The sequence below is a fragment of the Pseudomonas sp. L-22-4S-12 genome, assembly GCF_009799935.1.
In the GTDB taxonomy this organism is placed as follows: domain Bacteria; phylum Pseudomonadota; class Gammaproteobacteria; order Pseudomonadales; family Pseudomonadaceae; genus Aquipseudomonas.
This window is the reverse complement of sequence record NZ_WELL01000008.1, coordinates 84818-140580: the sequence shown is the minus strand read 5'-3', so window position 1 is coordinate 140580 and position 55763 is coordinate 84818. Positions and strand designations below refer to the sequence as shown.

Below are 55763 nucleotides of genomic sequence, written 5' to 3'. Positions count from 1 at the left end.
TTCGGCTACCACCTGCTGGAAGTGACCAGCCGCCAGGACTGATCCACAGCGTCCCCACGCCCACCGTGGGGACCTCCGGCGCCCCTCAGCGTCGCCGCCAGCGCCGCAGCATCAGCGCCAGGTCATCCAGCGCCGGCACGATCGCCAGGGTCACCAGCACCAGGGCCAGCGGCAAGGTGGCGATATAGCCGAGGTACTTGAAGCCGAACGCGCCGGCAACCCCGCCGCAGAAGAAGCTCAGCGCCAGCACGCCAAGCACCAGCAGGCGCGCCTTGTTTACCGCCACCCGCAGTTTTTCCGGCACCGGCGAGCGGTTCCAGTACAGCAGCTTGCCCAGCTCGATGCCGATGTCGGTGACGATGCCGGTGATGTGCGTGGTGCGGATTTCGGCCTTGGACAGCTTGGTGATCAGCGCATTCTGCAGGCCCATGATGAAGCACAGCAGCATCACCGTGACCGGCACGAACAGCCCCTGCACATCGGCCAGGCGGCTGCCCAGCAGGCCGAAGCACAGCAGCAGGAAGGCCTCCAGCAGCAGCGGCATGGCGAACTCGGCATGCCGGCGGCGGCGCCGCGAATAGTTGACCATGATCGCCGAGCAGATCGCCCCGAGCAGGAAGGACAGCAGCCCGCCGGCGCCGTTGAGCACCAGGTCGTAGGCGCCGAGCACCAGGTTGTCGGCCATCGACGAGACGATGCCGGTCATGTGCGAGGTGTACTGCTGCACCGCGAGGAAACCGCCGGCGTTGATCGCCCCCGCGACGAAGGCCAGCACGAAGCCCAGGTGGCGATTGGCATCCGGTGTGCGTTTGCGCCCGACCAAGCGTCTGGCGTAGTGGATCGGCATAGGGCTCTACCTGTTGCGAAACGGGAATACGGGGCCGTGCAGCGGGCCAAGCATATCCGATGCACCCGGCTGCCGGGGCGCTACCCAGGGCCCGGATTTGCATGGACACTGCGCCCTCGCTCATCACGGAAGAACAACCCCATGCCCGGCAACGCCCCCGCCAACCCAACCACGCCCGGCGTCACCCGCGCACCGCTGCCGCTGATCAAACTGCTGCTGCACAGCCTATCGCTGCTGGCTGCCGGCGCCCTGGCCGGCGCCTTCTGGTACAGCCTGGGGGATTTCGCCGAGCTGTTCGCCAGCTTCGGCGTCAACCTGCCGTAAGCGACCCGCCTGCTGATGGAGCACCAGCAACTGGCCTGGAACATCCTGCGCAGCGCCCTGGTCCATCAACTGGCCTGGTTGTTGAGCTGGGCCATGCTGCGCGAACGCTGCACGCATATCGGCCTGCTGTGGGCCTCGGCCCTGAGCTGGCTGCTGGTCGTGCTGCTGATCGCGACCCTGTACCTGCCGCTGCTGACGCTAGGCAGCGTGGTCTAAAAGGCTGTTGCCGCCGGAAAACCACCGGCGTTGCCAGCGCGGCGACGAGTGCCCGCGACGCTTGCCGGGCAGCGGCTATGCTGGATGGAGCATGAACGATTTAGCGCAAGGCAGGCTCAGGCAGCCTGGGAGGTGACGGTGACCCGCGAACACTCAGCATTTGTGTGCAATTCAATCCCCTACGCCTGAGGTATCGATCATGAGCAAGAGCATGGACTCGCACAAAGAGGCGAAGAAAAAGCCGCTGAAAACCGCCCACGAAAAACGCGCGGCCAAGCGGGACAAGAAGCACGGCGGCACCCTGCTCGGCAGCCACGCCGCTACTCACTGAGCCCCACCCGCCACGGCAGCATGTTCGCCCAGGCTGCCGTGGCGCCCGCGTTTTCGCCGCTCCACCCGCCTCGTCCATCAGCCCGGCTGCGCGCACCTAGTGCCTAGCGCGGCGCGACCGGCTAGAATCTGCCGCCTGTTTCGAGTCATCGCGCCGGCTGTCCAGCCCGACGCGCGACTCTCCATCTGCAGCAAGCGAGAGAACCGCCATGGGCGCACAGTGGAAAGCCAAACCTAAAGAAGCCGCAGCCAACGCCAGGGGCAAGATCTTCGGCCGTCTGGTCAAGGAAATCATGGTCGCCGCACGCAACGGCGCCGACCCGGACACCAACGCCAAGCTGCGCGTTGCCGTGCACGCGGCCAAGAAAGCCTCGATGCCCAAGGACACCCTGGAGCGCGCGATCAAGAAAGGCGCCGGCCTGCTCGGCGAGACCGTCAACTTCGAGCGCACCACCTACGAAGGCTTCGCCCCGCACCAGGTACCGGTGATCGTCGAATGCCTGACCGACAACCTGAACCGCACCGTGGCGGAAATCCGCGTGCTGTTCCGCAAGGGCCAGATGGGCGCCTCCGGTTCGGTGACCTGGGACTTCAACCACGTCGGCATGATCGAAGCCTCCTCCGACAGCGGCGCCGATCCGGAACTGGCCGCCATCGAAGCCGGCGCCCAGGACTTCGAGCCGTCCGATGAGGGCAACACCCTGTTCGTCACCGAACTGACCGACCTCGACGCCGTGTGCAAGGCTCTGCCGGAGCAGGGTTTCACCGTCAACTCGGCGAAGATCGGCTACATCCCGAAGAACCCGGTCAGCGGCCTGAGCGACGCGCAGATGGAAGAAGTCGAAGCCTTCCTCGAAGCCCTCGACAACCACGACGACGTGCAGAACGTCTACGTCGGCCTCTCCGGCTAAGCCTCAGGCGTGAGCCGCAGCCAGTACCACCAGCAGCATGCCGCGCGTGCCGAGCTCGAAGCCCGGCGCCTGCTGCAACAGCGCGAGGCCCTCGGCCCGCGCTGGCTGGACTGGGTGGCCAGCCAGCTCTACCAGTTGTCCCCGCCGGAATACGCCAGCATGGTGCGCCGCGAGCTGGAACGGCAAAGCGCCGGCTGAACCGTTCTCGCAGGCTGTGCCGTGCGCACCGAGGCCCTTTGCGGGTGACGTGGTGCGCAGGGCGCCCCCTACGGCCATCCGCCTGCCCTGCCGATAGTCGCGACTGATTCTCAGGCGCCCACGAACATTGATCTCCGACAAGACGCGGCCAGCGCCACCCCGCAACAATGCGCGGCATAACGCGTGTGCGGCCCACGAGCCCACCCCTCCCCCTTGCGTGTAGACCCGACCACCGCCGCCATCCGGCGCCCGCCTGAGGTTTACCCATGAGCATCACTTCCGCCAGCATCTGCGCCGCGGCCGACGCCCTGCAGGGCTTCGTCGGCTTCAACGAGAAGACCGGCCGGCACATCGTGCGTTTCAGCGAGGACTCCTTCGGCCTCGACGTACCGGGCGAGAGCATCACCCCCACCAGCGAGTTCGTCTGGACGCCACTGCCCGGCGGCATCATGAGCCTCAGCCGCGAACGCCTGCAGCTGCTGGTTGCGCAGAACATCGACGACCGCCTGCACCTCGCCGAGGCGCTGCATGTCTACCTGCGGCGCAGCGACCTGCCGGAAATCAGCGCCGAACGCCGCGTGCTGCCCAGGCCGCCGGCCTGAGCGGAACCCGCGCACAGGCGCCGCTCGCCGGGCGCAGCCAGGCTCAGCGCCTGCGCGCCACGTAGGAGCGGCTTCAGCCGCGAACCGCAGCGCCACAGCCACGGCTGAAGCCGCTCCCACGCCGGGGGCCAATCGCGCCGCCAGCTCGCACGCCGGCACGCCATGGCCAAGCCGGCCCGTGCGCACGCTGTCACGGCGCTCCGGCGGGGCTGGCATAATGCTCGCTCCAGAACCGGGCGCGACACGGCACCCGAGCGATTGAAAGGACTGCAATCGATGCACGCAACAGCGCTCTACGGCTGGCTATTGCTTCTGCTGCTGGCGCCACTCCAGGCCGTGGCGGACGAGCTGCTGCGCTACCCGCGTGCGCCCGACGGCGAGGAGTACCGCCAGGCCTATGCCCTGGCCCAGCTGCAGCAGGCCCTGGACAAGGCCGGCAGCCCCCTGCGCCTGCAGCCATCGGAGCAGCCGATGGAACAGCAACGCGCGCTGGTCAGCCTCGAGGAAGGCGGCGTGGTCGACGTGGTCTGGAGCATGACCAGCGCGGAACGCGAACGACACCTGCTGCCGGTACGCATTCCGCTGGACAAGGGCCTGTATGGCTGGCGCATCGCCCTGCTGCGCCAGGACCGCCCCCTGCTGCTGCGCCATGTGCGCCAGCTCGCCGACCTGCAGGGCTGGCGCGCCGGCCAGGGCCACGACTGGCCGGACACGCAGATCCTGCGCTACAACGGCCTGCCGGTGGAGGTCACCTCCAGCTACGACAGCCTGTTCCGCATGCTCGATGCCAGGCGCTTCGACTACTTTCCGCGGGCGGTCATCGAGATCTGGGACGAGGCCGAGCACAACCAGGAAGCGGCCATCACCATCGACCGCCACCTGCTCCTGCACTACCCCACCGCCCTGTATTTCTTCTTCTCGCCGCGCAACCCGCTGCTGGCCGAAACCGTGGAACGCGGCCTGGAACGGGCGCTGGCCGACGGCTCGTTCGACCACCTGTTCCTGCAGCATTACGGCGCCAGCCTGGGGCGCGTCGACTTCGCCCGGCGCCGGCTGATCGAGCTGCGCAATCCGCTGCTGCCGGCGGCCACGCCCCTGCAGCGGCGCGAGCTGTGGTTCCGCCCAGACGACCTACGGCAGCCACGCCTCTAGACGCGCCGTTCAGGGCTGCCGGCTGGCGGATACCTCTGGCAGGCTGGCGCGCACGGCCTGGCGGCTATGCGTGCCGAAGTTGCGGAACAACTCCACCAGCAGTTGCTCCATGGCCGGGTCATTGGCGCTGGCCAGCTGGTTGCCGGCGCTGAAGCCCTGACTGGCGGCCTGGCGCGCCAGCCACAGGCCGATCAGCTGATCCAGCTGATCGGCGCGCGCCTGGGACTCGGCAGCCACCACCTGCACCGCGTAGTCCGGCCCCACGGCCGGGGAGCCGGCATCCTGGCGCAGGTCGGCGTAGGCCGCCAGCAACGGGTGATCGGCCGGGCCGTCGTGCATCAGCAGCTGCATGCGCTCGAGCTGGTAGTGCTCGATGGCGGTATGCCGGTCGGCCACGCGCTGGATCGCGGCCTCGCGGTCCTCCGGGTAGCCGGCCTCGGCCTTTGCGGCAATCAGCACCATGTCACCGGTGCCCACGCCCGGCAGCACGCGGGCGTGATAGGGCTGGGTCAGGTCCTGCAGGTAGTGCAGGGCCCAGCCGAGGAAGCGGTAGCCCCAGTACGGGTGGCCACTGGCGAACGCCAGGCGGGCCAGGCCGCTGTACTGGTAGATCCGCCAGTGCGGCAGGGTCCGCGCCAGGTACGGCGCGGCGGTGAAGATCAGCTCGGACTCGTGGTAGTAGCCGATATGGAAAGGCGCCTGCGAGGAATACTCGAAGCGCGCATCGCCGAACGGTTGCTCGCCGAAGTTGTAGTCCTGGCCGGCCGTTCCCGGGTTGTCGCGGAACAGGTTGATGTCGTGGCCATAGTCTGGCTCGTCGGCGGCGCTGGCCAGCACCTGCAGGGCGCTGACCGCCTCGCCCGGCTGCAGCTCCAGGTAGCGCCAGTGGCTCCACGGGCCGATCTTGTGGAACACCAGCACATCCTGGCTGAGCAGGCGGCGCCGGCCGCCGGCATCCTGCCCCGGCAGCTGCTGGATGAAACTCGCCAGGCGCACCTCGGGGTTGATCCGCAGCGCCCGCAGGAAGGCCTGGCGCGGTTCCTTGAGGCCGGCAGCCAGCCAGCGCAGGTTGTCCGGGCGCGCCGGGTAGCCGGGGAAATGTTCGCGGGCAAAGCTCTCCTGCTGGTCGAGCAGGCGCTCGATGGCCGGCGCCTGGTCGAGCAAGAAGGCCTCCAGCGGCTCGGCCGGCACCTCGGCCGCCAGTTCAGGCATGCCACGCAGCGCCAGCAGGCTGCCGAGGGAATGATTGGACCAGGCGTGGGCGGCCAACGGCAGGCTGGCGAGGAGCCAGGCACAGGACAACAGGGCGAACGGCTTCACTCTCACTCCACTACTTGGCGGCGGTCTGCGGCAGGCCAGCCTAACCCCGGCGGCCGGCCGCCGCACGGACACAAGACGCCAGGCACATGCACGGATCCGGCCACCTGCGGGCCGGGCGCGAGTGCGCGCATGGAGTGAGTGCTGTTCAGTGCCGTCGGCGTCCTGGTGCGCGGCGCCCGCCGCTGCGGCGGCGAGCGGGTTCAGAACCTCAGAACAGCAGGCTGGCGACCAGCAGGCCCGCGGCAAAGGCCGCCAGGGCCAGCAGGCCGACCTGCAGCGGACTCAGGCCGCTGTGGCTCGGCGCCGCGGCCACGACGGGCGCGGCACTGGCCTGGGCCGCGGCGCGCAGCGGGTTGGCAGTGGCCGGCTGGGCCGCGTTGAGCGGCTTGCTGGCGGCCGGCTTGGGCAGATCGACGGCGCGCATGAACAGCGTGGCATCCTCGTCTTCGGCCTGCTGCACCTCGACCTTGGGGCCGATCACCAGCAACAGCACCGAGCCCATGCGCACCTGGTCGCCGGGCTGCAGCACCCGGGTATTGGCCTTCTCGCCATTGACCAGCACGCCATTGGCCGAGGCCAGGTCCTTGACCTCAAGCACGTCGTCCTTGAGGAAGAACTCGCAGTGCCTCCGCGACAGCTCGGCATCGCTGAAGCACAGCTCGCATTTCACCGAGCGGCCAAAGGTCATCGAACCGCTGACATGGTACTTCTTGCCTTCGTTCTCGCCCTTGAGCACCTGCAGGAACCAGCGCTGCCCGCCCTCGCTGCGCGGCTTGGCCTTGGCCGGGTCGCTCAGCTGCAGCTCGACCTCGCCCAGGCGCAGGGTGTCGTCGCTGCGCAACTGGTAGCGGTGGCTGACGCGCTCATCGTTGACGAAGGTGCCGCTGGTGCTGTCGCAGTCGCTGACATAGTAGAGGCCGTTTTCCTGGCGGATCTCGGCATGGAAACCATGGATGCCGCTATCGGCCAGCACCAGGTTGTTGCGCCGATCCTGGCCGACGGTGAAACGCTCCTCGACCAGCCAGATGGGGGCTTGCCGACTGTCCTTGAAATGCAGCTTGAGCATCGTCTAAATCCTGTCGAAATGGCGCTCACTCGCCAAAAAGATTGTTCCACGCGCGCTTGAGCGGATTGCCCTCTTGCTGCGCCTTCTGCTCGGCGGCCCGCTGATCGCGCTCGGCCGCCTCGCTGGCGCGGGCCCGCGCAGCGCGCGCGGAGCTTAACAGTTGCTGGTGTTCATTACGCATCTTGAGCAGCTCGGGATTTTCCGGTTCGACCTGCAGGCCGCGCTCGATCATGGCCAGGGCCGCGGGGAAATCGCTGCGCCGGTAGGAGGCATTGGCCAGGTCGCGATAGAGCATGGCCACCCGGTTCAGACCGGCCAGGGCCTGTTCGTGGCCCGGCGCCCAGCCGAGGATCTGCTGGTAGTAGTACACCGCGCTGTCGTCCTCCGGCAGCAACAGGCGCTTGTCGGCGATGCTCTGCTCGGCCCGTTCCAGGTAGCCGGCGATGCGCGCCTCGAGCAGGCGCTGCAAGGCCTGCAGCGTCGCCGCATGCTGTTCGTCCAGCGCCAGGGCCTGGCGGAAGTAGAAGTCGGCGCTGTCATCGGCCGGGGCGGTCAGCAGCCCCTCGCGCAGGCGCTGCTCGCCCTGGCCGAGCAAGGCGGCGATGCGCGCCTCCTTGACCCGCAGCAGGCCGGCCAACGCCGCTTCGTTGTCGGCATCGACGCGCAGGACCTGGCTGAAGTAGTGCTCGGCACTGTCCTGCTGCGGCTCGTTCAGCTGCCCGCTGGCGAAGCGCTGCTCGGCCGAGGCGAGCAGCGCCTCGATCTGCCTCCGCTCCTTGAGGTACAGGGTGGCGAAGGTCAGGGTGCCGATCAGCACCAGCACGCTGAGCCCCACCAGCAGCGGCATCGCCGAACGGCGCGGCCTGACCGGCGCCTCGGGCTTGGCCGCGGCGCCAGGCGCCAGGCCGGCCGGCGCGACCTTGTGTGCGGGGCGCAGCCGGGTCTGCTGCACCTCGCTCTGCCCGAGCGCATCGAGCGCGGCCAGCAGCTCGTGGCAGTCGGCAAAGCGCTCGCCCGGGTTCTTCGCCAGCATGCGTGCCAGCAACGGGCGCAAGGCCGCCAGCGCCTCCGGCAGCTCGGGCGGCGCCATCTGTACATGGTTGACCACGGTCTGGGTGTAGTTGCCGCCGCGGTAGGGATTGCTGCCGGTGAGCATCTCCAGCAGGATCACGCCGAGGCTGTAGATGTCGCTGCGAGCGTCCAGCGCCTGGCACTGCGCCTGCTCCGGGCTGCTGTAGGCGGGGCTGCCGACGGCGATGCCGAACTGGGTCAGCTCGCTGTCGATGTCGAGGTCCTTGGCCACGCCGAAGTCGGTCAGCACCACCGAGCCATCGGCGCGAAAAAGGATGTTGGCCGGTTTCACGTCACGGTGCACCAGGCCCTTGTCGTGCACCACGGCCAGGCCGCTGGCGACCTGGCGGACGATGGCCAGGGCGCGCTCGACGGGGAAGATCTCGCCCTTGTGCCGGGTCAGGTCGCCGCCGGGGAGAAACTCCATGGCCAGGTAGTAGCGCCCGTCGGCCAGGCGGTCGATGTCATAGATGGTGATGATCGCCGGGTGGTTGAGCGAGGCGACGATGTGCGCTTCCTGGGTGAAGCGTTGGCTGAAGGTCTGGTCGTCGGCGCTGAGCAGCACCTTGATCGCGACCTTGCGGTGCAGTGATTCCTGGGTGGCCAGGTAGACCTCGGCCATCCCCCCCTTGCCCAGCTGGCCATGCACACGGTAGCCGGGTATCTCTAGCAAATGGTTGCTCATCGAATGTCTTGTCGAAGTGTTCAAGGCTTGCGGGGACTCAGCCATCTGCTGAGGAAGCTCCGGGGTTTGGCAGCGATCGCCGGCGATTGCGGCGCATTCAGGCCGAGCACGATACAGGAGATATTGTCCTTGCCGCCCAGCCGATTGGCCAGCCCTATCAGCTGTTCGACCAGCTCGTCGAGGGTCGCCGCCTCGGCGCACAGCTGCTGGATCTGCGCATCGCTCAGTTCGCCGCTGAGGCCGTCGCTGCACAGCAGCAACAGCTCGCCGGCGGCCAGGGTGCCGTGCAGCTGGCCGACCGTCAGCTCCTGCTCGCTCTGCCCCAGGCACTGGATGACGATATTGCGCCGCGGATGGGTACGCGCCTGCTCGCTGGTCATCTCGCCGGCATCGATCATCAGCTGCACCCAGCTGTGATCCCGACTGAGCTGCTCGATATGCTCGGCGCTGACCCGGTAGGCCCGGCTATCGCCGACCCAGGCCAGCTCGAAGTCGGCGCCGTCGAAACGCAAGGCCACCAGGGTGGTGCCCATGCGCCGCCCGCCCTCGGCCTGGCCGGCCGCCATGATCGCGGCATTGGCCGCCTGTGTGGCCGCCACCAGGTTCTCGCCCGCGGCAACGGCCTCGCGCAGGACCTGCAGGGCCAGGGCGCTGGCCACCTCGCCACACTGATGGCCGCCCATGCCATCGGCGACGGCCCACAGGCCCAATTCGGGGCAACACAGCACGGCATCTTCGTTATGCGCACGCACCTGGCCGGCCACGCTTTGCGCGGCGAAGCCCAGGGACTGCTCGGTGTGCGTAATGGACATGGCTACGAAATCATCTCGTGAAGGGACTCCCGCGCATGATGCGACCGCCGCAAGCGGCTGTCAGCCAGACGCAAAAGTTTCCCAAGAAAGTGTTAAGCAGTCGAGATTGATGCCGCCGCGCTGCCGCACCCGTTGGCGGCACGCACCAGGGTGCCATGCCCGGGAGAAATGGGCGTTTAACCCCGCCTTGGCAAAGTCCGCCAGAGCGGTATGATGCCGCGCTTTTTTAGGGATGCCGTATCCATGCCCTGGCGTTGTATCGCTCTGCTGCTTGCCCTTGCCCTGCCCGTCACCAGCCCCGCCGCACCACCGCGCACCTTTGCCGAGGCGAAGAAAGTCGCCTGGCAGCTATATGCCCGCCAATCGGTGGAGTTCTACTGCGGCTGCCGCTACAGCGGCAAGCAGGTCGACCTGGCCAGCTGTGGCTATGTACCGCGCAAAAACGCGCAACGCGCCGCCCGCATCGAGTGGGAACACATAGTCCCGGCCTGGGTCATCGGCCACCAGCGGCGCTGCTGGCAACAAGGCGGACGGCGCAACTGCGCGAGTAACGACCGCACCTATCAGCGCGCCGAGGCCGACCTGTTCAACCTGGTGCCGAGCATCGGCGAGGTGAACGGCGATCGCAGCAACTACAGCTTTGCCTGGCTGCCCCAGCAACCCGGCCAATACGGCGCCTGCCCAATGGTGGTCGACTTCAAGGCACGCAAGGCGATGCCCAGGGCCAAGGTCCGCGGCATGATCGCCCGCACCTACTTCTACATGAGCGAGCGCTACGGCCTGCGTCTGTCGAAGCAGGACCGGCGCCTGTTCGAGGCCTGGCACAAGCAGTACCCGGTGCAGGACTGGGAGCGCCAGCGCAACCAGCGGCTGGCCTGCGTGATGGGCTGGAGCAACCCCCATGTCGGCCCGACCGATCCGCGCCACTGCCAGGCACCCCGCCCCTGAGACCGATCGACCAAGGCGCGGCAACGCCACCCCGCTTAGCAGAAAGTGAAGAAATGACTAGGCGATTGGCCGTTATACCTGTAAGTTGTTCGGACTGTGTTGCATGTGTCACCGCAAATCGACTTGTTTAGATCTCGATCCAACCTTCCATCGGTTTCTTTACTCTTTGCACTCAGTCATGGCCTGGGCTGTTCCAGTGTCATGTTCACTTTGTTCAAGGAGACATCCCATGTCCGAACGTCAAACTGGCACCGTCAAGTGGTTCAACGATGAAAAAGGCTTCGGCTTCATCACCCCGGAAAGCGGCGCCGACCTGTTTGTACACTACCGCTCGATCCAGAGCGCTGGCTTCAAAAGCCTGCAGGAAGGCCAAAAGGTCTCCTTCGTGGCTGTAAAAGGTCAGAAAGGCATGCAAGCTGACGACGTTCAAGTAATCTAATTACTCGACGCGTCACGAAAACCGGCCCACGGGCCGGTTTTTTTATCCCTGCCATTTCATCCGCACCCAGCGTGCGCCACCGATTTCCTCGAAGGGGAGCCACCATGCGAGTCAAAGGATCCAGCCAGAAACCCAAGCCGCAACCGGCCGTGGAAACCCACGAATCCATCGAAGCCCAGATCGCCGCATTCCTCAAGTCCGGTGGCGAGATCCAGCAGATCGCCAAAGGCGTCAGCGGTCAGTCGCTCACCCCCAGCCGTCACATCACCATCAGCAAGAAATAATCTTGCCGGCCGAATAGCCAGCAACCGCCACGGCCCGCACACGCGCGGCACTTTGGCGGCAATACTGGCACCTCGCCCAACATCGCCCTTGCCCGCCTCGGCAAAGCTCTGCATCCTGTCGTCAGAAAACGATAAAAAGAGCCACAGGCCAGGGACTATCGCTGATGTTCAAGCGACTCAGGAAAGACTTCCAGCTGTCCATCATCTCTCTGATGGGCTTGATCGGCGTACTGGGCATCACGCCTTACGCGTTTTATCGCCTGATGCACGGCAACTATCTGGTCGGCATCGCCGATTCGGTGTTCGTCGCCTCCACCATACTGGCCGTGCTCTATGCCTGGCGCACCGGCGACACGGTGAAACCCGGCATCTACCTGGCAAGCATCTTTTCGGTGGGCTCGACCCTGATCGCCATCAACCTGGGGGTCAACGGCCTGTTCTGGCTCTACCCGCTGATCCTCTTCAACTTCTTCATGGTTTCCCCCGGCAAGGCCATCGTGGCCACACTGCTGATCCTGACCAGCCTGGTCGGCCACGCGCTCTGGGTGCCGGGTAGCGTGTTCGAGAGCCACTACCAGATGATCTCCTTCCTGGTCACCAACACGGTGGCCGGCATCCTCACCTTCATCTTCGCCTATCGCACCAGCAGCCAGCGCGACCAGTTGCAGATCCTGGCCACCAGCGACCCGCTCACCGGCACACGCAATCGGCGGGCGATGGATGAGGAAATGAAGATCGCCGTATCCAGCAAGCGCCGCCACGGCAAGGACTACGGCGCACTGGCGATGGACCTGGACCACTTCAAGCAGATCAACGACCAGTTCGGCCACCCGGCCGGCGACCAGGTACTGATCGACTTCGTCGAACTGATCAAATCCTGCTCGCGCCAGGAGGATCGCCTGTTCCGCTTCGGCGGCGAAGAATTCCTCCTGCTCCTGCCGGACAGCACAACCGAAGGCCTGCAAGCCGCCGCCAATCATCTGCTGCAACGGGTGCGGCAATCCTTGCGCGGGCCAGGCGGAGCGGTGACGGTCTCCATCGGCGGCACCACCCTGCGCCGCGACGAAAGCTGGAGCAGCTGGCTGCAGCGCACCGACCAGTGCCTGTACCAGGCCAAGAGTTCCGGCCGCGACAGATGCATCATCGAAGCGCCGCAGCCGCTCGGCAGCCCGCAACCGCTGCCCTGAGCACACAACTACACTGTCGATAGACCCGTCGCGGTCACCTGAACTGACTGGGGGCTCACCACTGCAAGATGGGAGGTGTGCCATGAATCGGCATTACTACATCAGCGATAACCTGGATGAGCTGGAAAAGCTCGAAAACGAGCTGGAAGCCAGCGGCATCAGCACCGAACAGATCCATGTCCTGAGCGAGCAGGATGCCGACGTCGAGCAGCACCAGTTGCACGATGTGCCATCGCTCATGAAACAGGACGTGGTCCATTCCGGCCAAGTTGCCAGCCTGATAGGCCTCGCCCTGGCGGCCCTGGTGATCCTACTGGCCTGGCTCAACGGCTGGGCCGAGAGCCCTGCCGGCTGGACACCCTTCGTGTTCCTGGCGGTGGTACTGGTCGGCTTCTGCGTCTGGGAAGGCAGCCTGCTCGGCATGCAGCAACCCAACAGCGCGTTCCGCCGCTTTGCCGACAGGCTGCACGAAGGCAAGCACCTGTTCTTTGTCGACGTGAAACCTGGTCAGGAGCCGATCCTCAACCAGGTCATCGCCCACCATCCGCGCCTGGAGCTGGCCGGCACCGGGGAAGCGACACCGGACTGGGCGGTCAGCGTGCAACGCCGCTGGCATCAGTTCCGTCGCATGATCTGAGCGGGCAGCGAGCGCGCTGCCCCTGTACAGCGTGCTCGGGCCGGCCGGCGGCGGCGCCCCCTTAGCCGCGCGCCGCCGCGGCGACGATCAGCTGCTTCATCTCCGCCACCGCCGCCTTGAAGCCGACGAACAGGGCATGCGCGACAATCGCATGGCCGATGTTCAGCTCGTGCACGCCGGCAATCGCCGCCACCGGCTCGGCATTGTGATAATGCAGGCCATGGCCGGCATTGACGATCAGGCCATGCGCCAGACCACAGGCCACTCCGTCACGGATCCGCGCCAGTTCGCGGGCCGCCTGCGCCGGGGTCTGGGCATCGGCATAGCGACCGGTGTGCAGCTCGATGGCGGGGGCACCGACGCGCCGCGCCGCCTCGATCTGCTGCTCGTCGGCATCGATGAACAACGACACCTCGCAGCCCAGCTTGCTCAGGCGCTCCACCGCGGCGCGGATGCGCGCTTCCTGGCCGACCACCTGCAGACCGCCCTCGGTGGTCAGCTCCTCGCGGGTTTCCGGAACCAGGCAGATGTGCTCGGGACGGATGCTCTCGGCAAAGTCGAGCATGAAGTCGGTGACCCCCATCTCGAAGTTCATCCGCGTCTGCAGCACCTCCTTGAGCAGGCGCACGTCGCGCTCCTGGATATGCCGACGGTCCTCGCGCAGATGCACGGTGATGCCATCGGCACCGGCCTCCTCGGCATCCAGCGCCGCCTTGACCGGATCGGGGTAACGGGTGCCACGGGCCTGACGCAGAGTCGCGACATGGTCGATATTCACGCCGAGGAGGATGCGATTGGCTTCAGTCACGGGCAGGTTCCTTGAGATTCATGAAGAGTTCGCGGCTGACCAGTGGTCGACCGCCCAGATGGGGCGCCAGGGCCTGGCGCATCAGGCGTTTGGCCGCGGCCAGCGCGCCGGGCGACGACCAGTCAGCCTCGGCCATGGCCAGCAGATCGTCGCCGCGAAACAGGCCGGGCTGCAGCTGCACCACCGCCTCCAGGCCGGCATCCGGTTGCAGGCGGTACAGCCCGTCAGCGGCTATCGGCTGGCCAGCCAGATCCGTATCCAGGGCGAAACCATAGCCCAGCTCGTCCAGCAGGCGCCACTCGAAGGCGCGCAACAGCGGCTCCAGCGGCGGATTCGCGGCCAGCGCCTGGAGCGTCAGGGCATAGTGCTCGAACAAGGCGGGCAGCGGATCCTCCGCGGGCAGCAGACGGATCAGCAATTCGTTGAGGTAGAGGCCGCTGAACAATGCGGCACCAGCGAGCAGATTGGGGATGCCGGCGGCGTCCAGGCGGGCGACGTTCTTCAGCTCGCCACGACCGCGGAATTCCGTCTCCAGCGGCACGAAGGGGCGCGCCAGGGTACCGGCCCTGCCCCGCGCACCGCGCAAGACCGCGCGAAAACGACCTTGAGGAGTCAGGATGTCGAGCAGCGCACTGCTCTCGCGGTAGGCACGGCTGTGCAGGACGTAGGCCGGATACGCACTGGCCTGCATGGCTTAGATGTCGTTGTAGCCCAGCGAACGCAGGGCCCGCTCGTCATCGGACCAGCCCCCCTTGACCTTGACCCAGAGGTTGAGCATGACCTTGGAGTCGAACAGCACCTCCATGTCCTTACGTGCTTCCTGGCCAATGCGTTTGATCCGCTCGCCCTTGTCGCCGATGATGATCTTCTTCTGCCCGTCGCGCTCGACCAGGATCAGCGCATGGATATGCAGAATGCGCCCCTCCTGCTTGAATTCCTCGATCTCCACGGTGATCTGGTACGGCAGTTCGGCGCCGAGCTGGCGCATGATCTTCTCGCGCACCAGTTCGGCGGCAAGGAAACGGCTGGAACGGTCGGTGATCTGGTCTTCCGGGAAGAAATGCTCGCCCTCCGGCAGGAAGTCGGCCACCAGTTTTTCCAGGGCATCGAGGTTGTGCCCCTGCTGCGCGGAAATCGGCACGATCTCGGCCTTCGGCAGCTGCTGCTGGAGCCACTCCAGATGCGGCATCAGCTCGATCTTGTCTTCGATGCGATCGGTCTTGTTGATCGCCAGAATCACCGGCCCCTGCACGTACTGGATGCGTTCGAGGACCATCTGATCCTCGTCGGTCCAGCGGGTGCGGTCGACCACGAAGATCACCACGTCGACGTCCTTCAACGCCGCCGAGGCGGTCTTGTTCATGTAGCGGTTGAGGGCCTTGTCGCTGTTCTTGTGCAGGCCGGGGGTATCGACATAGATCGCCTGCACCTCACCCTCGGTCTTGATCCCGAGCATGTTGTGACGGGTGGTCTGCGGCTTGCGCGAAGTGATCGCCAGCTTCTGCCCGAGGATATGGTTGAGCAGGGTCGACTTGCCCACGTTGGGGCGGCCGACGATGGCGACATAGCCACAGCGGGTTACGGGTGCATCAGTCATTGCCATTCTCCACGCCCAGCGCCACGAGGGCGGCGGCGGCGGCGACCTGCTCGGCAATGCGCCGACTGGCGCCCTGCCCCTGGGTATTTTCATTCAACAGGGCCACTTCGCACTGCACGAAGAAGGTTCGGCAGTGCGGCTCGCCCTGAATATCCACCACGTCATAGCGCGGCAGGTCGGTACCGCGCGACTGCAGGAACTCCTGCAGACGGGTTTTCGGATCCTTGTTGGTGTCGACCAGGGTCAGGCTTTCCAGCTCGTTGCTGAGCCAGGCCAGCACGCGCTGGCGCGCCATATCCATGCCGGCATCCAGGTAGATGCCACCGATCAGCGCCTCGAGGGCATCAGCCAGAATCGATTCGCGGCGAAAACCGCCACTCTTCAGCTCGCCGGAGCCCAGACGCAGGTATTCACCCAGATCGAAGCCACGCGCCAGCACTGCCAGTGTCTCGCCTTTGACCAGACGCGCGCGCAAACGCGACAACTGGCCTTCGCGAGCCTGGGGGAAGCGCTCGAACAGCGCCTCGCCAGCGACGAAGTTGAGGATGGCATCACCGAGAAACTCCAGGCGCTCATTGTTGCGCCCGGCGAAGCTGCGGTGGGTAAGGGCCAGGATCAGCAGATCCTGGTTCTGGAAGGTATAACCGAGCTGACGCTCAAGACGGGCTAGAGAGGCACTCACGGCATGCGTACGCGAAATTCTTTGTCGAACCGAGCTACTAGGTCGAGATTTTCAATCAAGGGTTCGCGCTTCTCATATTTGACGTGAACTAGAAACTCACCATTCTCGACGGTGATTTTGATCGACTCTTTCAAGTTCAAATCTCGAATATTGTTAACCATCATTCCACTGCTTAACTTGCTGTAGAAGTCGGAGACCGAACGAATTTCCTGACTGGGCTCTGTTTCTACAGAAGCGATCATCTTCTCCAGCGACATGTAATCCATGTAATGCGGCAGCATCTTGAACGTCATGCTGGCGAAGAATGCCACCACGGCCAGCACGACCAGCCAGCTCAGCATCGACAAGCCTTTCTGCGAATGCGCAAACTTCATGACCACCCTCTCTTATCCCTTTTATCGTAATGCCCGCAGGCCCAGAGCATAACTATATATAAGCTGGCGCAAACCCATTGCACAATGCGCCACACAGATGCCGATTGATCAGTGGATCAGGCCCACCCGGGAGAAATTCGGCAGGCTGCGCAACTTCGGATCCGGCCAGCTCATCCACACGGCGAAGGCCTTGCCGACGATATTGCGATCCGGAACCATGCCCAGCAGCTCCTTGGGAATACGCTTGTCGTTCCAGTAGCGGCTGTCATTGGAGTTGTCGCGGTTGTCGCCCATCATGAAGTAGTGCCCCTGCGGCACCACCCACTCATCGCCCGGCACGTGCAGGTTGCGGCGCAGCTCCTTGCGAATCTGGTGCTCCACCTCGCCCAGCTTTTCCCGGTACAGCGCGGCACTACCCAGACTGCCCGGCTCCTCGCCGAGAAAAGTCTCGGCGATCGGCTGGCCATTGACCAGCAGACGCTTGGCCGTGGTGTAGCTGATCCGGTCGCCGGGCAAACCGACCACGCGCTTGATGTAGTTGATGTTTGGCTCGCTCGGGTAGCGGAACACCATCACGTCGCCACGCTGCGGATCACCCACCTCGATGACCTTGGTATCCACCACCGGCAGGCGGATGCCGTAAGCAAACTTGTTGACCAGGATGAAGTCGCCGATATCCAGGGTCGGCTTCATCGAGCCGGACGGAATCTGGAACGGCTCCAGCAGGAAGGAACGCAGCACCAGCACGATGGCCAGCACCGGGAAAAACGACTTGCCGTACTCGACCAGCAACGGCTCGCGGCTCAGGCTTTGCAGCACCCGCTCGTCCACCTTGTCGACCTGTCCCTCGTAGGTGGCAATCGCCGACCGCCGACGCGGAGCCAGCAGGAGCAGATCGAGCAAGGCCAGGGCACCGCAAACCGCAACGGCAATCACCAGAATCAGAGGGAAATTGAACGACATGGCTATCAGCTATCCACTTTGAGCACGGCAAGGAAGGCTTCCTGGGGAATTTCCACGCTGCCGACCTGCTTCATCCGTTTCTTACCGGCCTTCTGCTTCTCCAGCAGTTTTTTCTTACGGCTCACGTCACCACCGTAGCACTTGGCCAGCACGTTCTTCCTGAGCGCCTTGACGGTTGTCCGCGCGACGATCTGGCCACCAATGGCGGCCTGAATGGCGACGTCGAACATCTGCCTGGGAATCAGCTCTTTCATCTTCTCGGTCAGCGCACGGCCTTTGTAGTGGGCCTTGTCGCGGTGCACGATGAGCGCCAGGGCATCGACCTTCTCGCCGTTGATCAGCACATCCAGCTTGACCAGGTTGGCGCTCTCGAAACGATCGAAGCTGTAGTCCAGCGAGGCGTAACCGCGGCTGACCGACTTCAGGCGGTCGAAGAAGTCCAGCACCACCTCGTTCATCGGCAGGTCATAGCAGACCTGCACCTGGCTGCTGAGGAACTGCATGTCGCGCTGCACGCCGCGCTTCTCGATGCACAGGGTGATGACGTTGCCCAGGTGCTCCTGCGGCACCAGGATGGTGGCCCGCACGATGGGCTCGCGCATATCCTCGACCGACGCCAGATCCGGCAGTTTCGACGGGTTATCGACGTAGATCGTCTCGCCGTTCTTCATCACCACTTCGAACACCACGGTCGGTGCGGTGGTGATCAGGTCCAGGTCGTATTCACGCTCCAGGCGCTCCTGGATGATCTCCATGTGCAGCATGCCGAGGAAGCCGATGCGAAAACCGAAGCCCAGGGCCTCGGAGCTTTCCGGCTCGTACTGCAACGCCGCGTCGTTCAGCGTCAGCTTCTGCAGGGCTTCGCGGAAGTCTTCGAAATCGTCCGAGCTGACCGGGAACAGGCCGGCGTAGACCTGTGGCTTGACCCGTTTGAAGCCCGGCAGCATGTCCACATCGGGGGTGCTCGACAGGGTCAGGGTGTCACCCACCGGCGCACCGTGAATGTCCTTGATGCCGGCGATGATGAAGCCCACCTCGCCGGCCTTGAGATCCTCGGTGGCCGTGTGCTTGGGCGTGAACACGCCGACGCTGTCGACCTGGTGGACCTTGCCGGTGGACTTGACCAGCACCTTGTCGCCCTTCTTGATGCGGCCGTGGCGCACGCGCACCAGCGAGACCACACCCAGGTAGTTGTCGAACCAGGAGTCGATGATCAGGGCCTGCAGCGGCGCCTCGATATCGCCGGTCGGCGGCGGGATCACCGCGACCAGGCGCTCCAGCACCTCGTCCACGCCCATGCCGCTCTTGGCACTGCAGGCCACGGCATCGGTGGCATCGATGCCGATGATGTGTTCGATTTCTTCCTTGACCTTGTCCGGATCGGCCTGCGGCAGGTCCATCTTGTTCAGCACCGGCATGACCTCGAGGCCCTGCTCGATGGCCGTGTAGCAGTTGGCAACCGACTGCGCTTCCACCCCCTGACCGGCATCCACCACCAGCAGCGCGCCTTCGCAGGCCGCCAGCGAGCGACTGACTTCGTAAGTGAAATCGACGTGCCCGGGGGTATCGATGAAGTTCAGCTGGTAGGTCTTACCGTCCCGCGCCTTGTAGTGCAGGGTCACGCTGTGCGCCTTGATGGTGATGCCGCGCTCGCGCTCCAGATCCATGGAATCCAGCACCTGGGCTTCCATTTCGCGCTCGGACAGGCCACCACACATCTGAATGAAGCGGTCGGCCAGGGTCGACTTGCCATGGTCGATGTGGGCGATGATGGAGAAATTGCGGATATGACTCAGGTCACTCACGGATCAACACTCGAAAAAGCCGCAGGCAGGCTGCCCGCCGAAAATAGCCGAGCATTCTACCCGACTGCCGACCATGGCGTCACGCCCGGGCAGCAGGCCACGCGCACAAAAAAGGGCGGTGGAAACCGCCCTTCTCGCTAGACAAACCGCGCTATTCGGCCAACTTGAAGGTGATGAAGCTGGCACGCCCCTGGCGCAGCACGCGCATGGACACCGAACGATTGACCGGCAGCGCCTTGGCGATCTGGGCGAAGGTCTTGGCCGAGTCGATGGCCTGATTGTTCAGGTGGGTGATCACGTCACCGGGACGCAGGCCGATCAGTGCCGCCGGACCATTCTGCACCTCCTTGATCACCACGCCGCCACGCAGATCGAGCGTCTTCTTCTGCTCATCGGTCAGCTCAACCACGGAAACCCCCAGGCGATTGCTGCTGCGCTCGACACCGGCCTCGGCATTGATCGCCACCTCGTCACCCTCTTCCGGCAAGGCCCCGACGCTCATCGACAGGCGCTTGCGCTCGCCCTCGCGCACCACATCCAGCTCGATCATGCTGCCGGGCTTGAGGCCACCGACCAGGTGCGGCAGGTCGGCAGACATGATGATCGGCTGATCATTCATGCCGAGAATGACATCACCCACCTGCAGCCCACCCTTGGCGGCCGGCCCACCTTCCAACACCTGGGCCACCAGCGCCCCGGCCGGCTTCTCCAACCCGAAGGACTCCGCCAGATCCTTGTTCACTTCCTGGATCACCACCCCCAGCCAGCCACGACTGACCTTACCCTCAGCCTTCAACTGATCGGCCACGGCCAGCGCCACATCGATCGGAATTGCGAAAGAAAGGCCCATGAAACCACCGGAGCGGGTGAATATCTGCGAGTTGATGCCGACCACTTCGCCATCCAGGTTGAATAGCGGACCACCCGAGTTGCCCGGGTTGATCGCCACGTCGGTCTGGATGAACGGCACATAGTTCTCGTTCGGCAGGCTGCGCCCCTTGGCGCTGACGATGCCCGCGGTGACGGAGTGATCGAAACCGAAGGGCGAGCCGATGGCCAGCACCCAGGCTCCGACCTTCAGATCGTCGGATTTGCCCAGCTTGACGGTCGGCAGCCCCTTGCCCTCGACCTTGAGCAGCGCCACGTCGGTACGCGGGTCGGCCCCCACCAGCTTGGCTTCCAGCTCACTGCGATCAGACAGGCGCACGATGATCTCGTCGGCATCGGCCACCACATGGTTATTGGTCAGTACATAGCCATCGTCCGAGATGATGAAGCCGGAGCCCAGCGACTGCGCCTCGCGCTGGCGGCCGTTCGGATTGCGCGGTACCTGCGGCAGATTGCGCTCGAAGAACTGGCGAAACTCCGGAGGCAGGCCTTCCAGATCGGGCATCTGCCCCTGAATCGCGGCATTGCGCTGCGGCACGTTCTGCCGCGTGCTGATATTGACCACGGCCGGCGAGGCCGACTCGACCAACTCGGTGAACTCTGGCAATTGTGCCTGCGCCACAGCCACCTGGCCCAACAACAGCAGGGCAAACAGACCGGACACGGAGGATTTCAGGCTAAGCATCGACGACAGCTCCCATCCACAGAAAAGAGTATTCAGCACGCACTGATCAGCATGGCACGCAGCACCACCGGCTGCAGCGCCGGGTCGGCCGCCGTTTGACGACTGCGCCAACGCACGACGAGCCAGCCCACGAACAATCCGGCCAGGCCCAGCACGATCACCAGCGGCTCGGCCAAGTCCAGCGCCTGCGCCAACAAGGCGGCGGCAAACAGGCATACCAGCGGCAGCAGATAGACCAGCAAGGCACCACGCACCAGCAGATCCTCGCGCACACCGATCACCACGGCATCACCCACCTGCACCTGCAGATCGCAGAGGGCGCGCACCAGGCCCCGACTGCGGCCAACGCCCAGCTTGTCCATCAAACCCTGGCCACAACCGGCATTGGCCGAGCAACTGGAGCAGGTGCTCTTGCGCAAGGTCTCGACCCAGACGGCGCCCGTTTCGAGCGCCACGACTCGCCCGCGCTCCTCGATCATTGCGCCGCACCTGCCGCGGAGGGTTGCAGCGCCTGCATGGACAGGGCCACCCGCTCGGCGGTCCCCAGCGGGATCTCACCAACCACCGTGACCATCACATCGCCGTCCGCCGTCGCCATGCGCCGGGACACCACGGCAGTCGGCCCCAATTGGCTGCGCGCATCCTCCACCGCGGCGCCGCGCAGCGGCTCGAGAAAGACCGAGAAGCGCGCCAGGCCATCGTCATACATCAGGCAAGCCACCGGCTCCGAGGATGCCGGACTACGGCGCCGCAAGGCCTGTTGCAGCTCGAAACCCGGCGGCAGCCAGGCGGCACGCCAGGCCTGCGTGGACAGCTCGGCGGCCTTGCTGAAGTTCACCGCCTTGCAGGCCGCACTGGGCTGCAACTGCTCGTCGGCCACCAAGGCCCGAGTATCCAGCTCGATGAACTGGAAGCGCTCGAGCAGCTGCCCCTTCTCACTCAGCAGCAACGACCTGAGCGGCACGGCCGTTTCCTCATCCAGATGCAGCTCGACCGCGTAGCGGTGCTGATCGCGCGGCTTCAGTGCCAGCACTACCGCGGCGCGCCCGGCCACCCGGGAGCGTCCCAGCACACGCAGCTCATAACGCTTGGCCAGCTGCTCCGGAGCCAGCGCGCGAGCCGGCCACTGCACATCGCTGAGCTGGTCGGTCAGGGCGCCACTCACGCACTGCGGACGACCGTCGACGCGCAGCACTTCCTGCGCCGGGCCGTCGAGCTGCAGCAGGCGCTCGCGCACCACGCCGCCCTCGGCCCGATGCCAGATGGCATGGGTGGAAAAGCTGCCGTTGCGCTCGTAAACGAAGGTACCGTGAAAGCTTTGCTCTTCAGCTTTAGCCAGACGACTCAGCCAATCCTGGGCATCGGCAGCCTGGACCGGCAACGCCAGCCAGCTGCCAAACAACACGAGAAACGGGAAGGCGCGCATGGTCCTCCTCAGCGGCTTTCCAGGCTGGCGGCACGCGCATACGGCAGAGCCGAGTCAGCGCCATTGGCAGCCGCCTGCTGCGCATGCTGGCGCAGGTAGGCGGGCAGACGCTGCTCATGCCAGCCGGAAACCGGCTGCTGTACCTTCGGCATACCCTGCACCAGCGGCTCGCTGCTCGTCGTATAGCCCGCCAATACTGCCGGGCCCTGCGCTTGCGGCATCGCCAGAGCGGGCTGCGCGCCCTGCTGGGCCAGCTGCGCGCCAGCCAGCTCGTCCTGATTGTAGAAACGTACGCCCGCCAGCACGGCAACCGTCACCGATGCGGCAACCGCCAGACGCCCGAGGCCGCGCCACGGGGCACGGGAAACCTTGGCCGGCTGCGCCTCATCGGCCAGGGCGGCGGAGACGGCGGCGGCGATATCCAGGCGCGGCTCCCGCAGCTCCTTGTGCATCACCGCACGCGCGACCTGATAACGCGCCCAGGTGGCGCGCAGCTCGGGCTCGTCGCTGGCGGCCAGCACCCGGCGCAGCTCCAGTTCATCCGCTTCGTTATCCATCACCGCGGACAGCGATTCCTGCAGGGCTTCACGACTCATGGCGGTTCCTCTCTCGGCTGTCGCCGCTGTCTCAGGCTTCCTGCAACAGGGGTTGCAGGGACTTATCGATGGCCTCGCGAGCTCGGAAAATCCGCGAGCGCACGGTGCCCACCGGACATTGCATGACATTGGCAATGTCCTCGTAACTCAACCCATCGAACTCGCGCAGAGTCAGCGCCGTGCGCAAATCCTCGGGCAACTGCTGGATGGTGCGGTGCACGGTGGCCTCGACCTCATCACGCAGCAACAGCCGCTCCGGTGACTCGATGTCCTTGAGGGCATGATCCCCCTCATAGAACTCCGCATCCTCGGCACTCACATCACTGTCCGGTGGCCGGCGGCCACGCGAAACCAGATAATTCTTCGCCGTATTGATGGCGATCCGGTACAGCCAGGTATAAAACGCACTGTCGCCGCGAAAATTGCCGAGCGCGCGATAGGCCTTGATAAAGGCCTCCTGCGCGACATCCTGAGCCTCGTGACTGTCGTGCACGAAGCGCACGACCAGCCCCAGAATCTTGTGCTGGTACTTGAGCACCAGCAGATCGAAAGCCCGCTTGTCGCCGCGCTGCACCCGCTCGACCAGTTGCTGATCGTCTTCCTGGGTTAGCATGAATACTCCTCGTGGGGTTCGAAGGAGTTCTGCGTCTGCCAGCAAGTCGTTCTGCCAAGATAGACTCGGACGTTGCGCAAAAGTTCTCCCCCTCCGAACAGGCTTCCTGCAGCGCCTGAGACGCTTGCACGAAACAACGCAACAGGGCCTGCGGCCCTGCTGCCGGATAATCTTTTTACCTGATCGAGGCCGCCCTTCTGGCGGGCTCGATCGGCACCCATGGTGACGGGTGACAGTCTATGGAACCTGAACGTATAAAGAAGTTCCCGATCATTTTAGTCTGTCATAAGGCCGCTATTGTGCCGGCCACCCCCTCTATATACTAGGCGGCGCCCTTTCGCGGAATCAGCAGTAGATGAGCCAACACCATCAGCACGACGTACTCATCATTGGCAGCGGTGCAGCCGGCCTGACCTTGGCCCTGACCTTGCCGCAGCACCTGCGCATCGCCGTGCTGAGCAAGGGCGAGCTGGCCAATGGCTCGACCTACTGGGCCCAGGGCGGGGTTGCCGCCGTGCTGGATGACACCGACACGGTCGAATCCCACGTCGCCGACACCCTCAACGCCGGTGGTGGCCTGTGCCGCGAAGATGCCGTGCGTTTCACCGTCGAGCACAGCCGCGAGGCCATCCAGTGGCTGATCGCCCAAGGCGTGCCCTTCACCCGCGGCGATGAACACGAGCGCGAGGACGGCGGCTTCGAATTCCACCTGACCCGCGAGGGCGGCCACAGCCATCGGCGCATCATTCACGCCGCCGACGCCACCGGCGCCGCCATCTTCAACACCCTGCTGCAGCAGGCGCGCCAGCGGCCCAACATCGAGCTGCTGGAGCAGCGCGTGGCGGTCGACCTGATCACCGAACGCAAGCTCGGCCGCCCCGGCCAGCGCTGCCTCGGCGCCTACGTACTGAACCGCCAGAGCGGCGAAGTCGACACCTGCCACGCGCGCTTCGTCATCCTCGCCACCGGCGGCGCGGCCAAGGTCTACCTGTACACCAGCAATGCCGACGGCGCCTGCGGCGACGGCATCGCCATGGCCTGGCGCGCCGGCTGCCGGGTCGGCAACCTGGAATTCAACCAGTTCCACCCGACCTGCCTGTATCACCCGCAGGCCAAGAACTTCCTGATCACCGAGGCCCTGCGCGGCGAAGGCGCCCTGCTCAAGCTGCCCAATGGCGAACGCTTCATGCCGCGCTTCGACCCGCGCGAAGAGTTGGCCCCGCGCGACATCGTCGCCCGCGCCATCGACCATGAAATGAAGCGCCTGGGCATCGACTGCGTCTACCTGGACATCAGCCACAAGCCCGCCGAATTCATCAAGGCGCACTTCCCCACCGTCTACGAGCGCTGCCTGCAGTTCGGCATCGACATCACCCGCCAGCCCATCCCGGTGGTACCGGCGGCGCACTACACCTGCGGCGGCGTGCTGATCGACAGCAGCGGGCGCACCGACGTCCCCGGTCTGTACGCGATAGGCGAAACCAGTTTCACCGGCCTGCATGGCGCCAATCGCCTGGCCAGTAATTCGCTGCTGGAATGCTTCGTCTACGCCCGCTCGGCCGCCGCCGACATAGTCGCCCAGCTGGATCAGGTGGAGATGCCGAGCGAGCTGCCGACCTGGGACGCCAGCCAGGTGACCGACTCGGACGAGGACGTGATCATCGCGCACAACTGGGACGAACTGCGGCGATTCATGTGGGACTACGTGGGCATCGTGCGCACCAACAAGCGCCTGCAACGCGCCCAGCACCGCGTGCGCCTGCTGCTCAGCGAGATCGACGAGTTCTACAGCAACTACAAGGTCAGCCGCGACCTGATCGAGCTGCGCAACCTGGCCCTGGTCGCCGAGCTGATGATCCGTTCGGCCATGCTGCGCCACGAGAGCCGCGGCCTGCACTACACCCTGGATTACCCGGAGCAGTTGCCGCAAGCCAAGGACACTATTCTGCTGCCGCCCATCTACGGCGACTGAACTTCAGGCGCACCCGCAGGCGCCGGTGCTGCTCCCGCGACAAGGCGTCGCGCGGGATGCACAAGCCGCGCACGCGCCGCTCGCCAGCCAGGCGAAAGCGCAACACCACAAGCAGTGGCAAGGCCAGGCTGTCCGGGCGCAACTGCACCGCCTGCCAGCCATTGGCCCGGCTGTACAGCTGCCAGCCATCCTCATCCCGGCGCAACCCGGTGAAGGCGCGCGGATGAGCGAGCAGCACCTGACGCGGCAACACCCAGGCGGCCTGCGCCAGGCAGCACAGCACGCCCAGGGTAAGCGCCCAGGCCGGAATGGCGACGAGAAACAGGGTCGCCAGCGCCAGGAACAGCGCCAGCAGGTAGCTCGCCAGCAGCAGGCGCGAAGCCTGCCAGTGGCATTCGAAGCCGTTACTTGGGTTGGACACGATCCAGGATCATGCGCACCATGCGCTTGAGGTCGGCATCTTCCGGCTCTTCGCGCTGCATGAACCAGCCGAACATGTCCTGATCCTCGCATTCCAGCAGTTTGCGATAGCGCGCCTGATCCTCGGCATCCAATGTCGCGTACACCTCCTTGACGAAGGGCACCAGCAGCACATCCAGCTCCAGCATGCCGCGACGGCTGTGCCAGAAGAGTCGATTCAGTTCGGTTGCGTCGGCCATACAACGGCTCCTGTGGGAAGGTGCGCAGTATAGCGAGCGGCGGCGCACTCGGCACCCGCTGACAAGCGCGCGGGTCGGCTCTATGATGAGGCCCCAGTCTTCCCTACCTGCGACAGCCAATGGCCGACTCCGCTTTTTTCTGCCCCCTGACCCACGAAGCCCTGCTCGCCGTGCGCGGCGCCGATGCCAGCAAATTCCTCCAGGGCCAGGTCACCTGCAACCTCAACTACCTCGACCCGCAGACCAGCAGCCTCGGCGCCCGCTGCACGCCCAAGGGGCGCATGCTGTCGAGCTTCCGCATCCTCGGCGAAGGCGACGGCTACCTGCTGGCGATGGCCGGCGAGCTGCTCGAGGCGCAACTGGCCGAACTGAAGAAGTATGCGGTGTTCTCCAAATCGACCCTGAGCGACGAATCCGCCGCCTGGGTACGCTTCGGCCTCAGTGGCGGCGATGGCGCGCTGGTCAGCCTGGGCCTCGACCTGCCGCACGCCGCGGATAGCGTGGTGCGCCACAACGGCCTGCTGGCCCTGCGCCTGAGCGATGGCCGCGCCGAACTCTGGGCCCCAGCCGCCGAAGCCGAGACCCTGCACAACCGCCTGGCCGCGCAGCTGCGCGAAGCCCCGCTCAACGACTGGCTGCTCGGCCAGGTGCGCGCCGGCATCGGCCAGGTATTCGGCGCCACCCGCGAACAGCTGATCCCGCAGATGATCAACCTGCAGGCCCTGGGCGGCGTGAGTTTCAAGAAAGGCTGCTACACCGGCCAGGAAATCGTCGCGCGCATGCAGTACCTCGGCAAGCTCAAGCGGCGTCTCTATCGCCTCAGCCTGGTCGCGGGCCCGCTGCCGCCCATCGGCGCCGAATTGTTCTCGCCGGTGCATGGCTCCAGCGTCGGCGAAGTAGTCCTGGCCGCGCACAACGGCACTGGCGGCGAGCTGCTGGCCGTGCTCCAGGAAGATGCCGCCCAGGACGGTCGCATCCGCCTCGACAGCCTCGAAGGCGCGCCGCTGCAGGTGCTCAGCCTGCCCTACGAGCTGGACGGCGACCGCGAGATCCAGCGCTGACTAGAAAACGCATGCATAAGCCGGGGCAAACAAGGTACAACCCGGCGTAACCCTGACCCATGACCCGGCCGCCCTACACTGAGGCGGTCGAGTGAGCCGAGAGCCGAAATGAGCAAGCTTGCCGAAAAAGTCCAACAGGAACTGATCCAGGCCATCGAAAACGATGAACTGGTACTGCCGACCCTACCCGAGGTCGCGCTGAAGGTTCGCGAGGCCGCCGAAGACCCGAACATCAGCATCCAGGCCCTGAGCAAGGTGATCGGCAACGATGCCGCGCTGACCGCGCGCATCATCAAGGTGGTCAACAGCCCGCTGCTGCGCACCAGCAAGGAAATCACCGACCTGCAGATGGCCGTCAGCCGCCTCGGCATCAACTACACCTGCAACCTGGCCACCGGCCTGGCCATGGAACAGATGTTCCAGGCCACCTCCGACGTGGTCGACCGCAAGATGCGCGAAGTGTGGAATAAAAGTACGGAAATAGCCGGCATCTGCCACGTTCTGTGCAAACACTACACCCGCCTGATGCCCGACCAGGCGACCCTCGCCGGCCTGGTGCACCAGATCGGCATCCTGCCGATCCTGACCTACGCCGAAGAGCACAACGAACTGCTGGCCGACTCCATCAGCCTCAACCACGTGATCGAGAAGATCCACCCGATCATCGGCGACAAGATCCTGCGTGCCTGGGAGTTCCCCGAGCCGATCGCCATGGTGCCGGGCCAGCACCTGGACTTCACCCGCAACTCGCCGAAGGTCGATTACGTCGACATCGTCCAGGTCGCCACCCTGCAGAGCTACCTGGGCAGCGAGCACCCCTACACCCAGCTGGACTGGAGCCAGATCCCCGCCTTCGCCAAGCTCGGCCTCGACCCGAACGTCGACATGCAGGCCGACGAAGACCTCTCCGCGGCCATGGAAGCCGCCACCAGCATGCTGCAGTAATTCACTGCAGACGTATTCGCCATCTGCTTCTACGCTATGAACTAGCTCCGCCGCTGCCAGCAGCAGCGGAGCCGCGGCGCCAAGCCGCCGAGGTCTAACGGAATGACCTTGCCCCGTTCAATCTGGGAGAAGGAAGCACCCGATGCGTCTGTTTGCCCTGCTGCTCGCCCTGACTCTGGCCGGCTCCGCCCTGGCCGACAGCATTCGCCTGACCAACGGCGAATGGAGCCCCTATCTGGGCAAGAACCTGCCCCACCACGGAGTCGCCTCGCGCATAGTCGAAGAAGCCTTCGCCCTCGAAGGCGTCCAGGTGCGCTGGGAGTTCTATCCCTGGGCCCGCGCCCTGCGCAGCGCCGAGCATGGCAAGAGCGATGGCGCCGCCGTCTGGCTGCGCAGCCCAGAGCGTGAGGCCGCTTTCTACATCAGCGACCCGGTGGTGGACAGCAGCTACTACCTGTTCCACCGCAAGGACCAGCCCTTCGACTGGCAGCAGGTTGACGACCTGCAAGGCAAGCGGATCGGCGGCGCCATCGACTACGACTACGGCCAGGCCTTCCAGCAGGCGGAAAACAGCGGGCGACTGCAGGTGCAGCGCCTGAGCAGCGAGGAGCAGGGGTTGCGCATGCTGCTGGCCGGACGCCTGGATGTCTTCCCGATGGACAAGGTGGTGGCCTTCGACCTGCTGCACAGCCAGTTCAACGCCGCCGAACGGCGCCAGTTGAGCTTCCACCCGTTGCCGCTGCGCAGCGACAGCCTGCACCTGCTGCTGTCGCGCAAGGTGGCCGGCAACGAGGCCATGCTGCAACGCTTCAACCAGGGCCTGCAGCAGCTGCGCGCCAGCGGCAAGGTCAGCCAGTACCTGCTGGAAATCCAGCAACCGCTGAGCCTGAGCCACTGATCAGAGCGGCGCCGCCGGGAAACTCACCCGCACCAACAAACCGCCGTCACGCCCCGCATCCAGACTGATCTGCGCCAGGTGGGCGCGACAGATCTCGCCGACGATCGCCAGCCCCAGCCCGGCACCGCCAACCTGCGGGTTGCGCCGATAGAAACGCTCGAAGACCCTCTCCCGCTCCTGCGGCGGAATGCCCGGACCGTCGTCCTCGACCTCCAGCAGCGCCGGCGCCAGCACCCGCAGGATCACATTGCCGCCCGCCGGGGTGTGGGCCAGGGCGTTGTCCACCAGGTTGTAGACCAGTTCGTTGAGCAGGGTCGGCTCGCCGTGGATACATACGCCTTCCTCGGCCTCCAGGGCCAGAGCGATGCCGCGCTGATGGGCCAGCGGCGCCAGGGCCATGGCCAGCTCGCGTACCAGCAGACTCAGCTCGACCCGCTCGGCGCCGCCCTCGGCGATGGCCCGCGCGCCGCGCTCGATGCGCGCCAGCGACAGCAGCTGGTTGGCCAGGTGGGTCAGGCGGTCGGTGCTCTGCGCGGCCTTCTCCAGGGTACTGTGCCACAGCGCCGGCTCGCGCTCGCGCAGGCCCAGCTCGATGCGCGCCTTGAGCGCCGCCAGCGGCGTGCGCAGCTCGTGGGAGGCATCGGCGATGAACTGCGCCTGGCGCTCGAACTGCACACGCAGGCGCTCGGTGAAGTGGTTGAGGGAGGCCACCAGCGGGCGCAATTCATCCTGCGCCTCGACCAGCGGCAGCGGCCGCAGATCGTCCGGCTGACGCTCCTCGACCGCCGCGCGCAGGCGCTCCAGCGGCCGCAGGGCGGCGCTCACCGCCAGCCACACCAGGGCCAGGCTGACCAGCGCCAGCAGGCCCATGCGCCACAGGGTGTCGAGCAGCAGGCCACGGGCCATGCGCTCGCGCGCACCCTCGGTCTCGGCCACGCGGATCTCCGCCATGCCGTTCATCTGCGGCTCGCTGACCGGCTGCAGCAGGCTGACCACGCGCACGCCGACGCCCTGGAACTCGCCGTCGTAGAAGCGCGCCAGGGCCGGGTAATCGTCGGTGCGCGGGGTTCCGGGGGGCGGCGCCGGCAGGGCGTCGTAGCCCGAGACCAGGCGCCCCTGCAGGTCGCTGACCTGATAGAAGATACGCCCCTCGCTGTCGTAGGCGAACACATCCAGGGCCACGTAGGGCACGTCGGCACGCAGACTGCCGTCCTCGGCATACAGGCCGTCGGCAATGGCCCGCGCCGAGGCCAGCAGGGTGCGGTCATAGGCCGCGTCCGCCGCCTCGCGACCGTTCCAGTAGGCGCTCAGGCTGCCGATCAGCAGCGGAATGGCCAGCAGCGCGGCGAGGCGCCGCAGCAGCCGGCCACGCAGGCTGCCCGCCGCCAGCTCATTCACCGGTGGACTCCAGCAGGTAGCCCAGGCCACGGAAGGTGACGATGCGCACGCTGTCGCCTTCCAGCTTCTTGCGCAGGCGATGCACGTAGATCTCGATGGCGTCGGCGCTGGCCTCCTCGTCCAGGCCGAACACCTGGTCGGCCAGCTGCTCCTTGCTCATCACCCGCCCGGGACGGGCGATCAGCGCCTCCAGCACCGCCTGCTCGCGCGAGGTCAGGTTGAGCAGCTGCTCGTGCAGGCTGAAACGCCGGGTGCCCAGGTCATAGACCAGCGCCCCGCAGCGCTGCTGGGCCTCGCCACCGAGCACGCTGCGCCGCAGCAGGGCCTTGACCCGCGCCTCCAGCTCGGTCAGCTCGAAGGGCTTGGCCAGGTAGTCATCGGCGCCCAGGTTGAGCCCATGCACCCGATCCTTGACCTCGCCGCGGGCGGTCAGCATCAGCACCGGCAGGGTCTTGCCGCGCCCGCGCAGGCGTGCCAGCACCTCGAAGCCGTCCAGCCGCGGCAGGCCGACATCCAGCACCGCCAGGGCGTAGTCCTCGCTGGCCAGGGCATGCTCGGCGGCGATGCCGTCGTGCAGCACGTCCACGGTCAATCCGGTGCCGCGCAGGGCCTGGGCCACGCTTTCGGCCAGGGGCAGATGGTCCTCGACCAGCAGGATTCGCACGGTGATGGCACTCCACACACTTGTTGTTATGAGAATCCGCCGCGATCTGCTGCGCGTCGATCATGCGGCTTTGAAAGCGGGCTCGGGCTGCTCATTTACCGCTCGTAAACTCCGCGCCCTCGCCCACTTTCGCCTTGCCTGACTCTAGCTCGCGAGATCGGCGGCGAATTCTAAGGCGAGTGTAACGGCGCAAACGCCTGTGCGAACGCCGCAAGAACTTTCTTTCAGGCTGAAAGCCTGGCGAAAGTTTCGCCCCCTAGGATCGCGACCAGGGTGGCTAGAACCACCCACAGAACGCCGGCTGCGTGGTTGCGCCGGCGTGACAAAAACAATATTCGGAGACCACATATGCGTACTGCCTCCCGGCAGGCCTCCGCGCCTGTCCGCCGCTTCAGCCTCACCCTGCTCGCCTGTGCCCTGGCACCCGCCGCCCATGCCGCCTTCGTCGAAGACAGCAGCGCCAGCCTGACCACCACCAATATCTACCTCAACCGCGACTTCCGTGAAGGCGATGGCCAGAACAAGCGCGAGGAATGGGGCCAGGGCTTCCTGCTCGACATCCAGTCCGGCTACAGCGAAGGCACCGTTGGCTTCGGCCTCGACGCCCTCGGCATGCTCGGGGTCAAGCTGGACTCCGGTGGCGGCCGCACCGGCACCGACCTGCTGCCGGTGCAGGACGACGGCGGCACCCCGGACACCTTCGGCCGCCTGGGCCTGACCGCCAAGGTGAAGGTCTCCGCAAGCGAGTTCCGCTACGGCTCGCACATCCCCGAGCTGCCGGTGGTCAAGGCCAGCGACAGCCGCCTGCTGCCGCAGGTGTTCGAAGGCGGCCTGCTGACCTCCAGCGAGCTCGACAACCTGAGTTTCACCGGCGGACGCCTGGACAAGGTGATCGACCGCGCCTCGACCAACTCCGAGGACCTGATCCTCAACAGCAAGAACAAGCGCTTCGCCAGCGGCGTGACGGCCGAGCACATGGACCTGGCCGGCTTCGATTACAGCTTCGCCAAGGGCCTGACCGGGCGCTACTACTATGCCGACGTCGAGGACATCTACCGCCAGCACTTCCTCGGCCTGCTGGCCAGCCAGCCATTGGGCGGCGGCACCCTGAGCGCCGACCTGCGCGTCTCGATCAGCGACGACAGCGGCGCAGCCCAGGCCGGCACCGTCGACAACACCGCCTGGAACGGCCTGCTCGCCTACGCCCACAGCGGCCACAAGCTGAGCCTGGGTTACCAGCACCTGTCCGGCGACACCGGCTTTGCCTACATCGATGGCAGCGACCCGTTCCTGGTCAACTTCGTGCAGATCAACGACTTCGCCAACGCCGACGAGCGTTCCTGGCAGGCCCGTTACGACTTCGACTTCGCCCGCCTCGGCGTGCCCGGCCTGAGCTTCCTCACCCGCTACGTGCACGGCGACAACGCCACGGTGGCCGGCAGCACGGAGGAAGGCAGCGAGTGGGAGCGCGACATCGAACTCAAGTACGTGGTGCAGAACGGCCCGCTCAAAGACCTCTACGTGCGCCTGCGCAACGCCAGCTTCCGTTCCAGCTTCGCCCGCGACGCGGACGAGAACCGCGTGATCGTCGGCTACTCCCTGCCGATCTGGTAAGCCACAATAAAACTCCACAGGAGATAGATGATGAAAACTGCCCTGTCCCGCATCGCCCTGGCCTTCGCCACCCTGGCCCTGTCCGGCCAACTGCTGGCCGAACCCAAGCGCCCCGAATGCATCGCCCCGGCCAAACCCGGCGGCGGTTTCGACCTGACCTGCAAGCTGGCCCAGAGCGGCCTGAAAGACAACGGCCTGCTCAAGGCGCCGATGCGCGTCACCTACATGCCCGGCGGCGTCGGCGCGGTGGCCTACAACGCCGTGGTCGCCCAGCGACCGAAGGACGCCGGGACCATCACCGCCTTCTCCTCCGGCTCCCTGCTCAACCTGGCCCAGGGCAAGTTCGGCCGCTATGACGAGAACGCCGTGCGCTGGCTGGCCGGCATCGGCACCGACTACGGCGCCATCAGCGTACGCGCCGACTCGCCCTACCAGACCCTCGACGATCTGGTCCAGGCGCTGAAGAAGGACCCGGGCAGCATCGTCTTCGGTGCCGGCGCCACCATCGGCGGCCAGGACTGGATGCAGACCGCGCTGATCGCCCGCGCCGCCGGCATCGACCCGCAGAAGCTGCGCTACGTGGCCTTCGAGGGCGGCGGCGAGACCCTCACCGCCATGCTCGGCGGCCATGTCCAGGTCACTTCCAGCGGCCTCGGCGAAGTCACCCCGCAACTGGCGGCGAACAAGATCCGCGTCATCGCCGTGCTCTCCGACGAGCGCCTGCCGGGCAAGCTGGCGGCCATCCCGACCGCCAGGGAACAGGGCTACGACATCAGCTGGCCGGTGATCCGCGGCTTCTACATGGGCCCGGAGGTCAGCGACGCGGACTTCGCCTGGTGGAAGGGCCAGTTCGACACCCTGCTGGCCAGCCCCGAGTTCGCCAAGCTGCGCGAGCAGCGCGACCTGTTCCCGCTGAGCATGACCGGCGACGAGCTGAAGGCCTACGTGTTCAAGCAGGTGCAGGACTACAAGGCGCTGGCCGGCGAGTTCGGCCTGGTCCAGTAGGGAAGCTGCTGCGCTAGGAAAAGCTGTGTTGGAAGGCGGCTCGGCTCGGTCATTGGGTTGACCCAACTCCCTCCCCTCGCCGCCTTCCGCCTTGCCTTTCCGTCGCTCGCGACGCTTCCCCCTTCCGCTATAACCAGAGGAACTCCTCATGTACGTCCGCCTGTTCGCCGCGGTGTGGCTGCTCGCCTGCGCCTTTCTCGCCGTGGTCGCCTGGGGCTTCCAGGCGCCCTTTTCCTACGACCCGGTCGGCCCGCGCGCCTACCCCCTGCTGCTGCTGGGCCTGATGGCCGTGGCCGCCCTGTGGCTGCTGTGCAAGCCGAGCGGCGAGCCGACCCTGCCGATTTCCTGGGTGCTGGCACGCAAGGTCGGCCTGTGCGTCGGCGCCCTGCTGGCCTACTCCCTGCTGTTCGAGCCGCTGGGCTTCGTCCTCAGCACCGCCCTGGCCGGCTTCAGCCTCGGCCTGCTGTTCGGTGGCCGCCTGCTGCCCAGCGCCCTCAGCGGCCTGCTGATGGGCACCCTGCTGTACGGCCTGTTCGACTATCTGCTGGACGTGCCGCTGCCGCTCGGCCTGTTCACCGCCTTCGTGGAGAGCTGAAATGGAAACGCTGAATTTCTTGATGCAGGGCTTCGATGTCGCCTTGCGTCCGACCAACCTGCTGGTGGCGCTGTTCGGCGCCTTCGTCGGCACCGTGGTCGGCCTGCTGCCGGGCCTGGGGCCGATCAACGGCGTGGCCATCCTGCTGCCGCTGGCCTTCGCCCTCGGCCTGCCGCCGGAGACCGCGCTAATCCTGCTGGCCGCCGTGTACCTGGGTTGCGAGTACGGCGGGCGCATCTCGGCGATCCTGCTCAACGTGCCGGGCGACGCCGCGGCCATCATGACCACCCTCGACGGCTACCCACTGGCGCGCCAGGGCAAGGGCGGCATCGCCCTGTCGCTGTCGGCCATGAGCTCGTTCATCGGCAGCACCATCGCCACCATCGGCGTCGTGTTGTTCGCGCCGATCCTGGCCAACTGGGCGGTGGCCTTCGGCCCGGCCGAGTACTTCATGCTGATGGTGTTCGCCATCGCCTGCCTGGGCGGCATGGTCGGCGACAAGCCGGTCAAGACCCTGCTCGCCGCGCTGATCGGCCTGGGCCTGGCCACGGTCGGGGTGGATGCCACCACCGGGGTGTACCGCTTCACCTTCGACAGCATCGGCCTGTCCGACGGCATCCAGTTCGTCATCGTGGTGATCGGCCTGTTCAGCGTCAGCGAGGTGCTGCTGATGCTCGAACACACCACCAAGGGGCAGAAGGCGGTCAAGGCCAGCGGACGCATGCTGTTCAACGCCCGCGAGTTCGCCAGTGTCTGGTGGACCACCCTGCGCAGCTCCCTGGCCGGCTTCGTCATCGGTGTGCTGCCGGGGGCCGGGGCGACCATCGCCAGCGCCATCACCTACATGAGCGAGAAGCGCCTGGCCGGCAACTCCGGCCGCTTCGGCGAGGGCGACCTGCGCGGCGTGGCGGCCCCGGAGGCGGCCAACAACGCCTCGGCCTGCGGCTCGCTGATCCCCATGCTGACCCTCGGCGTGCCGGGTTCGGGCACCACCGCGGTGATGATCGGCGCCCTGAGCCTGTACAACATCACCCCCGGCCCGCTCTTGTTCGAGCAGCAGCCGGACGTGGTCTGGGGCCTGATCGCCTCGCTGTTCATCGGCAACATCATCCTGCTGGCGATGAACATCCCGCTGGTCGGCCTGTTCGCCCGCATGCTCAGCGTGCCGAGCTGGATCCTGGTGCCGGCCATCACCATCGTCAGCCTGGTCGGTGTGTACGCGGTGCACAGCACCACCTTCGACCTGGTGCTGATGATCGGCCTCGGCGTGTTCGGCTACCTGCTGCGCAAGATGGACTTCCCGCTGTCGTCGCTGATCCTCGGCTTCGTCCTCGGCGAGCTGATGGAGTCCAACCTGCGCCGCGCCCTGTCGATCAGCAACGGCGACCTGGCGATCCTCTGGTCCAGCCCGATCACCGTCGCGCTGTGGGCCCTGGCCGTGCTGATGCTGGCCCTGCCCGGCCTGCGCTGGCTGCGCAGCCGCCGCAAGCTGCGCGCCGCGCATGCCTAAGGGGTGGCTCACGCCGCTGGCCGGCGCGGCCGGCGGCGCTTTGGCCAGCCTGATCGGCTGGCCTTTGCCGTGGATGGTCGGCTCCCTGCTGGCGGTGATCCTGCTGCGCTGCCTGGCGGGGCTGGACCTGCGCGAAGTGCCCGGCGCGCGCAAGGGCGGGCAGTGGCTGGTGGGCACCGGCATCGGCCTGCACTTCAGCCCGGCGGTGCTGCAGCAGGTGCTGGCCCACGGCGGCCTGCTGCTGGCCGGCGCCCTGCTCACCAGCCTGACCTGCCTGATCGGCATCCACCTGCTGCGCGCGGCCGGGCACGACCGCGCCACCGCCTTCTTCGCCAGCATGCCCGGCGGCGCCAGCGAGATGGTCAACCTCGGCCAGCGCAACGGCGCCCAGGCCGGCGAGGTGGCGGCCGCACAGAGCCTGCGCCTGCTGCTGGTGGTGCTCTGCGTGCCGGCGCTGTTCCAGTGCTGGCTGGGCGCGGCGCCAGCCCTGGCGCCTGGCGCAGGAACTGTGGATGTACCCTTGCTCGCCCTGCTGCTGGCCGGCGGCGCCGGCCTGGCCCTGCTCGGCCAGCGCCTGCGCCAGCCCAACCCCTGGCTGCTCGGGCCGATCCTGGTCAGCGCCCTGGGGGCGATCCTACTGGAGCGCAACCTGAGCCTGCCGGCCGGCACCAGCCAGGTCGGCCAGTGGCTGATCGGCAGCGCCCTGGGCTGCCACTTCAGCCGTGAATTCTTCCGCCGCGCGCCGCGCTTCGTCGCCCTGGTGCTGCTGGCCACCCTGCTGGCCATGCTCGCCGCCGCCCTGGGCGCCGAGGCGCTGAGCTGGCTGGGCGCGCTGGATCACCGCGCGCTGCTGCTGGGCATGATGCCCGGCGGCATCGCCGAGCTGAGCCTGACCGCCGAGGCCCTGGCCCTGTCGGTACCGCTGATCACCGGGCTGCAGGTGCTGCGCCTGCTGTGCGTGCTGTTCCTCGCCGAGCCGCTGTTCCGCCTGTGGCAGCGCCGCCACCAGACCTGATCCGGTTTCCTCGAGCCACGCTTGACCCGCCCCGTGCGGGTCTTTTTTTGCCCGCGACCGCAGGGTGCGCACGGCGCCCCCTAAACAGCCCCAGCCCACGATGCCCGGCTGCTCTATCCTTGTGCTTACAGCCTTAGTGCGAGTCTCGCCATGCGCCTGCGTCGCTGTGCCATTGTCCTGCTCTGCGCCACCCTGCTGCTGGGCGCCTGCAGCCGCCTGGACCTGGCCTATCGCAACCTCGACTGGCTGATCGGCTGGTCGCTGGACGACTACCTGCAACTCGACAGCGCCCAGCAGGACTGGCTCAAGCCGCGCCTGCGCGAGCACCTGGACTGGCACTGCAGCACCCAGCTGCCGGCCTACTCCGCGTGGCTGCAACGCAGCGCGGCCCTGGTCGCCCAGACGCCGCTGCAAGCGCAGCAGTTCCAGGCGCCCTTCAACGAATTCCGCCAGGCCGTCGACGCCATCGCCACGCAGGTCACCCCCACCGGCATCGAACTGCTGCGCGGCCTCAACCCCCGGCAAGTGGCGGAGCTGGACCGGGCACTGAGCGAAGAGAACGAGCAGCTGCGCCGGGAATACCTGCAACCCTCACTGCAGGAGCAGATCGCCACCCGCGCCGAACGCATGGGCGAGCGCCTGCAGCCCTGGTTCGGCGAGCTCAGCCGGCAACAACGGGAGCGTGTCGCGGCCTGGTCCCGGCAACTGGGCGAACAGAACCGGCTCTGGCTGGACAACCGCGTGCACTGGCAGGGGCAATTTCGCGCCCTTCTCGACGCCCGCCGCGGCGCCGACTTCGCCCCCCGCCTGCAGCACCTGGTGCAGCAGCGCACGGCCTCCTGGACCCCGGCCTACCGCGAGCAGTTCGAGCGCTCGCAAGTGGCCCTGGCCGAGCTGCTCGCCGACCTGTTCAACGGCGCCGACGCCCGCCAGCGCCAGCGCGTGCAGCAACGCCTCGCGGCGCTGCGCCAGGACCTCGACGAGCTGGCCTGCACTACGCCGGCAGAGGCGGCAGTCGCCAATCGATCGGAGTGAGGCCGCACTGCTCCAGGTACTTGTTGGCCCGGCTGAAATGGCCGTTGCCGAGGAAGCCGCGGTAGGCCGACAGCGGTGACGGATGGGCCGACTTCAGCACCAGGTGGCGGGTGGCATCGATCAGCTTCTGCTTGCCCTGCGCATGGGCGCCCCAGAGCAGGAACACCAGGTGGCCGGGGCGCGCGTTGACCGCCTCGATCACCTTGTCGGTGAACGGCTGCCAGCCCTTGTCGGCGTGCGAGCCGGCACTGGCCTGCTCCACCGTCAGCGAGGTGTTGAGCAGCAGCACGCCCTGCTCGGCCCAGCTCTGCAGGCAGCCGTGGGCGGGGATGTCGATGTTCAGGTCGCGCTTCAATTCCTTGAAGATGTTCTGCAGCGAAGGCGGCGCCGGCACCCCAGGCTGCACCGAGAAGCACAGGCCGTGGGCCTGGCCGGGGCCGTGGTAGGGGTCCTGGCCGATGATCACCACCTTGACCCGCTCCAGCGGCGTGGAGTTCAGCGCATTGAAGATCAGCGGTCCCGGCGGGTAGATCACCTTGCCGTTGTTCTTCTCGCTGCGCAGGAACTCGCTGAGCTGCGCCATGTAGGGCTTGTCGAACTCCTCGCGCAGGGCCTCCTTCCAGCCCGGTTCGAGTTTGATGCGGTCGTCGACGCTCATGGGTATTCCTGCACGGCAAAAAACGGAAACGGCACGCTAAGGAAGGCACCGGGGCAAGTCAAGGTATCGCACGGGGCGGGCGCCGCTCGCCACGCTAGGCTGCCTGGTGCTCACGGCAGATCAGCTCGACATCGGACTGGTGCAGCGGTTCCAGGGTCAGGCCACAGAAGGGTGCGCCGTCGCGCTGCTGGTGGAAGCGGCAGGTACGGCACAGACCGAAGCCCGGCACGTCCTGGTTGCGCTGGATCTGCCGCAGCAGCTCGCCGAGCAGGGCTTCCAGGGTGTGCTCCCGCTCGCCCATCTGTGCCAGCGCCGTCACCAGGAACTCCGGCGGGGCGATGGCCGCCAGCAGTTCACGGGCCGCCCCGGTCAGCTGCAGGTGCACGCTGCGCCGGTCGTGCTGGTCCTGCGCCTTCTCGATCAACCCCTTGGCCTCCAGCGCCTTGAGCGATTGCGACACCGTGCCCTTGGTCAGCCCCAGGTACTCGCTCACCGCCAGTGGCGTATTGGAATAGCGGTTGCAGCGCGCCAGGTAGATCAGCGCGCTGACCTGGATCGGCTGCAGCTCGGCCAGCAGCGGGTGCTGGCGGTTCCAGATGCGCATGAGGCTGGTCAGGCGTTCGAGCAGGTCGAAGAGGGTCGCGGCAGTCATATCATCACTCCAGTGGAAATATAGTATCGACTAAAAACCATATTGACAAAGCACGGAGCGCGCGCAATTCTCAATAAAGTATCGATTCGATACCAACAATCCAAAGGAGACTCGCAATGACCCACGCACGCTTCTATCACGCCGGCTGCCCCGTTTGCGTCTCAGCCGAACAGACCCTGCTCAACCTGCTGGCCCCGCATGTGCAGGTCGAGGTCGTACACCTCGGTGATCAGCCGCAACGGCTGGCCGAAGCCGAACAGGCCGGGGTCAAGTCGGTACCCGCGCTGGTGGTCGAAGGCCAGGTGCTGCACCTGAATTTCGGCGCCGCCATCGCCGATCTCAAATAGACAAACCGCCTTCGCCCTCAGCATCCCGTTGCAGGGTTGCTAGCCCGCAAAGGCCATGGACATCCCCTGTCCATGGCCTTTTCCTTGCCTCAGCCCTGGTGCAGCGCCCGGTAATGGCTGGGCGCCATGCCCACCACCTTGCGAAACAGCCGCGAGAAGTAATAGGGGTCGTCGTAGCCCAGCTGCTCGCCAACCTGCCGCACCTCCAGGCTGCCCTGATCGAGCAGGCGGCAGGCGTGGGCCATCTTCAGGTTGATGAAGTCCTGGATCGGCGCATGGCCGGTCAGCGCGCGGTAGGTCTTGGCGAAGTGGAAGCGCGACAGCTTGAACTGCGCCGCCAGCTCGTCGAGGTTGAGGCTGCCATGCAGGTGGGCGCGCATCACCGCCTGCACCGCGTCCACGTCCAGCACCCGCCCGGACTTGAGCTTGGCCCGCGCCGGCAATACCGCCAGGGAGCTGAGCAGCGCCTGCAGCTGGTGCGCGGCATGGATGAAATGCGCCAGGTTGAGGCCCTGGCGGTGCAGGCCGAGCAGCGCGTCGAACTCGGCCAGCAGGCGTGGCTGCACGCCGATGCGGCGCAACCGGGCCGGCCCGAGCAGGCGCAGGAAGTCCTCGCACAGGCTGCCGTCGAAGTGCACCCAGTACAGGGTCCAGGGGCGTTCGGCATCGGCGCCGTAGGCATGCGCCTGGCCCTTGGGCAGCAGCAGCAGGTCGCCGCCGCCAACTTCTAATCGTCCATCCTCGCTGTCCAGCCAGCCGCGCCCGGCCCGGCAGTAGATCAGCAGATGATCGTCCGGCTGCTGGCGCTGCATGCGGTGCCCGGCCGCCTCCGGGTAGAAGCCCAGGGCCAGCGGAAAACAGCCGGCGGCCAGCGGTTGGCGCGCCAGCAGGCGGCGCAGCCTGGGCGGGGTGATGAAGCGCAGGCCACCGGCCGGCAGCGGCCAGTTGGAGGTTTCGACAGATGCGGCCATGCTGACTCCCCAGTTTCTAATCCCAAGATCGTCCATCCAACCGACAAGATCGTCAATCCACAAGCCTTCGCGCAGTGGCTATAACAGGGGCACATGATTCTGCTCACGGTCTCGCGAGCTAGAGCCAGACAAGGCGCTACGTTAGTAACAGCCTTCGGCTGGTCAAACGGCCGAGGGAGCGGAGTTTACGAGTTGTAAATGAGCATCCCGAGGTCAGTTTTAACGCGGTATGGCCGACGCGCAGCAGATCGTGAACAGAATCCAAAAATAAGCTCAGGAGCAACCTGATGGCCCGTGTGATCCCCCAGCTGATCGCAGGCGAGTGGCAAGCCAGCCACTCCCGTGAACTGATCGAAGTGACCGACCCGGCCACCCAGGAAGTCCTGGCCCTGGCACCGAAGGCCACCTCTGAAGAAATCGAGGCGGCCATCGCCAGCGCCAAGAGCACCTTCCTCACCTGGCGCGAGGTGCCGGTTCCGGAGCGCGCGCGGCTGATGCTGCGCTACCAGCACCTGCTCAAGGAACACCACGACGAGCTGGCCGAGATCCTCGCCGGCGAGACCGGCAAGACCTTCGCCGACGCCAAGGGCGATGTCTGGCGCGGCATCGAGGTGGCCGAGCACGCGGCCAACATCTGCAGCCTGATGATGGGCGAGACGGTGGAGAACGTCGCCCGCGAGATCGACACCGCCAGCTATATCCAGCCGCTCGGCGTGTGCGTCGGCATCACCCCGTTCAACTTCCCGGCGATGATCCCGCTGTGGATGTTTCCGCTGGCCATCGCCTGCGGCAACACCTTCATCCTCAAGCCGTCCGAGCAGGACCCGCTGACGCCCAACCGCCTGGCAGAACTGTTCATCGAGGCCGGCGCGCCCAAGGGTGTGCTGCAGGTGCTGCATGGCGGCCGCGAGGTGGTCGACGCCCTGCTGGTGCACGAGGACGTGCGCGCCATCTCCTTCGTCGGCTCGGTGCCGGTGGGCCAGCACATCTACCGCACCGGCACCCAGCATTTGAAGCGCGTGCAGGCCTTCGCCGGGGCCAAGAACCACATGGTGATCATGCCCGACGCGCCCAAGGACCAAGTCATCAGCAACCTGCTCGGCGCCAGCTGCGGCGCCGCCGGCCAGCGCTGCATGGCGATCAGCGTGGCGGTGTTCGTCGGCGAGTCGAAGGCCTGGATCGACGAGCTGGCGACGCAGATCGCCGAACTGAAACCGGGCTACTGGAACGATGCGAGCGCCGCCTACGGCCCGCTGATCAGCCAGCAGGCCAAGCAACGCGTGCTGCGTCTGATCGCCGAGGGCAAGGCCGAAGGCGCCGAGTGCCTGGTCGATGGCTCGCACTGCACGGTGCCGGGCTACCCCGATGGCAACTGGCTGGGTCCGACCCTGTTCCGCGGGGTGACGACGAAGATGGGCCTGTACCGCGAGGAGATCTTCGGCCCGGTGCTGGTGTGCATGGAGGTCGACACCCTGGAGCAGGCCATCGAGCTGGTCAACGCCAGCCCGTTCGGCAACGGCACCTCGATCTTCACCCGCTCCGGCGGCGCCGCGCGGCATTACCAGCACGCGGTGGAAGTCGGCCAGGTGGGCATCAACGTGCCGATTCCGGTGCCGCTGCCGTTCTTCTCCTTCACCGGCTGGAAGGGGTCCTTCTATGGTGACCTGCACGCCTACGGCAAGCAGGCGGTGCGCTTCTACACCGAGACCAAGACCGTCACCAGCCGCTGGTTCGACGACACGCCGGTGAGCGGGCCGAACATGACCATTCAATTGAAGTGAACATTGACCCACTGCAATACGCTGCACATACGACCAAAAGAGAATGCCTCCCCGCTCGCCGGGGCCTCACAGTCGGCCCCGGCACAACAAGAACATGGAGGATGCAATGAAACGACTGACTGTCACCCTGGCCCTCTGGGCCGGGATCACTGCCTGCGCGCAGGCTGCCGAACCGATTACCCTCGGTCTCAACTACCCGCGCACCGGCCCCTATAAGGAAGAAGGATTGGCCCAGATGCGCGGCGCCCTGCTGGCCATCGACGAGCTGAACGCCCAGGGCGGCGTACTCGGCCGGCCCTTGCGCCTGTCCAGCAAGGACAGCGCCTCGCGTCCGGAAAAGGCGGTGAAGAACGTCGACAAGCTGGCCGACGAAGGCGCGGCCATGCTCTTCGGCGGCGCCTCCAGCGCGGTGGCCATCGCCGCCGGCAAGCAGGCGCGTGAACGCGGCCTGCTGTACTTCGGCACCCTCACCTACTCCAACGACACCACCGGCAAGGATGGCCAGCGCTACCTGTTCCGCGAGTGCAACAACGCCTGGATGAGCGCCCGCGTGCTCGGCCAGCACCTGGCCAAGACCCTGCCGGGCAAGCGCTATTTCTACGTGACCGCCGACTACACCTGGGGCAACACCACGGAAAGCTCGCTGCGCGAGACCACCGGCACCCAGGACCCGGGGCAGAACCCGGGCCTCAAGGTACCCTTCCCCGGCGCGCGTAGCGCCGACTACCAGTACGCCCTGACCCAGGCCGCGGCCAGCAACAGCGAGGTGCTGGTGCTGGTGCTGTTCGGCGAAGACCTGGTGCGCGCCATGCGCATCGTCGAGGACCTCGGCCTGAACAAGCGCATGCAGATCGTCGCGCCCAACCTGACCCAGAGCATCGTCGAGCAGGCCGGCCCGAGCCTGATGGAAGGCGTGCTCGGCACCGAACCCTGGACCTGGCAGGTGCCCCAGCGCGAAGGCTCGGAACGTGGCATGGCCTTCGTCAAGGCGTTCAACGAACGCTACGAGGTCTACCCGTCCAGCTCCGCCGCCTCGGCCTACAGCATCGTCTACCAGTGGGCCGACGCCGCCAAGCGGGCCAAGAGCCTCGACAGCGAGGCGCTGATCCAGGCCCTGGAAGGCCACAGCTACAGCCTGCTCAAGGGCAAGCAGCAATGGCGCGCCTTCGACCACCAGAACGTGCAGACGGTGTATGCCGTCCAGGTCAAGCCGCGCGCCGAGGTGATGAAAGATCGCTTCAAACAGGATTATTTCGAGATCGTGCATCAACTGGACGGCGAGCAGGCCGCGCCCAGCCTGGCCGAATGGCAGGCCGAGCGGCAAGCCGCCAAACAACCCCCGACCTTGCAGTGAGAGCCCATGGACTTTGAACTGAGCGATGAACAACGCCTGCTGGTACACAGCGCCCGCGCCTTCGCCGCGCGGGAACTGGCCCCGCACGCAGCAGACTGGGACCGCGACCACCACTTCCCGGTGGACGTGATCAAACGCGCCGCCGAGCAGGGCTACCTGGCCCTGTACATCAAGGAGGAAGACGGCGGCCTGGGGCTGTCGCGCCTGTCCAGTTCGTTGATCTTCGAACAGTTGTCCGCCGGCTGTATCGCCACCACGGCGTTCCTCACCATCCACAACATGGCCTCGTGGATGCTCGCCAGCTTCGCCGACCAGGCGTTGAAGGACGCCTGGCTGCCGCGCCTGACCAGCGGCGAGTTGCTGGCCTCCTATTGCCTGACCGAGCCGGACGCCGGTTCCGACGCCGCCCGCCTGCGCACCCGCGCCAAGCGCGACGGCGACGACTACGTGATCGACGGCAGCAAGTGCTTTATCTCCGGCGCCGGCAGCACCGACGTGCTGATCGTCATGGCGCGCACCGGCGAGGACGGCGCCAAGGGCGTGTCCTGCTTCCTGGTGCCGGGCGACGCGCCGGGGGTGAAGTACGGGCGCAACGAACTGAAGATGGGCTGGCGCGCGCAGCCGACCCGCTCGATCAGCTTCGAGGGCGTGCGCATCCCCGCCGGCAACCGCATCGGCCCGGAAGGCCAGGGCTTCGTCTATGCCATGAAGGGCCTGGACGGCGGCCGCATCAACATCGCCAGCTGCTCGCTGGGCGCGGCCCAGGCGGCGTTGGAGCAGAGCCTGCGCTACGTCGAGGAGCGCAAGCAGTTCGGCAAGGCGCTCAGCGAATTCCAGGCCCTGCAGTTCAAGCTGGCCGACATGCTCACCGACCTGACCGCCAGCCGGCAGATGGTGCGCCTGGCCGCGCACAAGCTGGACAACGGCCACGGCGAGGCCAGCCTGTACTGCGCCATGGCCAAGCGCTTCGCCACCGACCACTGTTTCAACCTGTGCAACGAGGCCCTGCAGCTGCACGGCGGCTATGGTTACCTCAACGACTACCCGCTGGAGCGCTGGGTGCGCGACAGCCGCGTGCACCAGATCCTGGAGGGCACCAACGAGATCATGCGGGTGATCATCGCCCGTCGCCTGCTGGATCAAGGCGGCATGCTCGATCGCCTGCTGTAGTTTTAAATCTGATCGCGGGAGTGATCGGCAACGCCACACCTGTAGGAGCCAGCTTGCTGGCGATCAGCAGCCCTGCAGGTACCGACTTCGCTCGCCGGGATCGCCAGCAAGCTGGCTCCTACAAACGCAGACCGTTGTGAGGATATTCATGAGCAACGCCATCGAAGCCTACAAGCCCGGGCTCTTCGACCTGACCCACAAGATCACCGTGGAGAAGCACGGCCACACCGCGCTGATTACCCTCAACCACCCGCCGGCCAACACCTGGGACCGCGACTCGCTGATCGGCCTCAAGCAGCTGGTCGAGCACCTCAACCGCGACGACGACATCTACGCCCTGGTGGTGACCGGCCAGGGCGGCAAGTTCTTCAGCGCCGGGGCCGACCTCAACCTGTTCGCCGACGGCGACAAGGCCCGCGCCCGCGAGATGGCGCGGCGCTTCGGCGAGGCCTTCGAGGCCCTGCGCGATTTTCGCGGCGTGTCGATCGCGGCGATCAACGGCTACGCCATGGGCGGCGGCCTGGAATGCGCCCTGGCCTGCGACATCCGCATCGCCGAACGCCAGGCCCAGCTGGCCCTGCCGGAAGCCAGCGTCGGCCTGCTGCCCTGCGCCGGCGGCACCCAGGCGCTGCCCTGGCTGGTCGGCGAAGGCTGGGCCAAGCGCATGATCCTCTGCGGCGAGCGCATCGACGCCGAGACCGCCCTGCGCATCGGTCTGGTCGAGCAGGTGGTGGACAGCGGCGAGGCCCGCGGCCATGCCCTGCTGCTGGCGGCCAAGGTGGCGCGGCAGAGCCCGGTGGCGGTGCGCACCATCAAGCCGCTGATCCAGGGCGCGCGCGAACGCGGAGCCAATACCTGGCTGCCCGAAGAGCGCGAGCGTTTCGTCGACCTGTTCGACGCCGACGACACCCGCGAAGGGGTCAACGCCTTCCTCGAGAAACGCGACGCGCAGTGGCGCAATAAGTGAGTAAGACTGAGCGGTATCTGTGGGAGCGGCTTTAGCCGCGATTGATGCTCCGCTGCTGCATATCGCGGCTGAAGCCGCTCCCACAAAAAGCATACGAAACTGACGCCCCGTAAAAGGCGCCATGTGCACCAGGACCCACGAAGATGAACGTGCATTTCGAAGAACGCCACGCCCAGCACGGCTACCGCATCGGCATCGCCAGCCTGGATGCGGAGAAGAGCCTGAATGCCCTGACCCTGCCGATGATCGAGGCGCTGGATGCCCGGCTCAAGCAGTGGGCTGACGACCCGGCCATCGCCTGCGTGCTGCTGCGCGGCAACGGGCCCAAGGCCTTCTGCGCCGGCGGCGACGTGGTGCAGCTGGTGCAGCAGTGCCGCGAGCACCCCGGCGAGGTGCCGCCCCTGGCGCGGCGCTTCTTCGCCGACGAATACCGCCTCGACCACCGCATCCACACCTACCCCAAACCGCTGCTGTGCTGGGCCCACGGCCATGTGCTGGGCGGCGGCATGGGCCTGATGCAGGGCGCGGCGATCCGCATCGTCACCCCGAGCAGCCGCCTGGGGATGCCGGAGATCAACATCGGTCTGTACCCGGATGTCGGCGGCAGCTGGTTCCTCGCCCGCCTGCCGGGCAGGCTCGGCCTGTTCCTCGGCCTCACCGCCAGCGGCATCAACGCCCGCGACGCCCTGGACCTGAACCTGGCCGACCGTTTCCTGCGTGACGACCAGCAGGACGCCCTGCTCCACGGCCTGAGCCAGCTCAACTGGCAGGAGCAGGCCGCCCAGCAGCTCAACAGCCTGCTGCGCGCCCTGGAGCACGAGGCCCGCAGCGCACTGCCGCAGGCCCAGTGGCTGCCGCGCCGCGAACGCCTCGACGCCCTGCTCGACGTGGCCGACCTGCCCGCCGCCTGGCGCGCGCTCAGCACCCTGCAGGGCGACAGCGACCTGCTCCTGGCCCGCGCCGCCAAGACCCTGAGCGAGGGCTGCCCGCTCACCGCCCACCTGGTCTGGCAGCAGATCCAGCGCGCCCGCCACCTGTCGCTGGCCGAGGTGTTCCGCATGGAATACGCCATGAGCCTGAATTGCTGCCGCCACCCGGAATTCCCGGAAGGCGTGCGTGCCCGCCTGCTCGACAAGGACCAGGCGCCGAAGTGGCACTGGCCGGACGTGGCGGCCATCCCGCCGGCGGTGATCGCCGCCCATTTCGAGGCGGTGTGGGAAGGCGCGCACCCGCTGGCGGATCTGTGAGCGCGAGCCCGCCGGTGCCCAGCCAGATGCAGCGGGCCCTGGCCTTCCAGGCCCTGCACCAACGCCCCGGCTGCTTCGTCATCCCCAACCCGTGGGATGCCGGCTCGGCCAAGGCACTGGCCGCCCTCGGCTTCGAGGCGCTCGCCACCACCAGCGCCGGCCTGGCCTTCAGCCTGGGCCGTGCCGATGGCGAAGGCTTGATCAGCCGCGAGGAAACCCTGGCCAACGCGCGGGCGATCATAGACGCGACCGGGCTACCCGTCGCCGCCGACCTGGAAAACGGTTTCGGCGACAGCCCGCAGGAATGCGCACAGACCATCCAGCTGGCGGCCCTGGCCGGCCTGGTCGGCGGCTCCATCGAGGACGCCAGCGGCCAGGCCGCTGTGCCTATCTACCCCTTCGAACTGGCCGTGCAGCGCATCCAGGCGGCAGTCGCAGCGGCCCGTGCCCTGCCCTTCCCCTTCACCCTCTGCGCCCGGGCGGAGAACTTTCTGCACGGGCGCCCCGACCTGGCCGACACCATCCGCCGCCTGCAGGCCTATGCCGAAGCCGGGGCCGACGTGCTCTACGCGCCGGGCCTGCGCAGCCGCGAAGAGATCGCCGCGGTGGTGCGCGCCGTGGCGCCGAAACCGCTCAACGTGGTGATGGGGCTGGGCGCGGCCAGCTTCACCGTCAGCGAACTGGCCGAGCTGGGCGTCAAGCGCATCAGCCTCGGCTCGTCCCTGGCCCGCGCCGCCTTTGGCGCGTTCCTGCGCGCCGCCGAGGAAGTCCGCACGCAGGGCAGCTTCACCTTCGCCGAACAGGCCGAGCCGTTTGCCCGGATCAACGCCCTGTTCACGCCACACCCCTGACCACCGCCATCGAGGAGAACAATAACAATGACCCAGATTGCCTTTATCGGCCTCGGCCACATGGGCCTGCCCATGGCCCGCAACCTGCTCAAGGCCGGCTTCGCCGTGACCGCCTTCGACCTGGTCCCGGAAGCCGTCGCCAGCCTGGTCGGCGACGGCGGCAAGGCCGCGGCCAGCGCCGCCGATGCGGTGCAAGGCGCCACGGTGGTGATCAGCATGCTGCCGGCCAGCCGCCATGTGGAAAGCCTGTACCTGGGCGATGCCGGCCTGCTGACACAGATCGCCGCGGGCGGCCTGGTGCTGGAGTGCTCGACCATCGCCCCGGACTCGGCGCGCAAGGTGCACGCGGCGGCCGCCGCCCGCGGCCTCGCCATGCTCGATGCGCCGGTGTCCGGCGGCACCGCCGGCGCCGCGGCCGGCACCCTGACCTTCATGGTCGGCGGCCAGGCCGAGGCGCTGGAAAAGGCCCGACCGATCCTCGCGGCGATGGGCAAGAACATCTTCCACGCCGGCCCCGACGGCGCCGGCCAGGTGGCCAAGGTGTGCAACAACCAGCTGCTCGCCGTGCACATGATCGGCACCGCCGAAGCCATGGCCCTGGGCGTGGCCAGCGGCCTGGACCCGGCCGTGCTGGCCGAGATCATGCGCCAGAGCTCGGGCGGCAACTGGAGCCTGGAGAAGTACAACCCCTGGCCGGGGGTGATGGAAAACGCGCCGGCGTCGAAGGCTTACTCGGGCGGCTTTATGGCCGAGCTGATGGCCAAGGACCTGGGCCTGGCCCAGGAAGCGGCGCAGGCCACGGCCAGCAGCACGCCGATGGGCGCCCTGGCCCTGCAGCTGTATCGCCTGCTGCTCAAGCGGGGTGAGGGCAAGCTGGACTTCTCGGCGGTGCAGAAGCTGTTCGTCGAATGACGGCCCTGCACGCGCAGAGTGCGCCAGCGTTAACGGCCGGCAGCCTGAGGTCCTCCAAGCCATTCAGGAGCGCTGCACAGCGCTGTTGCCTGGGAGCGCACTCATTCGCGATCGGCTCCGGGTGGCCGGTTTATCGCGGATAAAACCGCTCCCACTAAAACCTAGCCAAACCAAAACGCCGCAGTGAATGCGGCGTTTTTGTGGGCGGGCGGAGCCTGTCAGCGCTCGCGCAGCGCCTCGGCCCGGGCGCGGATGATCGGCTTGAGCAGGTAGCTCAGCACGCTCTTCTTGCCGGTGATGATGTCCACCGAGGCGACCATGCCGGGGATGATCAGCAGCGGCTTGGCCGCGCTGCCCAGGTGGCTCTTGTCGGTGCGCAGCTGGATCAGGTAGAAGCTGTTGCCTTCCTCGTCGGTGACGGTGTCGGCGCCGATCTGCTCCAGTTCGGCGCGCAGCCCGCCGTAGATGGTGTAGTCATAGGCGCTGAACTTGACCATGGCCTCCTGCCCGGAATGGAGGAAGGCGATGTCCTGCGGACGGATGCGCGCCTCCACCAGCAGGCTCTCGCCCAGCGGCACGATCTCGACGATATCGCTGCCCGGCTGGATCACCCCGCCGATGGTGTTGACCAGCAGCTGCTTGACGATGCCGCGCACCGGCGAAGTGACCAGGGTGCGGTTGACCCGGTCTTCCAGGGCCTTGCCGGTCGACTGGATCTTGCTCAGCTCGGTGCGCGCCTCGTTCAGCTGGGTCAGGGCCTCGCTGCGAAAGCGCCCGCGGGTCTCGTCGATCTTGCGTTCCACTTCCTTGATCGCCGCCTCGGCGCGGGGTATGGCCAGGGTGGTGGCTTCCAGCTGACCGCGCGCCTCCACCTCGGCACGCTTGAGGCGCAGCACTTCCACCTGGGAGATCGCGCCTTCGGCGACCAGCGGCTCGGACATCTGGATTTCCTGGCGCAGCAGGTTGAGGCTGTTGCGCGACTGCCCCTGCTTGGACGCGTACTCGCGCAACTCCTGGCGACGCTGGGTCAGCTGCTCTTCCAGGCCGGCCACCTCGTCGAGCAACTGCTGCTTGCGGCTGTTGAACAATTCGATCTCGTTGTCGGCCAGGCCCGGGGCCTTCTCCCGCACTTCCACCGCCACCACCAGCTCGCGATCCTGCACCTCGGCACTCAGGCGCTCCACGCGCAGCAGCAGGGCCAGGCGGTCGGCTTCGGTTTCGCCGACGTTGGAGGCGAAACGGGTGTCATCCAGGCGCAGCAGGGGATCGCCGATCTCGACTATCTGCCCTTCGCGCACGAACAGCTCGGCGACTATGCCGCCCTCCAGGTTCTGGATCTTCTGCAGGCGCGAGGAAGGAATGGCCTTGCCGTCGCCACGGGTCACTTCATCGACCACGGCGAAATTGGCCCACAGCAGGCAGAAGGCGACAAAGGCCACCAGCGCCCAGATGGTCAGGCGGATCACCCGCGGCGCATCCTCGATCAGCGCCTTGCTGACCTCGGGCAGGGGCTCGCTGCCCAGCGCGTCGCGGCCGCCGAAATAGGCAGCCAGGGCTTGCCGCAGACGCTTGCCGATAGCTTTAGCTGACACTGACCTGCCCCTTCTTCAGCGCTTCCATCACACTCCCCTTGGGCCCGTCGGCAATGATCTGGCCACGGTCGACGATCACCAGGCGATCCACCAGGCTGAGCATCGAGGCCCGGTGGGTGACCAGCAGCAGGGTCTTGTTGGCGATCATCGCCGCCAGGCGCTGCTTGAGGCGCTCCTCGCCGGTGTTGTCCATGGCGCTGGTCGGCTCGTCCAGCAGCAGGATCGGCGGATCGAGCAACAGCGCGCGGGCCAGGGCGACGTTCTGCCGCTGGCCACCGGAGAGGTTCTGCCCGCGCTCGCCAACCTGCAGCTCATAGCCCTTCGGGTGCAGGCGGGCGAACTCGTGCACGCCGGCCAGTTCGGCGGCCTGCAGCACCAGTTCGTCTTCCACGTAACGCGCGCCGGCCACCAGGTTGTCGCGCAGGCTGCCGGAAAACAGCTGGATGTCCTGGGGCACGTAGCCGATGTTGTAGCGCAGGTCGCTGACGTCCAGCTGGCGCACATCGATGCCGTCGACCAGCAGGTTGCCGCTGTCGGCCTGGTACAGGCCGACGATCAGCTTGGCCAGGGAACTCTTGCCCGAGCCGCTGCGGCCGATGATGCCGATCTTCTCCCCCGGGCGGATCACCAGGTTGATCTTGTGCAAGGCCGCCTGCTGCTGTTCCGGATAGTGGAAGTCGACCTGGCGGAACTCCACCGCGCCCTGCAGCGACTGGCGCTTGAGCGGGCGCTCGTTGTCCTGGCGTTCCTGCGGCAATTCCATCATCTGGTTGACCGAGTCCAGGGTCACCTTGGCCTGCTGGTAACGGGTCAGCAGGCCGGACATCTGCGTCAGCGGGCCCAGGGCGCGACCGCTGAGCATGTAGGAGGCGATCAGCCCGCCCATGCTCAGGTTGCCGGCGATGATCTGGTAAACCCCCAGCACCACCACCACCACGCCGGCCATCTGCTGCAGCAGCATGGTCGAGTTCAGCGCCAGGCTGGACAGCATGCGCGCGCGCAGCTCCAGGCGGCTGAGCGTGCCGATGGTCTGCTCCCAGATGTATTGCCGCTCGCTCTCGGCGTTGTTGACTTTGACCGCGTCCAGCCCGGCCAGGCTCTCGATCAGGCTGGACTGGCGCTCGGCGGCCAGGGCCATGGTGCGCTGCATGGTCTCGGCCAGGGGCCGCTGCAGGGCCCAGCCGATCAGCGCCACCAGGGGGAAGGCGAGAATCGGAATCCACACCAGATGCCCGCCGATCATGGCGATCACCGCCAGGATCAGCAGGGTGAACGGCAGGTCGATGACGCTGGCCAGGGTCAGCGAGGCGAGGAAATCGCGCAGGCTCTGGAACTCGTGGATGTTCTGCGCGAAGCTGCCGACCCGCGCGGGGCGGAACTTCATGGCCATGCCGACGATGCGCTCGAACAGGGTGGCCGAGATGATCAGGTCGGTCTTCTTGCCGGCCAGGTCCAGACACAGGCCGCGCAGGGTCTTGAGCAGCAGGTCGAAGAAGAACACCCCGGTGATGCCGATGGCCAGCACCCACAGGGTGGCCTCGGCCTGGTTGGGCACCACCCGGTCGTACACGTTCATCACGAACAGCGGCGTGGCCAGGCCGATCAGGTTGATCAGCAGGCTGGCGGCGATGGCATCGACATACAGCCAGCGGGAACGCTTGAGGGTGTCGCGGAACCAGGACGTGGCCCGCGGGATCAGCTCGCCCCGGTTGAAGTCGAACTTGTGCAGGGGCTGGGCGAAGAACGCCTGGCCGCTGTAGTCCTCGCGCAGGATCTCGAGGTCGACCAGCACCTCGCCGCCCTCGCTTTCGCAGGGCATGACGCGCGCGCGCTGCTGCTCGTCCCAGCCCAGCAGCAGGGCACTGCGCCCGTCGCGCAGCAACAGCAGCGCCGGCATGGCGATGGCCGGGATCTGCTGCAGCTCGCGGCGCAACCAGCGCCCCTGCAAGCCGGCCCGCGCCGCCGCGCGCGGCAGCAGCTCGGCGCTCAGCCGCTGCTCCGGCAGGGGCAGCCCCGCCGTCAGCATGGCGCGGCTGACCGACTTCTGATGCAGGAGGCACAGCGACAGCAGGCTATCCAACAGCGGATCGTCATGGCGATCGCGCGGGTCGCTACGGGTCTGGGTCTGACTGATATCTACTGCCACTCGGGGTCACTCTTGCGCCGAAGAAAGCCGACTCATCGCCAGGCACGGTCATCGCACTATTGCCGGGCAGTCACGCCGTGGCGTGCCCGGCAGCCGACCCGCTTCGCCGCGGGTCGAGCGGCCCGGGGTTCAGTTCAGGCCCGGCAGCTGGGCTTCGCTCTGGACTTCGTCCAGCGGCGCGGACGCCATCGGTGCGACCACCCCCTGGCTCTTGAGCAGCGCGCCCATGGTGGCCTTGATCCGGTACTGAGTAAACAGCTCCAGAAAGCGCACTTCCTCGAGTCGACGGGAGGCGGTGAACAGTTCGTTCTCGCTGTCCAGCAGGTCGAGCAGGGTGCGGTCGCCGAGGGTGAACTGCTTCTGGTAGGAGTCGCGCACGCGGCTGCTGTAGTCGACGTACTGCTCGGCGATCGGCACCTGCTGACGCGCGTTTTCCAGCGCGTTCCAGGCCAGGCCCAGCTCCTCGTTGAGCACCCGCAGCGCGTTGTTGCGCACGTCCATCGCCTGATTGGTCAGGTGCGCCTTGGATTGCAGGTCGGCCTTGTTGCTGCCGCCGGCGAACAGGTTGTAGCGCATGCGCACCATGGCCTGCCACTCGTTGACATGGCCCTCGGTGCCATCCAGGTTGTTGTCGGCGCCGTGCTCCAGCTCGGCATCGAAGCGCGGGTAGAAGGGCGACTTGGCCGCTTCGTACTGCTGCTCGGTGGCCTGCACATCGGCCTCGGCGGAGCGCAGCAGCGGGTTGTTCGCCAGCATCTCCAGGCGCGCGGCCGGCAAGTCCGCCGGCAGCTGACCGGCCAGGCCGGCCGGGCGGCTCAATTCGGCGGGGTCGCTGCCCACCACGCTGAAGTAGTTGACCCGCGCATCGGCCAGGTTGGTCTGCTCGGTGATCAGGTTGTTGCGGGCCTGGGCCAGGCGCGCTTCCGCCTGATCGAGATCGGCCATGCGCCCTACCCCGCGCTCGCTGCGCAGGGTGATCTGGTCGTAGATGCGCTCATGACTGCGCAGGTTGTCCTGGGCCAGACGCACCATCTCCTGGCGGCTGAGCACATCGAGATAGGCACGCACCACGTCCAGGCCGGTACGCTCGGAGGTGCCCAGCAGTTCGTAGGCCCGCGCATTCACGGTGGCGCGCTGGCGGGCCACTTCGCTGCTGGTGGCGAAACCGTCGAACAGCATCTGCTGCACACGCAGGCTGGATTCGCCGCGGGTCAGGGTTTCATAGTCGTGTTCGCCGCTGCTGTTGCGCGCTCCCGGATCGTCGGTGCCCTCGCGCCCGTAGCCGGCCAGCAGGTCGACCCGCGGCAGGTAGCCGCCCTTGGCCGCCTTCATCTGCTCTTCCACGGACAGGCGGGCATTCACCCCTGCCTGGACTTCCGGATGATTGTCGAGCGCGCCCTGCAGCGCCTCGCTGAGGGTCTGTGCCTGGGCGGAAACCGAGCAGGTGAAGAGGAACGGCAGAACGACGGAGAAGCGCATGGGAAGGGGAAATCCTTTGAACAGGGCAAGGCGGATCTGCACAACGCTGGATCGCTGAAAACGCCGCATCAACGACGTCGATTAAGTCACTGCATTAAAGTGACGCGGCTCACAGATTAATCTTATCGATATCAAAGTGACATCACGATAGTCAATTGTTTATGATCGCCGAAAGAGGGTCAATACTTTGTCGCGCATCAATTCCAAATAGACATAAGACAAATTATTGTCGCCAACATTTTGACCATTACCACGCTACTCCAACGCCTACAACTTCAATTCATCTGCGTGCACAACCTTCCCAGTGCGCTTTAGCAGGAGCGGATCCATGAGCAGCATCGTCGCCGTTATCAAGAGCATCATCGGTCAGGTTTTCGCCGTTTCGATCGATGGCTTGAAGCGCCAGGTATTCGAAGGCGATCAGCTGTTCGCGGGGGAACAGCTCCTCACCGATGCCGGTGGCAGTGCCACCATGCAACTGGCCAGCGGCGAGGTCGTCCAGCTGGGGGCCAGCGCCACCTGGCAGGCCGGCAATCCGCAGGCGGAGGCAGAGGCAGACGATGACGACGAACCCGTCTCCGAGCTGGAGCAGGCCCTGGCCGAAGGCTTCGACCCGACCACCGGCCTGGAAGAAACCGCAGCGGGCGCGGCAGCCGGCGGCGGCACGGGCGGCGCGGCCGGTGGCGGGCACAGCTTCGTCATCCTCGATGCCACCGGGCAGCAACTAGACCCGACCATCGGCTTTGCGACTGCCGGGCTCGACATTGCGGGGGCGCCAGAGGTGCTCGAAACCGCCACCGACGCCCCCGACCTGGCCGCCACCGCCACCCCGCCGGCGACCGACACCACCCCACCCGTGATCAGCATCAGCCTCGATCCGATCACCGCGGACAACACCCTCAACCGCCAGGAACTCGCCGGCGACTTCCTCACTATTACCGGAAGCGTCGGCGGCGAAGCCAAGGTGGGCGACAGGGTGACCCTCGATGTGGGCGGCAGCCTCTATACCGGCAGCGTGATCCAGCGTCCCGACGGCTCTCTCGGCTTCGACATCAATGTGGGCACCGGCGATCTGCGCGCGGCCGACAGCATCACCGCCACGCTGACCAGCACCGATGCCGCAGGCAACAGCGCAAGCGCCAGTACCGTGCGCGACTACGCCGTCGACACCAGCGCCAACCTCACCGTCAGCCTCAACGAAGTGAACAGCGACAACGTCGCCAACGCCCCGATCTCCGGCACCTCCGATGTCGGCGCCGGCCGCACCGTGACCCTGGTGATCAGCGACAACGACCCGGCCACCGCCGACATCACCCTCACCGCCATCACCGATACCGCCGGCAACTACAGCGCCACCGCCGACCTCAGCGGCCTGGCCGATGGCAGCCTGAGCGTCAGTGCCAGCGTCACCGATGCCGCTGGCAATCAAGCAAACGCCACCGACGGCGCGGTGCTCGACGCCCTGGCGCCGAGCGTGACCATCGCCGACATCAGCACCACCAGCGACAGCACCCCGACCTTCAGCGGCACCTATGCCAACACCAGCGGCAACCTGACCCTCAACGTCAACGGCACCGACTACAGCGTCACCCCCAACGGCGACGGCACCTGGTCCTTCACCCTGCCGGACAGCGCCGCCCTGGCCGATGGCAACTACATCGCCACCATCAGCGGCAGCGATGCCCAGGGCAATGACGCCAGCGCCAATGATCCGTTCACCGTCGCCGATGGCGTCGTCGCCGTTGATGACAGCTTCAACGTCAACGAAGACGGCTCGGTCAGCCTCGACCTGCTCGGCA

Annotated in this window: 59 protein-coding genes (1 of these 59 cut by a window edge); 32 read left to right on the top strand and 27 right to left on the bottom strand. The window is 66.5% G+C overall.

All coding sequences use genetic code 11. The features are described 5' to 3' along the window. On the top strand, positions 1-42 hold the 3' portion of the coding sequence (locus F3I16_RS18050; RefSeq protein ID WP_160080911.1) for a peptidylprolyl isomerase. Its footprint begins 240 nt before the window's first position; the window shows 42 of its 282 coding nt (coding positions 241-282); its start codon lies beyond the left edge, outside the window; the stop codon is at positions 40-42. Positions 43-85: 43 nt separating this feature from the next. Here F3I16_RS18050 and F3I16_RS18045 read toward each other — a convergent pair whose 3' ends face one another. Continuing rightward, positions 86-847 carry a YoaK family protein gene (locus F3I16_RS18045; protein WP_160494927.1) on the bottom strand — a complete coding sequence of 254 codons (762 nt, stop codon included), beginning with the start codon at positions 845-847 and terminating at the stop codon, positions 86-88. Positions 848-988: 141 nt separating this feature from the next. Between F3I16_RS18045 and F3I16_RS18040 the strand changes: the two genes are divergently transcribed. The 7 genes from F3I16_RS18040 to F3I16_RS18015 all read left to right on the top strand — a co-directional run bounded on the left by F3I16_RS18040 (position 989) and on the right by F3I16_RS18015 (position 4580). After that, complete coding sequence (locus tag F3I16_RS18040; protein WP_160494926.1) at positions 989-1171, top strand: hypothetical protein; 183 nt, start codon at positions 989-991, stop codon at positions 1169-1171. 15 nt (positions 1172-1186) lie between these two features. Next, complete coding sequence (locus tag F3I16_RS18035) at positions 1187-1387, top strand: hypothetical protein (RefSeq protein ID WP_160494925.1); 201 nt, start codon at positions 1187-1189, stop codon at positions 1385-1387. 199 nt (positions 1388-1586) lie between these two features. Further along, complete coding sequence (locus F3I16_RS21245) at positions 1587-1718, top strand: hypothetical protein (protein WP_256670220.1); 132 nt, start codon at positions 1587-1589, stop codon at positions 1716-1718. A 208-nt stretch (positions 1719-1926) separates the two neighbouring features. Beyond that, positions 1927-2628, top strand: a complete 702-nt coding sequence (locus tag F3I16_RS18030) for a YebC/PmpR family DNA-binding transcriptional regulator (RefSeq protein WP_160494924.1) — start codon at positions 1927-1929, stop codon at positions 2626-2628. Between the two features lie 9 nt (positions 2629-2637). Then, positions 2638-2826 (top strand): hypothetical protein, encoded by a 189-nt coding sequence (locus F3I16_RS18025; RefSeq protein ID WP_160080919.1) that lies wholly within the window; start codon positions 2638-2640, stop codon positions 2824-2826. Positions 2827-3092: 266 nt separating this feature from the next. Beyond that, positions 3093-3428, top strand: a complete 336-nt coding sequence (locus tag F3I16_RS18020) for a DUF2025 family protein (RefSeq protein WP_160494923.1) — start codon at positions 3093-3095, stop codon at positions 3426-3428. Positions 3429-3704: 276 nt separating this feature from the next. Next, positions 3705-4580: a hypothetical protein gene (locus F3I16_RS18015; protein WP_160494922.1), complete on the top strand. Its 876-nt coding sequence runs from the start codon at positions 3705-3707 to the stop codon at positions 4578-4580. Between the two features lie 9 nt (positions 4581-4589). On the opposite strand, the gene F3I16_RS18010 is transcribed toward F3I16_RS18015, so the two are convergent. The 4 genes from F3I16_RS18010 to F3I16_RS17995 form a co-directional block, all read right to left on the bottom strand. Beyond that, the gene (locus tag F3I16_RS18010; protein WP_372239649.1) at positions 4590-5900 is read right to left on the bottom strand and encodes a phospholipase; all 1311 of its coding nucleotides are present in this window, start codon (positions 5898-5900) and stop codon (positions 4590-4592) included. Positions 5901-6108: 208 nt separating this feature from the next. Further along, the gene (locus tag F3I16_RS18005; RefSeq protein ID WP_160494921.1) at positions 6109-6966 is read right to left on the bottom strand and encodes an FHA domain-containing protein; all 858 of its coding nucleotides are present in this window, start codon (positions 6964-6966) and stop codon (positions 6109-6111) included. 25 nt (positions 6967-6991) lie between these two features. Next, the gene (locus tag F3I16_RS18000) at positions 6992-8722 is read right to left on the bottom strand and encodes a serine/threonine-protein kinase (protein WP_160494920.1); all 1731 of its coding nucleotides are present in this window, start codon (positions 8720-8722) and stop codon (positions 6992-6994) included. Between the two features lie 20 nt (positions 8723-8742). Further along, complete coding sequence (locus F3I16_RS17995) at positions 8743-9534, bottom strand: PP2C family serine/threonine-protein phosphatase (RefSeq protein WP_160494919.1); 792 nt, start codon at positions 9532-9534, stop codon at positions 8743-8745. 243 nt (positions 9535-9777) lie between these two features. On the opposite strand from F3I16_RS17995, the gene F3I16_RS17990 reads away from it, so the two are divergent. The 5 genes from F3I16_RS17990 to F3I16_RS17970 all read left to right on the top strand — a co-directional run bounded on the left by F3I16_RS17990 (position 9778) and on the right by F3I16_RS17970 (position 13029). Then, the gene (locus tag F3I16_RS17990; protein ID WP_160494918.1) at positions 9778-10482 is read left to right on the top strand and encodes an endonuclease; all 705 of its coding nucleotides are present in this window, start codon (positions 9778-9780) and stop codon (positions 10480-10482) included. Between the two features lie 229 nt (positions 10483-10711). Next, positions 10712-10921 (top strand): cold-shock protein, encoded by a 210-nt coding sequence (locus tag F3I16_RS17985; RefSeq protein WP_160490324.1) that lies wholly within the window; start codon positions 10712-10714, stop codon positions 10919-10921. A gap of 104 nt (positions 10922-11025) precedes the next feature. Beyond that, complete coding sequence (locus F3I16_RS17980) at positions 11026-11205, top strand: hypothetical protein (RefSeq protein ID WP_160490323.1); 180 nt, start codon at positions 11026-11028, stop codon at positions 11203-11205. A 164-nt stretch (positions 11206-11369) separates the two neighbouring features. After that, positions 11370-12392, top strand: a complete 1023-nt coding sequence (locus F3I16_RS17975) for a GGDEF domain-containing protein (protein WP_160494917.1) — start codon at positions 11370-11372, stop codon at positions 12390-12392. Positions 12393-12474: 82 nt separating this feature from the next. Next, the gene (locus F3I16_RS17970) at positions 12475-13029 is read left to right on the top strand and encodes a magnesium transporter (RefSeq protein ID WP_160494916.1); all 555 of its coding nucleotides are present in this window, start codon (positions 12475-12477) and stop codon (positions 13027-13029) included. Between the two features lie 61 nt (positions 13030-13090). Here the strand turns inward: F3I16_RS17970 and pdxJ are convergent, their stop codons facing one another. The 12 genes from pdxJ to rpoE form a co-directional block, all read right to left on the bottom strand. Then, on the bottom strand, positions 13091-13837 hold the full coding sequence (gene pdxJ / locus F3I16_RS17965) for a pyridoxine 5'-phosphate synthase (protein WP_160494915.1): 747 nt from the start codon (positions 13835-13837) through the stop codon (positions 13091-13093). Beyond that, positions 13830-14528 carry a DNA repair protein RecO gene (gene recO / locus F3I16_RS17960; protein WP_160494914.1) on the bottom strand — a complete coding sequence of 233 codons (699 nt, stop codon included), beginning with the start codon at positions 14526-14528 and terminating at the stop codon, positions 13830-13832. The genes pdxJ and recO overlap by 8 nt, the downstream gene beginning before the upstream one ends. A 3-nt stretch (positions 14529-14531) precedes the next feature. After that, a complete protein-coding gene (gene era, locus F3I16_RS17955; protein ID WP_160080955.1) occupies positions 14532-15434 on the bottom strand; it encodes a GTPase Era in 903 nt (300 codons plus the stop codon). After that, entirely contained in the window at positions 15427-16116 is a 690-nt protein-coding gene (rnc, locus tag F3I16_RS17950; RefSeq protein ID WP_160080957.1) for a ribonuclease III, read from the bottom strand. The genes era and rnc overlap by 8 nt, the downstream gene beginning before the upstream one ends. Beyond that, positions 16113-16490: a DUF4845 domain-containing protein gene (locus F3I16_RS17945; protein ID WP_160490317.1), complete on the bottom strand. Its 378-nt coding sequence runs from the start codon at positions 16488-16490 to the stop codon at positions 16113-16115. The genes rnc and F3I16_RS17945 overlap by 4 nt, the downstream gene beginning before the upstream one ends. 108 nt (positions 16491-16598) lie before the next feature. Beyond that, positions 16599-17453, bottom strand: a complete 855-nt coding sequence (gene lepB, locus F3I16_RS17940) for a signal peptidase I (protein ID WP_160494913.1) — start codon at positions 17451-17453, stop codon at positions 16599-16601. A gap of 5 nt (positions 17454-17458) precedes the next feature. Next, positions 17459-19258, bottom strand: coding sequence for a translation elongation factor 4 (lepA, locus tag F3I16_RS17935; protein WP_160490315.1), 1800 nt, complete (start codon positions 19256-19258; stop codon positions 17459-17461). A 151-nt stretch (positions 19259-19409) separates the two neighbouring features. Continuing rightward, positions 19410-20831, bottom strand: coding sequence for a DegQ family serine endoprotease (locus F3I16_RS17930; protein WP_160494912.1), 1422 nt, complete (start codon positions 20829-20831; stop codon positions 19410-19412). Positions 20832-20863: 32 nt separating this feature from the next. After that, complete coding sequence (locus F3I16_RS17925) at positions 20864-21310, bottom strand: SoxR reducing system RseC family protein (protein ID WP_160494911.1); 447 nt, start codon at positions 21308-21310, stop codon at positions 20864-20866. Continuing rightward, a complete protein-coding gene (locus F3I16_RS17920; protein ID WP_160494910.1) occupies positions 21307-22257 on the bottom strand; it encodes a MucB/RseB C-terminal domain-containing protein in 951 nt (316 codons plus the stop codon). Before F3I16_RS17920 ends, F3I16_RS17925 begins: the two co-directional genes overlap by 4 nt. Positions 22258-22265: 8 nt before the next feature. After that, positions 22266-22853, bottom strand: a complete 588-nt coding sequence (locus tag F3I16_RS17915; protein WP_160494909.1) for a sigma-E factor negative regulatory protein — start codon at positions 22851-22853, stop codon at positions 22266-22268. A 31-nt stretch (positions 22854-22884) separates the two neighbouring features. Next, positions 22885-23466 (bottom strand): RNA polymerase sigma factor RpoE, encoded by a 582-nt coding sequence (rpoE, locus tag F3I16_RS17910; RefSeq protein WP_160080973.1) that lies wholly within the window; start codon positions 23464-23466, stop codon positions 22885-22887. A 355-nt stretch (positions 23467-23821) separates the two neighbouring features. Between rpoE and nadB the strand changes: the two genes are divergently transcribed. Then, positions 23822-25438, top strand: coding sequence for an L-aspartate oxidase (gene nadB / locus F3I16_RS17905; protein ID WP_160490310.1), 1617 nt, complete (start codon positions 23822-23824; stop codon positions 25436-25438). Here the strand turns inward: nadB and F3I16_RS17900 are convergent. Both F3I16_RS17900 and F3I16_RS17895 read right to left on the bottom strand, forming a co-directional pair. Further along, a complete protein-coding gene (locus F3I16_RS17900; protein ID WP_160494908.1) occupies positions 25407-25859 on the bottom strand; it encodes a protein YgfX in 453 nt (150 codons plus the stop codon). The two genes, nadB and F3I16_RS17900, sit on opposite strands and share 32 nt — an antisense overlap. Continuing rightward, entirely contained in the window at positions 25843-26097 is a 255-nt protein-coding gene (locus F3I16_RS17895; RefSeq protein ID WP_160490308.1) for a succinate dehydrogenase assembly factor 2, read from the bottom strand. The genes F3I16_RS17900 and F3I16_RS17895 overlap by 17 nt, the downstream gene beginning before the upstream one ends. Positions 26098-26216: 119 nt before the next feature. On the opposite strand from F3I16_RS17895, the gene F3I16_RS17890 reads away from it, so the two are divergent. From F3I16_RS17890 to F3I16_RS17880, 3 genes are all read left to right on the top strand, one after another. Beyond that, a complete protein-coding gene (locus F3I16_RS17890; protein ID WP_160494907.1) occupies positions 26217-27158 on the top strand; it encodes a folate-binding protein YgfZ in 942 nt (313 codons plus the stop codon). 108 nt (positions 27159-27266) lie between these two features. Continuing rightward, positions 27267-28103, top strand: a complete 837-nt coding sequence (locus tag F3I16_RS17885) for an HDOD domain-containing protein (RefSeq protein ID WP_160494906.1) — start codon at positions 27267-27269, stop codon at positions 28101-28103. A 142-nt stretch (positions 28104-28245) separates the two neighbouring features. Next, positions 28246-29001, top strand: a complete 756-nt coding sequence (locus tag F3I16_RS17880) for an ABC transporter substrate-binding protein (protein WP_160494905.1) — start codon at positions 28246-28248, stop codon at positions 28999-29001. Here F3I16_RS17880 and F3I16_RS17875 read toward each other — a convergent pair whose 3' ends face one another. Both F3I16_RS17875 and F3I16_RS17870 read right to left on the bottom strand, forming a co-directional pair. Continuing rightward, positions 29002-30390 carry a sensor histidine kinase gene (locus F3I16_RS17875; protein ID WP_160494948.1) on the bottom strand — a complete coding sequence of 463 codons (1389 nt, stop codon included), beginning with the start codon at positions 30388-30390 and terminating at the stop codon, positions 29002-29004. A gap of 1 nt (position 30391) precedes the next feature. After that, entirely contained in the window at positions 30392-31063 is a 672-nt protein-coding gene (locus F3I16_RS17870; protein ID WP_160494904.1) for a response regulator, read from the bottom strand. A 348-nt stretch (positions 31064-31411) separates the two neighbouring features. Here F3I16_RS17870 and F3I16_RS17865 point away from each other — a divergent pair, with 348 nt between their 5' ends. From F3I16_RS17865 to F3I16_RS17840, 6 genes are all read left to right on the top strand, one after another. Continuing rightward, a complete protein-coding gene (locus F3I16_RS17865) occupies positions 31412-32677 on the top strand; it encodes an OprD family porin (protein WP_160494903.1) in 1266 nt (421 codons plus the stop codon). A gap of 30 nt (positions 32678-32707) precedes the next feature. Then, positions 32708-33682 carry a tripartite tricarboxylate transporter substrate binding protein gene (locus F3I16_RS17860; protein WP_160494902.1) on the top strand — a complete coding sequence of 325 codons (975 nt, stop codon included), beginning with the start codon at positions 32708-32710 and terminating at the stop codon, positions 33680-33682. 148 nt (positions 33683-33830) lie between these two features. Beyond that, positions 33831-34277, top strand: a complete 447-nt coding sequence (locus F3I16_RS17855; RefSeq protein ID WP_160494901.1) for a tripartite tricarboxylate transporter TctB family protein — start codon at positions 33831-33833, stop codon at positions 34275-34277. Between the two features lies 1 nt (position 34278). Then, positions 34279-35787 (top strand): tripartite tricarboxylate transporter permease, encoded by a 1509-nt coding sequence (locus F3I16_RS17850; RefSeq protein WP_160494900.1) that lies wholly within the window; start codon positions 34279-34281, stop codon positions 35785-35787. Further along, positions 35780-36802: an AbrB family transcriptional regulator gene (locus F3I16_RS17845; RefSeq protein ID WP_160494899.1), complete on the top strand. Its 1023-nt coding sequence runs from the start codon at positions 35780-35782 to the stop codon at positions 36800-36802. Before F3I16_RS17850 ends, F3I16_RS17845 begins: the two co-directional genes overlap by 8 nt. A gap of 150 nt (positions 36803-36952) precedes the next feature. Continuing rightward, positions 36953-37837: a DUF6279 family lipoprotein gene (locus F3I16_RS17840; RefSeq protein WP_256670219.1), complete on the top strand. Its 885-nt coding sequence runs from the start codon at positions 36953-36955 to the stop codon at positions 37835-37837. Here the strand turns inward: F3I16_RS17840 and ung are convergent. Together ung and F3I16_RS17830 are read right to left on the bottom strand one after the other, a co-directional pair. Then, complete coding sequence (gene ung, locus F3I16_RS17835; protein ID WP_160494898.1) at positions 37797-38495, bottom strand: uracil-DNA glycosylase; 699 nt, start codon at positions 38493-38495, stop codon at positions 37797-37799. The two genes, F3I16_RS17840 and ung, sit on opposite strands and share 41 nt — an antisense overlap. A 94-nt stretch (positions 38496-38589) precedes the next feature. Continuing rightward, on the bottom strand, positions 38590-39147 hold the full coding sequence (locus F3I16_RS17830) for a MarR family winged helix-turn-helix transcriptional regulator (RefSeq protein ID WP_160494897.1): 558 nt from the start codon (positions 39145-39147) through the stop codon (positions 38590-38592). Positions 39148-39263: 116 nt separating this feature from the next. Between F3I16_RS17830 and F3I16_RS17825 the strand changes: the two genes are divergently transcribed. Beyond that, positions 39264-39494, top strand: a complete 231-nt coding sequence (locus tag F3I16_RS17825; RefSeq protein ID WP_160494896.1) for a glutaredoxin domain-containing protein — start codon at positions 39264-39266, stop codon at positions 39492-39494. 89 nt (positions 39495-39583) lie between these two features. On the opposite strand, the gene F3I16_RS17820 is transcribed toward F3I16_RS17825, so the two are convergent. Further along, complete coding sequence (locus tag F3I16_RS17820; RefSeq protein ID WP_160494895.1) at positions 39584-40465, bottom strand: AraC family transcriptional regulator; 882 nt, start codon at positions 40463-40465, stop codon at positions 39584-39586. Between the two features lie 287 nt (positions 40466-40752). Between F3I16_RS17820 and F3I16_RS17815 the strand changes: the two genes are divergently transcribed. The 7 genes from F3I16_RS17815 to mmsB all read left to right on the top strand — a co-directional run bounded on the left by F3I16_RS17815 (position 40753) and on the right by mmsB (position 48747). Next, positions 40753-42246: a CoA-acylating methylmalonate-semialdehyde dehydrogenase gene (locus tag F3I16_RS17815; RefSeq protein WP_160494894.1), complete on the top strand. Its 1494-nt coding sequence runs from the start codon at positions 40753-40755 to the stop codon at positions 42244-42246. A 106-nt stretch (positions 42247-42352) separates the two neighbouring features. Further along, entirely contained in the window at positions 42353-43600 is a 1248-nt protein-coding gene (locus F3I16_RS17810; protein ID WP_160494893.1) for an ABC transporter substrate-binding protein, read from the top strand. 6 nt (positions 43601-43606) lie between these two features. Then, entirely contained in the window at positions 43607-44770 is a 1164-nt protein-coding gene (locus F3I16_RS17805; RefSeq protein WP_160494892.1) for an acyl-CoA dehydrogenase family protein, read from the top strand. Positions 44771-44918: 148 nt separating this feature from the next. Continuing rightward, positions 44919-45737, top strand: coding sequence for an enoyl-CoA hydratase (locus F3I16_RS17800; RefSeq protein ID WP_160081023.1), 819 nt, complete (start codon positions 44919-44921; stop codon positions 45735-45737). Between the two features lie 143 nt (positions 45738-45880). Next, positions 45881-46984: an enoyl-CoA hydratase/isomerase family protein gene (locus F3I16_RS17795; protein ID WP_160494891.1), complete on the top strand. Its 1104-nt coding sequence runs from the start codon at positions 45881-45883 to the stop codon at positions 46982-46984. 26 nt (positions 46985-47010) lie between these two features. After that, a complete protein-coding gene (locus tag F3I16_RS17790) occupies positions 47011-47835 on the top strand; it encodes an oxaloacetate decarboxylase (RefSeq protein ID WP_160494946.1) in 825 nt (274 codons plus the stop codon). 27 nt (positions 47836-47862) lie between these two features. Then, positions 47863-48747, top strand: a complete 885-nt coding sequence (gene mmsB / locus F3I16_RS17785) for a 3-hydroxyisobutyrate dehydrogenase (protein ID WP_160494890.1) — start codon at positions 47863-47865, stop codon at positions 48745-48747. Between the two features lie 218 nt (positions 48748-48965). Here the strand turns inward: mmsB and F3I16_RS17780 are convergent, their stop codons facing one another. From F3I16_RS17780 to F3I16_RS17770, 3 genes are all read right to left on the bottom strand, one after another. Further along, entirely contained in the window at positions 48966-50324 is a 1359-nt protein-coding gene (locus F3I16_RS17780) for an HlyD family type I secretion periplasmic adaptor subunit (RefSeq protein WP_160494945.1), read from the bottom strand. Between the two features lie 4 nt (positions 50325-50328). Further along, positions 50329-52485, bottom strand: coding sequence for a type I secretion system permease/ATPase (locus F3I16_RS17775; protein ID WP_160494889.1), 2157 nt, complete (start codon positions 52483-52485; stop codon positions 50329-50331). A 129-nt stretch (positions 52486-52614) separates the two neighbouring features. Beyond that, positions 52615-54000, bottom strand: a complete 1386-nt coding sequence (locus F3I16_RS17770; protein WP_372239652.1) for a TolC family outer membrane protein — start codon at positions 53998-54000, stop codon at positions 52615-52617. Positions 54001-54292: 292 nt separating this feature from the next. On the opposite strand from F3I16_RS17770, the gene F3I16_RS17765 reads away from it, so the two are divergent. Then, positions 54293-55763 (top strand): retention module-containing protein (locus F3I16_RS17765; RefSeq protein ID WP_160494887.1); only part of this gene is annotated, 1471 nt, incomplete at its 3' end.

Coding starts and splice junctions, on each gene's coding strand:
- F3I16_RS18045 (WP_160494927.1), bottom strand. CDS start 847: ATGCCGATCCACTACGCCAGACGCTTGGTCGGGCGCAAACGCACACCG.
- F3I16_RS18040 (WP_160494926.1), top strand. CDS start 989: ATGCCCGGCAACGCCCCCGCCAACCCAACCACGCCCGGCGTCACCCGC.
- F3I16_RS18035 (WP_160494925.1), top strand. CDS start 1,187: ATGGAGCACCAGCAACTGGCCTGGAACATCCTGCGCAGCGCCCTGGTC.
- F3I16_RS21245 (WP_256670220.1), top strand. CDS start 1,587: ATGAGCAAGAGCATGGACTCGCACAAAGAGGCGAAGAAAAAGCCGCTG.
- F3I16_RS18030 (WP_160494924.1), top strand. CDS start 1,927: ATGGGCGCACAGTGGAAAGCCAAACCTAAAGAAGCCGCAGCCAACGCC.
- F3I16_RS18020 (WP_160494923.1), top strand. CDS start 3,093: ATGAGCATCACTTCCGCCAGCATCTGCGCCGCGGCCGACGCCCTGCAG.
- F3I16_RS18015 (WP_160494922.1), top strand. CDS start 3,705: ATGCACGCAACAGCGCTCTACGGCTGGCTATTGCTTCTGCTGCTGGCG.
- F3I16_RS18005 (WP_160494921.1), bottom strand. CDS start 6,966: ATGCTCAAGCTGCATTTCAAGGACAGTCGGCAAGCCCCCATCTGGCTG.
- F3I16_RS18000 (WP_160494920.1), bottom strand. CDS start 8,722: ATGAGCAACCATTTGCTAGAGATACCCGGCTACCGTGTGCATGGCCAG.
- F3I16_RS17995 (WP_160494919.1), bottom strand. CDS start 9,534: ATGTCCATTACGCACACCGAGCAGTCCCTGGGCTTCGCCGCGCAAAGC.
- F3I16_RS17990 (WP_160494918.1), top strand. CDS start 9,778: ATGCCCTGGCGTTGTATCGCTCTGCTGCTTGCCCTTGCCCTGCCCGTC.
- F3I16_RS17985 (WP_160490324.1), top strand. CDS start 10,712: ATGTCCGAACGTCAAACTGGCACCGTCAAGTGGTTCAACGATGAAAAA.
- F3I16_RS17980 (WP_160490323.1), top strand. CDS start 11,026: ATGCGAGTCAAAGGATCCAGCCAGAAACCCAAGCCGCAACCGGCCGTG.
- F3I16_RS17975 (WP_160494917.1), top strand. CDS start 11,370: ATGTTCAAGCGACTCAGGAAAGACTTCCAGCTGTCCATCATCTCTCTG.
- F3I16_RS17970 (WP_160494916.1), top strand. CDS start 12,475: ATGAATCGGCATTACTACATCAGCGATAACCTGGATGAGCTGGAAAAG.
- recO (WP_160494914.1), bottom strand. CDS start 14,528: ATGCAGGCCAGTGCGTATCCGGCCTACGTCCTGCACAGCCGTGCCTAC.
- era (WP_160080955.1), bottom strand. CDS start 15,434: ATGACTGATGCACCCGTAACCCGCTGTGGCTATGTCGCCATCGTCGGC.
- F3I16_RS17945 (WP_160490317.1), bottom strand. CDS start 16,490: ATGAAGTTTGCGCATTCGCAGAAAGGCTTGTCGATGCTGAGCTGGCTG.
- lepB (WP_160494913.1), bottom strand. CDS start 17,453: ATGTCGTTCAATTTCCCTCTGATTCTGGTGATTGCCGTTGCGGTTTGC.
- F3I16_RS17930 (WP_160494912.1), bottom strand. CDS start 20,831: ATGCTTAGCCTGAAATCCTCCGTGTCCGGTCTGTTTGCCCTGCTGTTG.
- F3I16_RS17925 (WP_160494911.1), bottom strand. CDS start 21,310: ATGATCGAGGAGCGCGGGCGAGTCGTGGCGCTCGAAACGGGCGCCGTC.
- F3I16_RS17920 (WP_160494910.1), bottom strand. CDS start 22,257: ATGCGCGCCTTCCCGTTTCTCGTGTTGTTTGGCAGCTGGCTGGCGTTG.
- F3I16_RS17915 (WP_160494909.1), bottom strand. CDS start 22,853: ATGAGTCGTGAAGCCCTGCAGGAATCGCTGTCCGCGGTGATGGATAAC.
- rpoE (WP_160080973.1), bottom strand. CDS start 23,466: ATGCTAACCCAGGAAGACGATCAGCAACTGGTCGAGCGGGTGCAGCGC.
- nadB (WP_160490310.1), top strand. CDS start 23,822: ATGAGCCAACACCATCAGCACGACGTACTCATCATTGGCAGCGGTGCA.
- F3I16_RS17895 (WP_160490308.1), bottom strand. CDS start 26,097: ATGGCCGACGCAACCGAACTGAATCGACTCTTCTGGCACAGCCGTCGC.
- F3I16_RS17890 (WP_160494907.1), top strand. CDS start 26,217: ATGGCCGACTCCGCTTTTTTCTGCCCCCTGACCCACGAAGCCCTGCTC.
- F3I16_RS17885 (WP_160494906.1), top strand. CDS start 27,267: ATGAGCAAGCTTGCCGAAAAAGTCCAACAGGAACTGATCCAGGCCATC.
- F3I16_RS17880 (WP_160494905.1), top strand. CDS start 28,246: ATGCGTCTGTTTGCCCTGCTGCTCGCCCTGACTCTGGCCGGCTCCGCC.
- F3I16_RS17865 (WP_160494903.1), top strand. CDS start 31,412: ATGCGTACTGCCTCCCGGCAGGCCTCCGCGCCTGTCCGCCGCTTCAGC.
- F3I16_RS17860 (WP_160494902.1), top strand. CDS start 32,708: ATGAAAACTGCCCTGTCCCGCATCGCCCTGGCCTTCGCCACCCTGGCC.
- F3I16_RS17855 (WP_160494901.1), top strand. CDS start 33,831: ATGTACGTCCGCCTGTTCGCCGCGGTGTGGCTGCTCGCCTGCGCCTTT.
- F3I16_RS17850 (WP_160494900.1), top strand. CDS start 34,279: ATGGAAACGCTGAATTTCTTGATGCAGGGCTTCGATGTCGCCTTGCGT.
- F3I16_RS17845 (WP_160494899.1), top strand. CDS start 35,780: ATGCCTAAGGGGTGGCTCACGCCGCTGGCCGGCGCGGCCGGCGGCGCT.
- F3I16_RS17840 (WP_256670219.1), top strand. CDS start 36,953: ATGCGCCTGCGTCGCTGTGCCATTGTCCTGCTCTGCGCCACCCTGCTG.
- ung (WP_160494898.1), bottom strand. CDS start 38,495: ATGAGCGTCGACGACCGCATCAAACTCGAACCGGGCTGGAAGGAGGCC.
- F3I16_RS17830 (WP_160494897.1), bottom strand. CDS start 39,147: ATGACTGCCGCGACCCTCTTCGACCTGCTCGAACGCCTGACCAGCCTC.
- F3I16_RS17825 (WP_160494896.1), top strand. CDS start 39,264: ATGACCCACGCACGCTTCTATCACGCCGGCTGCCCCGTTTGCGTCTCA.
- F3I16_RS17820 (WP_160494895.1), bottom strand. CDS start 40,465: ATGGCCGCATCTGTCGAAACCTCCAACTGGCCGCTGCCGGCCGGTGGC.
- F3I16_RS17815 (WP_160494894.1), top strand. CDS start 40,753: ATGGCCCGTGTGATCCCCCAGCTGATCGCAGGCGAGTGGCAAGCCAGC.
- F3I16_RS17810 (WP_160494893.1), top strand. CDS start 42,353: ATGAAACGACTGACTGTCACCCTGGCCCTCTGGGCCGGGATCACTGCC.
- F3I16_RS17805 (WP_160494892.1), top strand. CDS start 43,607: ATGGACTTTGAACTGAGCGATGAACAACGCCTGCTGGTACACAGCGCC.
- F3I16_RS17800 (WP_160081023.1), top strand. CDS start 44,919: ATGAGCAACGCCATCGAAGCCTACAAGCCCGGGCTCTTCGACCTGACC.
- F3I16_RS17795 (WP_160494891.1), top strand. CDS start 45,881: ATGAACGTGCATTTCGAAGAACGCCACGCCCAGCACGGCTACCGCATC.
- F3I16_RS17790 (WP_160494946.1), top strand. CDS start 47,011: ATGCAGCGGGCCCTGGCCTTCCAGGCCCTGCACCAACGCCCCGGCTGC.
- mmsB (WP_160494890.1), top strand. CDS start 47,863: ATGACCCAGATTGCCTTTATCGGCCTCGGCCACATGGGCCTGCCCATG.